The sequence below is a fragment of the Paractinoplanes tereljensis genome (assembly GCF_016862435.1).
Taxonomy (GTDB): domain Bacteria; phylum Actinomycetota; class Actinomycetes; order Mycobacteriales; family Micromonosporaceae; genus Actinoplanes; species Actinoplanes tereljensis.
The window spans coordinates 55,592-113,262 of record NZ_BOMY01000018.1; the positions used below are offsets into that span (position 1 = coordinate 55,592).

Sequence of the window (57,671 nt, forward strand, 5' to 3'; positions counted from 1 at the left end):
CGCGATCAGTCTGTGCACGTAGTTCCCCTTCATTCGTGTCTTGCCAGTGGCCACCGGCCGGCGACCACTGCCGGAAGCCGCAGCCCGCCGCCACCCGGCGACGAACCACGGAGTCAAAGCACGCCCGCCCCTTTTACGCGGCCGAACGCGGTGTCCGAGCCCGGCGTCAGAGCACGTCGGCCAGCACGGAGATCAGGATTGGGACCAGGCCGGCCAGCAGGAACGCGGGCAGGAAGCACAGCCCCAGCGGCAGGACGATGAGGACACCGGCACGCTGGGCCGCCGCCTCGGCGGCCACCGCCCGGTCGGCGCGCAGGTCGTCGGCGAGCCGCCCGAGCGCCCCGGCCAGCGCACCGCCGCTGGCGCTGGACCGCACCGTCGCCGCGATCAGCCGGTCGGCCCCAGTGACCCCGGCCAGGTGCGCCCACGCCTCGGCCGGCTCGGCTCCGAGCCGCAGCGACCGGGCGGTCCGCTGCAGCCGACCGCCGAGCGGACCACCGAGCGCCTCGGCCACCGCGCCGGCCGCCCGGTCGAGCGGCGCACCGGCCCGCAACGCCGCCGCCAGCAGATCCGCCCCGAGCGGAAGGTCGGCCGTGGCGGCGAGCCGTTCCCGGCGCAGGTGCGGCGGCTCCCGCCGGCGCAACAGCCGCTCGGCCACCACCGCGGCGACGACCCCGGCCGCGAGTCCCCACCAGGTCCCGACCAGGCCGGCCACGCCGAGCCCGATCCCGGCGGCGCTGAGCAGCCGGGCCCGGCGCCCGTCGGCGACCGGCGGATCGGCCGACATCCGCAGCCGGCGCAACCGCCGCCGAGCCCGGCCCGGCCACGCGACCGGCATCAGCAGCACGAGCGCCGCCGCCCCGGCGAGAAGCGCGATCACGGCACCGCCCCCGACTCAGCAACGATCTCCGCGGCATCCACCGCCGCCAGCTCGACACCAGCTGCGGTCGCCACGGCGGCCTCAGCGCCACCACGGACGAACGCACCGACGTCGACCAGCTCGGCTCCGCTGCCCTCAGTCGGCTCGGCGCCCGTGCGGACGAGCGCACCGTTGCCGGCCGGCTCCGCCGACGGCTCGGCGGCCGCGCAGGCCACCGCGGAGGCCGGCGCGTTTCGTGGGCCGACCAGCGCGACCAGGCAGCACGGCCGCAGCGCGACCCGCACCGGGCCGCCGGCCTCCAACAGCGCCGCGAGCGAGCATCCGGTGCCGCTCATCGGGCCAGCCTCTCGGCCCAGAGCAGCCCGCCGCTCTGCAGAACGAGCGCCCCGATCGCGCAGGCCGCCCCGATCGGCGTGTGCAGCAGGACCGCCATCGGATCCGCCCCGATCGCCCGGCCCAGCCCGATCCCGCCGAGCGGAAGGCCGGCCAGCAGCATCGCGGTGGCCTGCGCCCCGGCGGCCTGCGCCGATGCCTTGGCGGCCGCCCGATCGGCGGCCCGCGCGTCGGCCTCGATCCGCTCGACCAGATCGGCGGCGGGAGCACCGGTGCGTTCGGCCAGCTGCCACACCGACGAGGTGAGCCGCGCGATGCGATCCGCAGACAGCGGCCCGACAACCCGGGCGACCGGCGGCAACCCGGCCCGCAGATCGGCCGCGAGCGCCGACAGCCCGTCCAGCGCCGCCGCCCGCGCGACGCCGTCCTTGCGCTGGGCCGACCGCCGGAGCAACGCCCGCCCGGCCAGCCCGGAATAGGCCGCCCCGATCACGGCGGCCACCGGCCCACCCCCGACCAGTCCCAGACCGGTGACCACCCCGACCACCACCACGACCGTCCGGCGAGGACGGGCGAACAGCCCGGCCGGCAGGCGCAGCCGTTCCTGGGCCCGGCCGCCCGGCCGGCCGGCCACCAGCTCCCCGTTCACGAACCCACCCCCACCGGCGGCTCGAGCACGGCCGGAACGGCGACGCCCCGGATGGCGAGCATCTGGGCCAGCGCCGGCGCTCCCGGACCCGCTCCCCGCCCGTGCCGCCAGGCCGGTACGACGGTGGCCAGACGCTGTTCCCCGCTCGCCAGCAGGACGCTCACCGAGTCGAGCACCCGGCCCCCGGCCACCCGCCGCACCTGCAGCACGACCTGAAGAGCCGCCACCGCCTGGGCGTGCAGAGCCGCCCGCGGCAGCCCGCCGAGCAACCCCAGCGCCTCGAGCCGGGCCGGCACATCCCCGGGAGCGTTGGCGTGCAGCGTCCCGGCCCCACCCTCGTGGCCAGTGTTAAGCGCGCCCAGCAGGTCGACGATCTCGGCGCCCCGGCACTCGCCGATGACCAGCCGGTCCGGTCGCATCCGCAGCGCCTGCCGGACCAGGTCGGTGAGCCCGACCGCGCCGGCACCCTCCACATTGGCGGTGCGCGCCTGCAGGGCGAGCACGTGCGGGTGCACCGGCCGCAGCTCGGCCGCGTCCTCGACGAGGACGATCCGCTCGGTCGGCGGCACCAGGCCGAGCAGGGTGGCCAGCAGCGTCGTCTTGCCGCTGCCGGTGCCGCCGGTGACCAGGTAGGCCAGCCGGGCCGCCACGATCGCGGCCAGCACCGGCGCCACGGTCGGCGGCACCGTGCCGTGCTCGACCAGGTCGGTGAGACGGAACGGCCGCTGCCGGAAGGTGCGCAACGAGAGGTACGGCCCGCCGGTGGCGACCGGCGGCAGCACCGCGTGCAGCCGGGTGCCGTCGGGCAGGCGGGCATCCGCGTACGGCTGCCCGTCGTCGAGCCGCCGCCCGCACGCCGCCGCGAGCCGCTGAGCCAGCCGGCGCACCTCGGCGTGGTCGCGGAACGTCACCGAGGTCCGCTCCAGTCCGGCACCCCGATCGACCCAGACCTCGAGCCCGTTGACGAGCACATCGGTCACGTCCGGTGCGGTGAGCAGCGGGGCGAGCGGCCCGGCCCCGACCAGTTCGTCGTGCACCCGGTCGGCGACCCGCAGCACCGTGGTCTCGCCGAGGCTGGTGTCCCGCCGGATCGCCCGTGTCACCGCCGCCGGAGTCGCCTCCACGCCGTCCACCGCGAACCGGTGCCGAACAGTGCTCGTCAGCTCGCCATAGGAACCGTAGGAGTTCACGCCACGGCCCGCCGCTCGCGCATCAGATCGCGGATCAGCCGGCGGCACAGCTCGGCCAGCGGGCCCTTGCCGGTGGACGCGGGTGGCGCGCCGCGCTCCACCGCCTGGCACATCGCCGGTTCCGGCCGCAGCGCCCCGGCCAGCGGCAATCTGAGGGCCGCCGCGATGTCGCGGGCCTTGAGCTTGCCGGGTGCCGGCCCGCGCACCACCACGGACAGCTCGTCGCGGTGGAACCGGATCGTCTGGGCGATCCGGGCCGCACCGGCGGTCGCCCGCAGCTCGGCCGGCACGATCAGCACGGCCCGGTCGGCGGACTGCAGGGCCAGGACCGCCGCCTCGTCCAGCTGCCGGGGCAGGTCGGTGATGATCACGTCGCGGCCGCGGCGGCCGGCGTCGAGAGTGGCGGCCATCGCGTCGCCGGGCACCACCGGCGCCTCGTCCCGGGCGAACGACAGCAGCACCAGGTCGCCTCGATGCGGCAGGGCGCGCAGCAGGGTCGGCGGGTCGACCCGCCCGCCGCCACCGGCGAGGGCCGGCCAGCGCAGGCCGTCGATCCGTTCCCAGCCGAGCAGCAGGTCGAGCCCGCCGCCGAGCGGGTCGGCGTCGACCAGCAGGGTGCGGTGACCGGCCGAGACCGCGGTGACGGCGAGCCCACCGGCCAGGATGCTCGCGCCCGCGCCGCCGGTGCCGCCGATGACGGCGAGGATCCGGCCCAGCGGCCGGCCGGGACCGTCGGCGAACCGGTCGACGAGCCACGGTTCGCCGTCCGGCAGCAGGCAGATCTCGACCGGGCGGAGTTCGGCGATCGCCTCGGCGGCGCCGGGCGGCCAAGCCCGGCGGCCGACCACCACGACCCGGGACCGGCGCGGTAATCGGGCCCGCAGGCACGCGGAAGCCTGGTCGGCGCCGATGACCACGAGCGGTGCGGCGGCGTACCGAGGGCGGGCCTCGACCGGATCGGCGGCCACCACCACCTCGGTGCCGCCGGCTGCGGCCAGCCGGAGCAGGTCGTCGAGGAGGTCGGGGTCGGCGGTCACGACGAGGGGCAGGCGCGGTACGGACATCGTGGCTCTCCAACGCGGCAGCGGGCGGATGAGGCGCCCACTTTCGCGAGAGCGCGTCCGGCCGGGCAACGCCCGGATCCCGCGCCTGTGGATAACTCGCGGCCCTGTGGATAACTCCCACGTGGCGATCGGATCTGCTACGGACAGGATTCCCCGACGTGCGAGTTGGGTATGTTGGGCCCGACCACGGGACCGATGGGGTTTGTTGCATGCAGAGCTCGATCCAACGCACACGTACCGACGACGGCACCGCCACCGTGACCGTGCGCGGGGAGATTGATTTCGCCAACTGCGAGGAGCTGGCCGCGAACATCCGCGCAGCCGTCGAGCAGTGGTCGCCGTCGATGGTTCGGGTCGACGTTCGCGACGCCACCTTCATCGACTCGACCGGCCTGGGCGCTCTGATCGAGGGCTACAAGGCCGCCACCGAGGCCCGGGCCGACTTCATCGTCGTCGATCCCAGCGACAACTTCCGCCGCGTCCTGGACGTGACCGGCCTGACCGAATTGTTCGGGTTGGCCGACGCGCCCGAGCACCGGGAATCCGCACAGGCCACAGGCGCATAGGGAACGACCCCCGTCGGGGGAGACGGGGGCCGTCCGAGGATTCGGCTCCGGGGGGGTCGAGCCGAATCGACTCGGTGATCGCGGGGGGCGCAATCACCGAGGGTTCAGGTGGTTGAGCGCGACGGTAACAACATGAATCCCGATCGCAACAGCACTAGCATGCCTCACGGAACCGCACCCGTCGAGTACCGATTGTCGCTCACTGCGTACGTGGTGCCCGTCTGACCGATTTCACAGCCAGTCACCGTGCGCCGCCGCGACGCGCCGGGGACGGCGGCGGTCGGCGACTTCCGGCTACACTTTCGGCCCGTGGGCCGTAGCGCCGCGTTTTTCGACCTCGACAAGACCGTCATCGCCAAGTCCAGCGCCTTGGCCTTCGGGCGGCCTTTCTACCGTGACGGCCTCATCAGCCGCCGCGACGTCGTCAAATCCGCTTACGCACAGCTAATGTTCCGGCTGGGCGGGGGCGGCGACGAGCAGGCCATGGCGCGCACCCGCGACTACCTGGCCGCGCTGACCAAGGGCTGGCGGGTCGAGCAGGTTCAGCAGATCGTCGCGGAAACCCTCAACGAGCTGATCAACCCGTATGTGTACGCGGAGGCAGCCACCCTGATCAGCGAGCACCAGGCGGCCGGCCGAGACGTGGTGCTGGTGTCGGCGTCGGGCGACGAGATGGTCCGCCCGATCGGCGCCCTGCTCGGCATCACCGACGTCATCGCCACCCGGATGAGCATCATCGACGGGCGGTACAGCGGCGACATCGAGTTCTACGCGGCCGGCCCCAACAAGGTGGTCGGCGTCGAGGAACTGGCCGCGACCCGCGGTTACAACCTGGCCGAGTGCTACGCCTACTCCGACTCGGCGAGCGACCTCCCGCTGCTCGAGGCGGTGGGCCACCCGAGCGCGGTCAACCCCGACCGCGCCCTGCGCCGGGCCGCGATCGAAAACGCCTGGCCGATCCTCGAGTTCCGCAACCCGATCCCGGTCGGCAAGCGCCTGCGCGACCGCCCCGCGGTCCCGGTGGCGGCTGCTCTGGGCGTCGGCGTGGGCGCCGCGATCGGCCTGGCCCTCTACGCCCGGCACCGCCGCGCCAAAGCCTTGGCCTGACCTTTCCGATGGGCAGTGAGCTGCGCGAATGGCTTTGGTCTGACTAATCGGAAAAGCCAGTTTTGCCGGGCTGAAGCCCTGGCGATCAAGCCGCGACGAGCGTAGAAAGAAACGGCGAGACCTGAAGCGGAAGGCCAGGGAGACCTGGTCGGGAAAGCGGAAGGGCCTCGTGCACGGCCACCGGGAACCCACGCGCGATCAGCCACGGCAGGCACGTTGCGACGGGACCTCAGCCGAGAGGTTTGTGGACCGTCGACAACGAACTCAGGTGCACGCTTGATAACCCGGTCCGGACGCGCGAAGCCGGCGCCCCTAGCGGGACGCCGGCTCTATTTTGTGCAAGCTTCCAGATGCCGGGTGCGCAGCTCCTGATAGACGGCGCGAAACAGGCTCGGCCGGGCGTGGAAGTCGACGCCCTTGGCCCACAACTCAGTGTTGATCGTGGAGCCGTCGTGGCGATCTATCACCACGGTCATGCCGGACTCGATCTCGAACGGCCCGACCCGGTGGGTGGCCCGGTGCAGGCGCACGTGGGAGATGTCGTGCCAGTTCAGCGTGCGTGACCGCACGAGGCCGTGAATGCGCAGGCCGGCCGCTCCGACGTAAGCGCCCATCTGCAGGATGCGGTGCGCACCGATCACCCAGGCGGCCGCCATCGCGCAGGCCACCACCTTGGCACCGTGCCCGGTCAGCTCGAACTGGCGGACGGTCGCCCAGGCCAGAAAGGCCAGCGCGACCGCTTCCCAAACGATTACCAGCCAGCGGCCGGGGCCGGGCGGATAGGGGCGGGTCCAGGTCTGGTCCACTTGAGCGAGTATTCCAGCGGTTCCCGGCCATCGAACATGCCTCGACCAAAGATTGGCCGATCAGACCGACGCCAGCACACCATCGCCGATGCGAGTTATCTCCTCGGCCGCCTCGGTGACCGCGGCGGCGTAATGGCGCAGCCACGAACGGAGGCCGTCGGGGGTACCGGTGGCGTAGGCGCCGGCCGACCCGATGTACTCCGGCTCGCGCGAACGGTGCCCGACCTCGACCGCGACCAGGCCGCGCGGGTCGAAGCCGCGGTTGATCAGGGTGAGGCGGGCGGCCGCCCGGGCCACCACCCCGGCCGGGCCGGCGAACGGACGCAGCGTGATCAGTTCGGCGTGGACGATCGCGGCCAGCAGCAGCGGCGGGGTCTCGTCGTTGCCGGCGATCAGGCCGGACAGGGCGTCGATGCGCTCGGCCCCGCCGGTGAGCCGGCCCAGGTCGGCCGGGGGCACCACACCGCGAGCGGCCAGCACGTGCAGTTTCGCCAGGACCTGGCGGGGAGCCCGGGGCCACAGGTCGACCAGCCCGCCGAGGCCCTCGGCGACCCGCAACGCGCCCTGGAGCACCGGATCGGTGACCGTGCCACCGCGTACGTCCTCGAGGTCGTAGGGGTTGCCCTCCAGGGCCGCACTGGCCACCGCCGCCCGGAGGCTCGCCTCGGCGGCCACCTGGCCGCCGTGCCGGCGCAGCGCCCGATGCCGCATCGCGGCGTCCACCCGATCACGCGCTCCGGCCAGGGCGGGCGCGACGTCGGCAAGATCAAGCAAGGGTGCCAGTGGGTCCACCCGAACACCGTAGCCGGTAAGAGGCCGGAAACATGGGGTGCGCAAACGGGCTCAGAACTGGCAGGATTCGCGCAGTACCACGCAGCAATCTGTCATCCAGCGCGCCCATCGCGCCATCGGGCGCGCTGCCATGCGCAAGTCTCGCCGGGCCCCACCAGCGGAACTAGTGTGCAACGAAGAAGCCCCGGTCGAGCAGTGAAAGAGGAGCCGCCCTCATGAGCCTGGAGAACCTTTACTCGGAGACGCGCACATTCCCGCCGCCGGAGCAGCTGGCCGCGGACGCGAACATAAAAGCCGGGGAGTACACCGAGGCCGACGACGACCGCCTCGCCTACTGGGCGAAGCAGGCCGAGCGCCTCACCTGGACCAAGCCGTGGGACGAGGTCCTCGACTGGTCCAATCCGCCGTTCGCCAAGTGGTTCATCGGCGGCGAGCTGAACGTCGCCTACAACTGCGTCGACCGGCACGTCGAGGCCGGCCGCGGCGACAAGGTCGCGATCCACTGGGAGGGCGAGCCCGGCGACACCCGCACGATCACCTACGCCGAGCTGCTGAAGTTGGTCAGCCAGGCCGCCAACACGCTCACCGAGCTGGGCGTGGGCGCCGGCGACCGGGTCGCCATCTATCTGCCGATGATCCCGGAAGCCGCGGTCGCGATGCTGGCCTGCGCCCGGATCGGGGCCACGCACAGCGTCGTCTTCGGCGGTTTCTCGGTCGACGCCCTCTCCACCCGGATCCAGGACGCCGACGCGAAGCTGGTGATCACCGCGGACGGCGGTTACCGGCGGGGCAAGCCGTCGGCGCTCAAGCCGACCGTCGACGAGGCCGTCGCGCTGTGCCCCAGCATCGAGAACGTGCTGGTGGTGCGCCGCACCGGGCAGGACGTCGCCTGGACCGACAAGGACAAGTGGTGGCACGAGACGGTCGAGCAGGCCGGCACCGAGCACGAGGCGCAGCCGTTCGACAGCGAGCACCCGCTGTTCATCCTCTACACGTCCGGCACCACCGGTAAGCCGAAGGGCATCCTGCACACCACCGGCGGTTACCTGACCCAGACGTCGTACACGCACAACGCGGTCTTCGACCTCAAGCCGGAGACCGACGTCTACTGGTGCACGGCCGACATCGGCTGGGTCACCGGCCACTCGTACATCGTCTACGGCCCGCTCTCCAACGGCGCCACCCAGGTGATGTACGAGGGCACCCCGGACACCCCGGGCCGCGACCGGTTCTGGCAGATCGTCGACAAGTACAAGGTGTCGATCCTCTACACCGCGCCCACCCTGATCCGCACGATGATGAAGTGGGGCGACGACATCCCGGCCGGCTATGACCTGTCGTCGCTGCGCATCCTGGGCAGCGTCGGCGAGCCGATCAATCCGGAGGCCTGGATCTGGTACCGGAAGAACATCGGCCATGACCGTACGCCGGTGGTCGACACCTGGTGGCAGACCGAGACCGGGTCCGTGATGATCTCGCCGCTGCCGGGCGTCACCGCGTCCAAGCCGGGTTCGGCGATGACCGCGCTGCCGGGCATCTCGGCCGACGTCGTGGACGACACTGCCGAGTCCGTACCCAATGGGGGTGGGGGTTTCCTGGTTCTTCGGGAGCCGTGGCCGTCGATGCTGCGCACCATCTGGGGCGACGACAAGCGTTTCATCGACACCTACTGGTCCCGGTTCGGCGCGGGCGCGGGGCAGGGCGACGAGTGGATCTACTTCGCCGGTGACGGCGCGAAGCGGGACGAGGACGGCTCGATCTGGCTGCTCGGCCGGGTCGACGACGTCATGCTCATCTCCGGCCACAACATCTCCACCACCGAGGTCGAGTCGGCCCTGGTGTCGCACCCGTCGGTGGCCGAGTCGGCGGTGGTCGGCGCGACCGACCCGACCACCGGCCAGGCGATCGTGGCGTTCGTGATCCCGCGCGGCAATGTGGACACCGCGGGCGACGCGGGCGAGCAGCTCACCGTCGACCTGCGCAACCACGTCGCCAAGAAGCTCGGCCCGATCGCCAAGCCGCGTCAGATCATGCTGGTGGCCGAGCTCCCGAAGACCCGGTCCGGCAAGATCATGCGGCGTCTGCTGAAGGACGTGGCCGAGCACCGCTCGCTCGGTGATGTGACCACGCTGCAGGACTCCGCGGTGATGGATCTGATCTCCGCCGGGATGAAGACGACAAAAGCCGAAGACTGAGATCAATTAGGACTTCAAGGGCCGGTGACGTGCAAAGCGTCACCGGCCCTTTGTCGGTTATGTCGATCTTGATGATATGTCTGAGGCATAACACATAACTGATCTCTATCAATTCGCTGTGAGATCTTCACGCATCGCTGTGTTTGCATACGTTTACCTCCAGCCCCGAACCCCGGGGCCGTTTTTTATGCCGGACCGCACCCCAGCGTCCGGCCATATAACGGAGGTATGCGTGGTGCGCAAGGTAGTCGCAGGACTGCTCGGCGCCGCGATGGTCACCAGCGTCGGGGTCCTTCTCCCCGCGGTGGCCCAGGCGGCACCCCCCGCTGAACCGGTTCCGACGTCGGTCGCGCCGGGGAAGTCCAATGTCGACGATCTGCCCAGCAAGACGGAGGAACGGCGCCGCGCGATGCGCGAGCAGGCCATCTCCGATGTGGTCAGCGGCAAGGCGAAGGTCGAGACGCGTAACGGCAGCAGAGTCGTCAATCTCGGCAAGACGTTCGGTGGCCCGGGCAAGCGCGGCAAGGATCAGTACGTCGAGCTGGACAACGAGCGCACCGACCGGATCTTCGTGATCCTGGCCGAGTTCGGCAACGAGCGCCACCCCAGCTACCCGGACGTCGACTCCGACCCGAACACCGCCGGTCCGAGCACGTTCGAGGGTCCGCTGCACAACAAGATCCCGTCGCCGGACCGCACCAAGGACAACTCGACGATCTGGCAGTCGGACTACGACGCCGACTACTACCGGAACCTGTACTTCGGTGTCGGCAAGGACACCGAGTCGGTCAAGACCTACTTCGAGTCGCAGTCCTCGGGCCGGTACAGCGTCGACGGCGAGGTCACCGACTGGGTCAAGGTCAAGTACAACGAGGCCCGGTACGGCCGTGACGTCTGCGGCGACCACGTCTGCTCCAACGTCTGGAACCTGGTCCGGGACGCCTCCAACCAGTGGGTCGCCAACCAGCTGGCGGCCGGCAAGACCCAGGCCGAGGTGACCGCCGACCTCAAGTCGTTCGACCAGTACGACCGCAACGACTTCGACGGCGACGGCAACTTCAACGAGCCGGACGGCTACATCGACCACTTCCAGATCGTGCACGCCGGCGGCGACCAGGCCGACGGTGACCCGCAGCAGGGTGAGGACGCGATCTGGAGCCACCGGTCGTTCGCCTACTCGAACGGCGAGGGCACCACCGGCCCGGCGGGCAACCTGCTGGGCGGCACCGAGGTCGCCGGTTCCGGCGTCTGGATCGGTGACTACACCATGCAGCCGGAGAACGGCGGCCTGAGCGTCTTCGTGCACGAGTACACGCACGACCTCGGCCTGCCGGACGACTACGACACCAGCGGCCTGGGTGACAACAACAACGAGTACTGGACGCTGATGGCGCAGAGCCGTCTCGGCGCGGCCGGCGACCAGGGCATCGGCACTCACCCCGGCGACCTGGGCGCGTGGAACAAGCTGCAGCTCGGCTGGCTGAACTACACCTCGCTCAAGGCCGGTCAGAAGAAGATCGTCGACCTCGGCCCGGAGGAGTTCAACTCCAAGAAGCCGCAGGCCGTGGTGGTCACCCTGCCCGACAAGTCGGTCACCACCGACCTCGGCGCACCCTATGCGGGAAGCAAGCAGTTCTTCTCCGGCAACGCCAACAAGAGCACCACGACGCTGACCACGACGGTCGACCTGACCGGCAAGACCAGCGCCAGCTTCACGCTCAAGGGCCGCTACAAGATCGAAGAGAACTACGACTACCTGTACTTCGAGGCGTCGGCCGACGGCGGCACCACCTGGACCCCGCTGGACGGCACGGTCAACGGCGCTCCGCTGCCGACCGACAGCACCAACCCGGCGATCACCGGCGACTCCGGCGGCGCCTGGACGGACATCGCGATCCCGCTGGACGCGTACGCCGGCAAGTCGATCCAGTTCCGCCTGCGGTACCGCACCGACCCGGCCGTGGCCGAGGGTGGTTTCTTCGGTGACGACCTGACCTTCAACGCCGACGGCGCGGTGCTCGCGACCGACGGTGCGGAGGGTGCCAGCACCTGGACGCTCGGCGGTTTCACGGTCGTCGGGGCCAGCGTGACGAACTACTTCCCGGGTTACTACATCGCCGGTAACCGCAGCTACACCTCGTACGACAAGTACCTGAAGACCGGCCCGTACAACTTCGGCTGGACCAGCACCAAGCCGGACTGGGTGGAGCACTACAACTACCAGACCGGTCTGGTCATCTCGTACTGGGACACCTCGCAGTCCGACAACAACACCAACGAGCACGCGGGCTCGGGCCGCAACCTCTACATCGACGCGCACCCGAAGCCGTTCAACAACGTCAACGGCGTTCCGTTCCGGTCCCGGATCCAGGTCTACGACGCTCCGTTCGGCCTGTACCCGACCGACGGCATGCTGCTGCACGTCGACGGCAAGGCCTCGGTGGTCTGGCCGCAGCTCCCGAACCCGGTCTTCAACGACAAGGGCAAGTACTACTACGACGAGCTGCCGAACCAGGGCGTCAAACTGCCCGCGGTCGGCGTGAAGATCGGTGTCCTCAACCAGAGCGGCACCTCGATGACGGTCGCGGTTTCCTGATTCCGCACCCGCATCACTGCGACAGCGCCCGGGGAGTTCGCTTCCCGGGCGCTGTCCGTTTCCGCGCGGAACCCCCGACGCGATCGATACGTCTCATCGGGACGCCTCGGGAGGTACTGATGAACGGCAAGCTGGTTCTGGTGACCGCACTGACGATCCTCGTGGCCGGGTGCAGTGCTCCGGCCGTACACCCGGAAAGCGCGCCGTCGCCCGCGGCCTCGCTGCCGTCAGCGTCTCCGTCCGAGACGAAAGAAACAAAGTCGGCGAAGCCGACAAAGTCGGCGGAGCCGACGGCCATTCCGATCGATCCCGGGCCGAGCGATCCGCCGGCGGGCGCATCCGACGTCATCAAAAAGACCGACTGGGTGGTGGGCACGGTCGTCCGCGACAGTTCCGGCCCCTGCTACACCCTGGAAACCGACGAGGGTACGCAGTACGCACTGCACTCGGTCGCCGGCACCAAGCTGGTCAAGGGCGTACGAATGCGGATCAAAACCGCACCGACCAAGCTGCGCATCGACTGCGGCCCCGGCCGGCTGATGGAAATGGTCGCCGCCGAACCCCTGCGCTGACGTGAATCCGGCTAACCTTTACCGCCGCAGCACGTTCACGGGGGTAGATGTCATTGCGCAGGTCAGTCTCGATCGCAGCCGTCTCGCTGGCACTGCTCGCCGGCTGTTCCCACGATAAGCCGGAAAAATCCGACATCGCCGCAGCGCCGATCGCCCAGCCCGAGGTCAGCGCGAGTCCCGCCAACGCGCTGAGCTTCCCAACCGGCGAGGCGCCGCCGGCCGCAACCGCGACAGCAACAGCGGCCGCCACCGCCACCGCCGCTCCGACCACCACCCGCCCCCGGGTCACCGCCACCCCGTCCCGCCCGGTGGCGCTGCCCAAACCCAACGTCGGCTCGCTGCAGAACGCCTGGATCACCGCCACCGTCACCCGCGGCGGCAGCGGCCCCTGCTACACCCTGACCAGCACCGACGGCGTGGCCTACGCGGCGTACTCGACCCAGGGGATCAAGCTGGCCAACGGCGACAAGGTCCGCGCCCGGATCACCCCCGGCACGACCCCGGTCAACTGCGGAACCGGACAGCCCGCGCGACTGGAACGCCTCCAACTCGCCGGGTGATTCGACGCGACGGGTCCGACTCGACCCGACCGCCTAGTCTTGGTGCATGGTTGACGAGTCGTGTGTCCTGGTGGAGGGTCCCTGGACGCACCGTTTCGTCGGCGCGAACGGCAGCCGATTCCACGTCGTCGAGGCCGGCACCGGCCCGCTTGTCCTGTTCCTGCACGGTTTCCCGGAGTTCTGGTGGGCCTGGCACGACGTGATGACCCGGGTGGCCGACGCCGGTTTCCGGGCGGTCGCCATCGACCTGCGCGGTTACGGCGCCAGCGACAAGCCACCGCGCGGCTACGACGGTTACACCATGGCCGCCGACGTCACCGGCCTGATCCGCGCCCTCGGCGAGCGCTCCGCGATGATCGTCGGCACCGGCGCCGGCGGCATGATCGGCTGGGCCGCCGCCGCCTTCCACCCCAAGCTGGTCAGCCGCCTGGTGGTGCTGGGCGCCGCCCACCCCCTGCGACTGCGCGCCGCCCTGTTCGCCGACCCGAGGGGCCAGTTCGCCGCGTCCTCGACGATCCTGCGCTTCCAGGTCCCCCGCTACGAACACGTGCTCACCCGGGACAACGCGGCGCTGGTCGGCGAACTGATGACGCACTGGACCGGTCCTCAGTGGAGGCAGACCGCCGAATTCACCGATTACGTGAACCGGTGCCGGGAAGCCATGCAGATCCCGCAGGCGGCGTTCTGCGCCCTCGAGGCCTATCGCTGGGTCGCCCGCAGCGCCCTGCGCCTGCAGGGGTACCGCTTCGTGAAGCTGATGCAACACCCGCTGATCACCCCGACGCTGCAACTGCACGGCGCCCTCGACACCGCCACCCTCCCCCGCACCGCGCAGGGTTCCGGCCGCTACGTGATCGCACCCTACGAGTGGCGCCTCATCCCCGACGCCGGACATTTCCTCCACCAGGAGGCCCCCGACGTGGTCACCGGCGAAATCCTCCGCTGGCTCAAAACCCCATAAACCGGATGTCGCATCTGGGTGGGTGGTACAGACCGTCGCTCCCGCCGGGGGCGGGCCGGGGCCCAGCAAGGCTGGCCCTGGCCCTTCATTCTGCGTAAGTGGTCAACGCTTCCAGTCCCGGTTTTCCCGCACGGTGACGAACCCGGCCGATTCGTAGAGCGCAACCGCCGCCTCGTTGTTGGACCGTGGCACGACGGCGACCGCGCTCGCACCCCGCTCGGCGAGAGCCGCACACGCGCCCAGCACGGCGTCCCGCCCGTAGCCGCGCCCGCGATGGTCGGCATGGGTGCCGACCGGCTCGAGCAGCCCGCACCGGCCCTCCCCGGCGAACCAGCCGGTCACCGCGGCGGCCGGCTCCCCGGCCGGCGTGCGCACGAGCACGTCCACCGCGAGCCCACCGGCCGGCGACTGGTTCATCGTGTGCCAGCGGTCGACCGAGAAGGTCGAGTTCGGGAAGGCGGACCGCTGCACCAGCACCCGGTCGGCCGCATCGGACACCTCGACCCGCGCGGCGCGGCTCGAGACAGGCCGCGGCGCCCACGACATGGCCAGCCAGGACTCGTTCGGCTCCGGACCCCACCCGGGCATCGGCAAGCCATCGACCCAGGCGTCACCCGGCGCGAACAGCTCCTCGACATCGGCCGCCAGCGCCCCGAGATCGGCGCCCGGCGCCGCGGTCACCCGCAGCACGGAATCGTCGTGGAAGCCGACCGCCACCGGCCCGTCATCGTCGGCCCAGAGAACAACGGTCTCGTTCTCGAAGCGCAGATGCCACCCGATATCGCCGGGATGGACGCCACCACCCGGAACATCGGCCGGCGTCCAAGCACACAGCGCACGCACCGCCGGACCGGTCTCGGCCGAAGTCAACCGCCGTCGCACAAGCGAACCCATGGACGGAGACTGCTCCAGCAATCTCGTCCCGGCTACTGATTTATCAGATGCGCTGCTCGTGCACGTCGGAGACCTCGTGCGCCGGGGCCCAGGTCTGGTAGACGCCGAAGTCGAACTCCTCCAGGCCCAGCTGGCGGGCCACCGGAGCCCGGCCGCCGGTGTACTCCACCCGCAGCCAGTTGTCGGCCTCGCCCAGCACCAGGAACGGCGCGCCCCGCCACGTGCACGTGGTGCGCACGTAGACCAGCTCGTCGTACTCCTCGGGGGTCAGCACCCGCACGAACCGGCCCGGCTTGATCTCCTCGAAGCCGTCGGCCGGCTGGCCGGTGTAGATGCGCACGTCATCGCCGTCCGGGACCGCGTCGAACTCGCGGCCCTGCCAGGTCACCACGTAACCGTCGCGAATCACTGCTCACCCACCCGGCGCCACTGCGGACCGTCGTTGTCGAAGATCGCGATCATGTGCTCGGTGCCGTCCGCGTCGACCCGCCACAGCTGGGCGCCGTGCGGCAGCCGGACACTGTCCACCTTGAACTCGGCGATCACGTCGCGACCCTCGCCGGGCGCGAACCCGTTGCCACGGAACGGCGGACGCTCGATCACCCAGCCGTCCATCGCCTTCAGCGCCTGCTCGTTCTGCCCGCCGTAGGGAATGCGGTACAGACTCGGGCGGTAGGCCGGCCAGCGCAAAACGTACGCCTCCTTGGCCTCCGGCTGGTGCGGCGAGTTCTGGTAGGTGAGGCCGAGCGCTCCGAACAGCTCGCTCGGGGTGCGCAGGTGCTCCACCTCGGTGGCCCGGTGCACGAACCCGGCCACCCGGTCGTAACCGCGCTCCAGGTAGTAGTCGACCTGCTCGGGCGGCAGCGTCTTCTGCATGACCGTCGCGTGCTGGGCGTCGTCGTTGACCGGCGGCGGCGCCGGGATCGGCTCGATCGCCTCGTCGTGCTCGCCCGCGTCGGAGCCGAGACCGGCCTCGGCGGCCCAGCTGGCCAGCGCGATCACCTGCGGACCCGGATAGCGGGCACCGACCGGGGTGCGCGGGTTGACCGCGAACGACCAGGACGGGTCGGGCCAGTTCCGGATCAGCTCGTAGAACCGGACGCTCACCGTGCGGGTCGGCTCGGCGAAGTGCTCGGCCAGCCGGTCCTTGCTGGTGAAGACGACCAGGAACTGCTCGCCGTCGATCTCCTCGGTGCGGAACGCGAAACCGGACTCACCGGGCGCGCTGCCCGGCCGCGAGTGGTTCGCGACCGGCACCAGCACCGTGGCGAGCAGCAGCGTGGACAGGAAGTGATCGGTCCCGCCGGCCTCGGCCGCGTCGTAGAGGTCCCGCTCGACCTCGTTGGCCGGCACGAACGGTTCGGTCGCCGGCACCTGCGACGGCATCGCGCCGGACATGGTCGGGCGGACCACCGGCGGCGCCGGCATGGCTCCACGGACCTCGAGCGGCGGCTGACCGGGGCCGAACCGAGCCGGCCGGTCGGTGCCGGGCGCACCCGGGATGACCGGCGGGATCAGGCCCGCACGACCACCCGGGGCGGCGGCCTGCGCGTCGGCGGTGGCCGCCCGCTCGGCGGGCGTCTTGAACGCCGGGAACGACGTCATCGGAGCCGGCTCGCCACCCGAGGCGGCCTGGCGGCGCGGCAACGGGCTACCGAAGCCGGGCGCCGGCTGGTCGGGTGCGCCGGTGCGCTGCGCGGCCGCGGCCTGCGGCGACGCCGGGCCCTGCGGGAAACCACCGCGCGAGTCGTCGGCCGCCGACGCCGGCTGGCGGCGGGGCAGTTCATGCAGGGCCGGCGCGGGCGGCTGGGCGTCGGCGCGGGCGCCGCCCCAGCGTGGGTCGAGCGGCGGCTCTTCCAGCGGCTGCGACTCGATGTGCTCGGGCACCGGTGGGGTGTTCGCCATCGGCGTGCGCACCGGCAGCGGCCCCTGCAGGTTCTGCAGCGGGCCACGCGGGTCGTCCCCGAACCGGCCGGCGGACTGGTCGCCCGGGATGGACGGTGGCCGGTAGGCGGCGGGCGGAGCCGACGCCGGCGCGGCCGAGACCGGTGCGGCGGCGGTCGGTGTGCGCGCGGGCAGACCGCTCGGCATCACGCCGCTTGGCGTGCGAACCGGCAGCCCGCCGGGGCCGACCTGCGGCAGCGCGGCCGGACCGGACGGCAGCGCGGCCGGGCTGTGCGACTGGGCCGCAAACGGCGCGGCCGGGCCGGACGAGCTCGGCGGCTGGGACCCGGCCGGGCCGGACGGCTGCAACGCGAACGGCACCGCCTGGGCAGGCGGAGCCGACGTTGCCGCAGCCGGCTGAGCGTCGCCACCGGGTGCCGGCGGCGGCTGCTCATCGGCGGCCGGGAAGTAGGGCATCGGGTTGGCCGCGGCCGCCTGCGCGTAGCCCGGCGGGCCACCGAGCGACGACGAGTAACCACCCGCCGGCGCGGCGATCGGAGCGGCGCTGCTGGGCCGCGGGTAATCGGCGGCCGGCGTGTTGGTCGGCTGCGGGTAGTCGGCCGCCGACACACCGCCGGACTGCCCATAGGCGGCCGGCGGCGCACTGATGGGCTGGCCATAACCAGCGGGCGGCGCACTACTGGGCTGACCGTAACCGGCCGGCGGCGCGCTGCTCGGCTGACCGTAACCAGCGGGCGGCGCACTACTGGGCTGACCGTAACCGGCCGGCTGCGCGCTGTTCGGCTGACCGTAGCCAGCGGGCGGCGCGCTGCTCGGCTGACCGTAGCCAGCGGGCGGCGCGCTGCTCGGCTGACCGTAACCAGCCGGCGGCGCACTGCTCGGCTGACCGTAACCAGCCGGCGGCGCACTGCTCGGCTGGCCATAACCGGCCGGCGGCGCGCTGCTGGGCTGGCCGTAACCGGCCGGCGGCGCACTGCTCGGCTGGCCGAAGCCAGTCAGGCTCGGCTGGGCGTAACCGGCGCCGGCGGCCTGGCCGTAGCCGGCCGGCGGCGCGCTGTTGGGCGCCGGGTAGTCGGCCGGAGGCACGGTGTTCGACGCCGGGAAGGCGGCCGCGGCGGCCGGTGCACCCACCGAGCGCTGCGGAAGCCCGGCCGGCGGAACGCTTGTGGGTCGCTGCGGGAAGGCCCCGGACGGAGTCGTCCCGGCCGCGAGGGCGGGCTCGTGGGTGGGCCCACCGGGCTGACCGGCGGCGTCCTGCTGCGCGACCGCCGCGTTGGCGGCCATCGCGGCGGAGTGCAGGTCCTGGATGCGGGAGGCGGACGGCGCCTTCTCCCGGCCGGGCCCACGGGTGGGCAGCCTCAGATCGCCGCGGGACAGCTGCGCGACGAACCAGGCCGGAAGGTAGCCCTCGATCGGCAGACCCGGGTTGACGGCAAGCCACCACTCGAGGTTGGGCCAGGTGTTGGCCAGTTCCGCATATGGCACTCGGCGGGCCGAGCCCGTGTAGTCGGCCAGACACGCCTGTAGCGCCTCGGTCGACGTGAAGGCCAGCACATGCGTGCGACCCCCGGTGCTCCAGGTGCCCCAGCCGAGTGGCGCGAGGCCCGCGAGGGCATCGGCCGAGACCGGCAACAGCAGGTCAACCTCGGAAAGGATACGGAAGTAAGACTCCTGGTCGTCCGTGCGCAGCGCATCGCGCATCGCGCCCTCGGCGTCCGTAGCCGGTTCCCACTCGGACACGTCCACCTCTCCCCACCGCGCGACGAGGCCATCTCAACGCGTACAACCTACAAGGTCAGGCGGCGATCACAATGGGCAGCAGTGCGCAGAAAAGATAAGTGTTGTGTACCCCGCCCTTGGTATCAGACCTTAAGCAGTCCGGCGGCGCCAAATCGGTCGCTGGGCGCGATCATTCAACCACCGATCGTAGCCAGAATTACCCGGCTGGCCAGTACGCGATCGGGGGACATAAAACCCGCAAGAACGGACTAAACGGAAACGGCCGGAGGCAGCCCCGCAGGGCTGATCCGACCGTTTCGCCGTCGAGCGGCACCCCCGGTCTTACTGGAAGCGCTGGGTTGCCTGCTTCTCGGTGTTCGTGTAGTCCTCGGACGAGGCGTCGACCGCCTGCTTGATGTTCTGCAGGATCTGCTGCAGCTCCGAGGACGCCGACCGCCACTTGGCCTGTCGCGCCTGGTAGGACTCCTGAGCAGTACCACTCCAGGTCGCCACCAGCGGAGCGGCGTCGCGCTCGAGCTGGTCGAGCGAGGTCTGCAGCTTGCTCAGCGCCTTGTTGATGTCGCCGCTCGCCTGCACGAGGGCGCCGAAATTGACGAGCAGGACGCCGTCACCAGCCATGATCTCTCCACTTCCTCGCGTCGGGGGCTCAGAGCGGCAGCTGGAAGCTGCCACCACTCTGGGTCAGCTTGCTGGCGGCCTCGTCGTCGGTCGTCGTGTAGTGATGGCCGGAGTCCTTGATCGCCACCGCGGTCTCGGACAGAGCCTGGTTGAGTTTCTGCAGGTCGGCCTGGTATTGCGTCTTGACCTGCTCGAACGCGTGGGCACCCCGGCCCTTCCAGGCAGAGCTGAGCACCGACAGCTCGGACATGAGCGTGCTCAACATGCTCTGGAGCTCTTGGTTCACGTTCTCGAACTTCGTCGCGGTCTGCGCCATCACCGCGGCTTCAGCTTGTGTCTCGGACACCCCGGACGTCACCCCGCTTTCCTCACTCGGTCGCCGCACGCCCTGATCCTTAGTGGACGAGTCACGATGTGACCCTCGGCGCATCGACGTGGACCACCACGGTAGCCCGCTGGCTCCGACTCTGGGGGGCGGGCGGTAGTGGGCCAACTACTGTTTCCCCTACAACGCCGACCGTAGCGACCCGGTTCAATCGGCGACACCCCGGAATCGGAGCCTGTGGATAACTCGTCACCCCCTGCCGTGCGGCGCGAAGCCATACGATGAACCGCGCACGAGGTTGAGGCAGCGGAAGGACGGTGCGCAGTGACGGTGGGCGTGGCAGGCGACCGGGACTACCGCGAACTCACCGGCCCGGCCAAACCGGCACCGACGGGCGGCGCTCGTCCGATCCGGCGTGGACGTTTGTTCGGCGTCCGAGCGAGCCAGCTGGTCGGCACCCAGGTGGCCGCCGCGGCTCTGCTGATCGGCGCGATCAACGGCACCCTCGGGCTCGCCGCCGGCGTCGTGCTGGCCGTTCTCATCCTCGCCCTGACCTGGTTGCGGCTGCGTGGTCGCTGGGTGTTCCAGTGGATCGGCGTGGCCTCCCGCTTCGGCGGCCGGCGGCACACCGCGCCGGCCGGCACCGCACCCACCGCGCTGCTCGAGTTCGTCGCGCCCGGGTCCAGAGTGGAGCAGACCGATCTGGCCGGCGACCCGGCCGCGGTGATCGTCGACGGCCTCGGCCTCACCGCGGTGCTCGAGCTGGGCGACCCGGCCGGCCTGCTCGCCGAGGAAGCGGCCGCGCTGCCGTCGCCGGCCTCGCTGCTCCCGTCGGCCACCACCGACCACCCGCCCGTCGTCATCCAGCTGCTGCTCAGCGGCGCGCCGGCGCCGTCGGTGCGAGCCGGCTCCGGCACCCCGGCCAACTCCTATCGCCAGCTCACCGAGGGCCGTCTGCTCGGGCACAGCCGCGCGCTGCTGGCCGTGCGGGTGCTGCGCGCCGAGGGCTGGGCCGAGGAGGAGCTGCGGCGGGCGCTGTCCGGCCTGGTGCGCAAGCTGACCCGGCGGCTGTCCGCGATCCCGGCCCGCCCGCTCGGCGAGGCCGCGGCCCTGCGGGTGCTGGCCGAGCTGGCCCACGACGACGGGGCCGGTTCGGCTCAGGAGACCTGGCCCGGGCTGCGGGTCGGCGGCCTGGCGCAGGCCACCTTCCGGCTGACCCGCTGGCCCGACCTGCGGGTGGAGACGTCCCGGCGGCTGGTGCCGCGGATGCTCACCCTGCCTGCCGCGGCCACCACGGTCGCGCTGACGGCCGGCCCACGCCCGGCCCACGGTCCCACCCCGATCGACCTGATCGTCCGGCTCGCGGCCCCCGCACCGGCCGCGCTGAGCGCCGCCGGCCAGGCGCTGCGCAAGGTGGTCGCGGCCGAGCACGCCCGCGTCCGGCGGCTCGACGGCGAGCACCTGGCCGGTCTGGCCGCCACCCTCCCGCTCGGCGGCGGCGCGCCCACCGCCGTGCCGGGCCTGCCGCCGGACGGGGTGCACCCGGCCGACCTTTTCGATGGGCTGACCCTGCCGATCAGCGCGGCCGGCCTGATGCTGGGCCGCAACCGGAACGGCAATCCGGTGGTGATCCGGCTGTTCCGCCCCGAGCAGACCCGTGCGCTGCTGGTCGGCGGTGTTCGCTGCGCCCAGCTGGTCGCGCTGCGGGCGATGGCGCTCGGTGCCCGGGTGGTGGTGCAGACCGCCCGCCCGCAGGCCTGGGAGCCGTTCGTCCGGGGCGCCGCGGTGCCCGGCGAGTCGATCGCCGTGGTTCCGCCCGGCCGGGCCATCGAGATCGCGCCCGGCTCGGCCCTGCACCCGCTGCTGACCGTGGTCGACGTCGGCCCGGTCGGGGCCGACAACCGGCCCGGCGAGGGCTGGCAGGCCACCCTGGTGGTGCGCGATGACTTCAGCGCCGCCGACGTCGACGTCGCCTCCCGGGCCGACCTGCTGATCCTGCAGCCGTTGCGCGGTGAGGAAGCGACCCTGCTGGCCGGCGCGCTCGGCCTGGGCGAGGTGGGCCAGTGGCTGACCCGCATCCGCCCCGACATGGTGGGCGTGGTCAACCGCCGGGCGATCCGCTGGGCCGCACTGGCCCAGACCCCGATCGAGAGCCAACTGATCGGACCGTCGACGCGTTAGATCGGCGTGGTGCTATACCCGCATTGCATGATCGTGACACCATCCCTGGCCATGGGAATCCTCATCCGGCTGGTGATCACCGCCGTTTCGCTGTGGATCTCGACCTTCGTCATCAGCGGGATCGAGTTGAACACCGACTCCGTCCCCAAGAAGGTCGTCACACTGCTGGTGGTCGCGGCCATTTTCGGCATCGTCAACGCGGTGCTCCGGCCGATCGTCAAGGTGATCGGCTGCGGACTGTACGTACTGACCCTCGGCCTCATCGCGGTGGTCGTCAACGGCCTGCTGTTCCTGCTGACCAGCTGGATCGCCGGCGAGCTCGACCTGCCGTTCCACGTGGACAACTTCTGGCCGAGCGCGGTGCTGGGCGCCCTGCTCGTCGGCGTGGTCAGCTGGGTCCTCAACATGCTGGTCCCGGACGGCTCCGACGACTGATCCGAGATTTGCCTGACGGGCAGTCGGGGTCAACGTCTCGACTGCCCGTGAGCTGAGCCATATGCAAGGACCGCCATCCGGCGATGGCCTTACCGTGTGGCCATGAGCGAGGATCGGCGCGGCTACCTGTACGGCCTGCTTGCGTACGTGATGTGGGGATTTTTCCCGATCTACTTCAAGACGCTGCGCCCCGCCTCCCCGCTGGAGATCCTCGCGCACCGGGTGATCTGGTCGGTGGTCTTCGTCGCTCTGCTGCTCACCGCGATGCGCAACTGGCGTTTCCTGACCCGGCTGCTGCGCTCGCCCCGACTGCTCGGCGGCATCTCGGTGGCCGCGGTCCTGATCGCCGTCAACTGGGGCACCTACATCTACGGCGTCAACTCGTCCCGGGTGGTCGAGACGGCGCTCGGCTACTTCATCACCCCGCTGGTGCTGGTGCTGCTCGGCGTGACCGTGCAGCGGGAACGGCTGCGCCGCTGGCAGTGGGCCGCGGTCGCGGTCGGCGCTGTGGCGGTGGCGGTGCTGACCATCGACTACGGCCGGCTGCCCTGGATCGCGCTGTTACTGGCGGCCAGCTTCGGCACGTACAGCCTGGTCAAGAAGCGGCTGTCATTGCCGCCGGCCGAAGGCCTTTTCGTCGAGTCGTCGGTGTTGGCGATTCCGGCCCTGATCTTCGTGGCCTGGCTGGCTACCACCGGGGACACCAAGTTCGGGAACGTGTCGGCGCTGCACACCACGCTGATGGTTCTCTCCGGCGTGGCCACCGCGGTGCCGCTCCTGCTCTTCGCGGCGAGCGCCAACCGGATCTCGATGACCAGCATCGGCATCCTGCAGTACGTGGCGCCGATCCTGCAGCTCGCCTGCGGCCTGCTGATCTATCACGAGCCGATGCCACCGGCCCGGCTCGCCGGTTTCGGCCTGGTGTGGCTCGCGCTGGTCATCTTCACCGCGGACGCGCTGCGGCAAGGGCGACGAAATAGAACGGCGACCGGAGCGACGGCCGCCACCGTCGAACCGGTCACCGCCCTGCCACCCCGCTGACCCGGAATCAGGGAGTCAGGGGACGTCGTAGGCGAGCAGGGGCGTGCCGTCGGCCTTCACCAACTCCAGCCGGGAAAGCTCGCCGGGCGCGAAGTGGGTGGCCCCGTCCATCTTGAACTCGGCGCCGGGCGCACCCTGCCAGGACCCGACCTGCTCCTGCTCCTCGTCGTGGCCGTAGGCGATCAGACGCAGCGTGGCCGGCTGGGTGCCGCTGTACTTGCACCGCAGCTCGACCTTGGTGCCGCCGCTGGTGCCGGCCATCCGCAGGGTCGCGGTGACCGGCGAGGTGCCTTCGACCCGGGTCATCGCGACGGCCGGGCCGAGTGGCTGATTGTCCGGAGTGCTTCCGCGGACGAAGGCAAGGACACCGATCCCGACGAGTCCGACCAGGATGGCGACGGCGACGGTGCTCAATACCCGTACGCCCAAAGTCTTGCGGCGTTTGCCGCGATTGCCGGAAGGCGCGGTCGAAGCGGCCATATCCCGCAGCGAGGCGCCCGGATGGTCACCGGCCGTCAGGGTCGGATCGAGGAGTTTCGCGAACTCCTTGGCGTCGAGCCGGGACAGCAGATCGGGCAGCGTCGAGATGTCGGCAACCGCTTCCCGGCAGAACGAACAGGTCGCGAGATGACGCTCGTAAGCGGCACGCTCGGCCGGTGAGAGGGCCCCCAAAACATACGCCCCGTCATCATGCTCATGCTCACAGTGCACCCCGTCACCACCCTCCGCTGACCTCCCGCGTGCACCCTGTCTTACGTGGCTGGGCTACGGGAGGTTCAACGGAGTCTTAGAGCCGCATGTCAGGCCGTGGCGGACTCGCCCGCGGAGAGCGCTTCCGCGACATTTCGGGCGGCGGCCGTCAGCTTGGCCCGGACAACCCGCGCCGAAGTGAGCATTTCGGCGGCCGGCAGCGAACAGGCGAGCACCAACCGGCGCTCGATGTCGCGGTCGGCGACCACCAGCACGGCGGCACAGGCCAGGCCCTGCTTGAACTGACCCATCTCGATCTGCATGCCGCGCCGCTCGCCGGCCGCCAGATCGGCCTCGAGCGCCTCGGTCGTGATCAGGGTGGCCGGGGTGAACTGCCGCATGCCGTAATCGCGCAGGTAGCGCGCCCGCTGATCGGGCGTGAGGGTGGCCAGCAGCGCCTTGCCGAGTGCGGTGGCATGACCGCCCTCGTCGAAACCGGGCGCCATGTCGTCGACGAACGGCGAGCGGGCGCCCTCGGCCGACGCGGTCACCGCGATCCGGCCGCCGACGAAGCGGCCGAGATAGTGGGTGTAGCCGGTGTCGAGCGCGGCACGGCGCAACGCCTCGCCGACCGCGGGCGGACCGCGGAAGGCCGAGACGAGCTCACGGTACCGATCGGCGATCTCCAGACCGACGATGTACGTGCCGTCCTCTCGACGGATCACGTAGCCCTCGTAGGCAAGGGTGCGCACGAGGTGGTACGTCGTGGCGACGGTCAACTCGCACCGTCGCGCTATCTGTTTCACGGTGAGTCCGCGCGGAGCCCGGCCGACCGACTCGAGGACGCGCAACGCGCGTGACACGCTCCGAATCAGATCGGACGGCTCCGCCAGGGGGTCGCGCACAGCTACCTCCGACGCCAGGGACTTACACCATATGAATAATCTTCCGCCGACGGAATGCCAAAAGCATGTGGATCACGATCGATTTACACGACGTGTGTGGTCATTTGCACTCAACGCGGTCGGATGCATTCTGTGCGCCTAGTCTGCGAAAGATGGCCACCGGCAAGATCGACGGCTTCGGCAACGCATCGACCAGCGTGAACTCCCCTGGTCCGCTGCGCGCCGCGACCGGTGCGCTCACCACAACGGTCGCGGTGACCATGCCGGTGTTCCTCGTCGGCGGCCTGGCGGTGCAGATCGGTCTCTCCCCCGCCCGACTCGGCCTGGCCGTCTCGGCCTACTTCGGCGCGAGCGCCCTCGCCTCGCTGCCGGCCGGAGCACTCGTCGAGCGCTACGGCGCCGCCCGGATCTCCCGGCTCGGCATCGCGCTCTCGGCGCTGTCCCTGCTCGGCATCGCGGTGGCCGCGGATGCACTGTGGACTCTCATCGCCGTCCTGGTGCTTTGCGCCGGCGCCAACGCGATGGGACAGCTCGCCAGCAACACCAGCCTGTCCTGGCACGTGCCACCGGGCCGGCAGGGCCTGTCGTTCGGCGTGAAGCAGTCCGCCATCCCGGTGAGCACGCTCCTGGCCGGCGCGGCGGTGCCGACGGTGGCCCTGACCCTCGGATGGCGCTGGGCGTTCGTCCTGGCCGCTCTGCTCGCTTCGGCCGCCCTGCTGCTGGTGCCGGGCGACCCGGCACGCTCACGAGCCTCGGCCGACAAGACGGAAAAACGGGCCACCGGGGCGCTCGTGGTCGTCGGGCTGGCCGGCACCCTCGCCGCCGGCTCGGCCAACGCACTCGGCACGTTCCTGGTCGATGCGGCGGTGGGCCGGGGCATCGCGCCCGGCCTGGCCGGCCTCACGCTCACCCTGGGCAGCGCGGTCTGCGTGACCGCCCGGGTGATCGGCGGCTGGCAGGCCGACCGCCGGCCGAGCCGCCAGGTCGGCGTCATCGCCGGCCTGCTCGCCTGCGGCGCGGTGGGGCTGGTCCTGCTGGCCGTGCCGGGCGAGGTCGCACTGGTGGCCGGCGTGGTGCTGGGCTTCGGGTTCGGCTGGGCCTGGCCGGGCCGGGCCTGATGAACTTCGCCGTGGTGCGCCTGCACCCGCAGGCCCCGGCAGCGGCCACCTCGATCACCCAGACCGGCGTCTACGCCGGCGGATGCATCGGCCCGCTCGCGCTGGGCGGCGTCGCCACCGTCGCCGGTTACCCCACCATGTGGATGGCCGCGGCGGCCGCCATGGTCGGCGCCGCCGGCCTGATGTTGCTGGGCAGCCGGTTACTAAAGCAGGGTTAGCTCGTGCGGTCGGCGATGTAGTCGCAGAGCGCTTCCATCGCGCGCTTCGCCTCGCTGGCCGGCAGCGGCGCCAGCTGCGCCCGCGCCTCCTCGGCGTAGTTGCGCACCGTCTCCCGGGCCCGCTTCATCGCCGCCGACTCGCGCAGCAGCGTCAGCGCCTCGGCGTGCAGGTCGTCGTCGGTGATCGGCCCGATCGCCAGGATCTCGCGCAGCCGGACCGCGGACGCGTCGGTGTTGTCGTCGTCGGCCAGCGCGTAGAGCACCGGCAGCGTCGGCACGCCCTCGCGCAGGTCGGTGCCGGGCGTCTTGCCGGACTGCACCGACTCGGACGAGATGTCGAGAAGGTCGTCGGAGAGCTGGAAGGCGATGCCGATCGTCTCGCCGTAGCCGGTGAGCGCCTCGACGATCTGCGGCGACGCACCCGAGAACAGCCCGCCGAACCGCGCCGAGGTGGCGATCAGCGACGCTGTCTTTTCCGTGATGACGTGCAGATAGTGCTCGATCGGATCTTTGCCTCGGGCACCGACCGTCTCGGCGATCTGCCCGTGCACGAGCCGCGAGAACGTGCGCGCCTGCAGCCGCACCGCTTCCGGGCCGAGCGAGGCGGCGATGTCCGAGGCACAGGCGAAGAGATAGTCGCCGACCAGGATCGCCACCGAGTTGCCCCAGCGCGAGTTCGCGCTCGGCGCACCGCGCCGGACCGGGGCCTCATCCATGACGTCGTCGTGATAAAGCGTAGCCAAGTGGGTCAATTCCACCACATTGGCGGCGGCCACGATGTCGGCCGAGCTCGGATCGCCGAACTGCGCCCCCAGCGCCACCAGAAGCGGCCGAAACCGCTTCCCACCGGCATCGGCGAGATGCCGCGCCGCCTCGGCCACCAACGGATCGGCGCTGGCCACGTTGGCCCGAAGCGCCACCTCCACAGCGGCCAGCGTCGCCGTGACCGACGCATCGACCGCAGGGTCGATGTCCAGGCCGAGCGACGAGAGCGTCATATCACCGGTGCTCACCACGCTTTCACGATGCCATATGGGTCCGACCCTTTCGGGGTCAGGGGTGCGCCCAGCAAGATCAAAATCCAAATCCCGCAGAAGTACGGGCATGCCGGCGCCCGCCGAGCAACCCGGCCGTGTGCCGGGTCACTCTCCGCGCGGGGCCGCCGGGCGGGCCCGGCCCCACAGCCCGATCACTTCCAGCCATCCGCGATCTGCGCCAGGAGCGTGGCGTGGGTCTCGGAATCGGCCGCTGCCAGCAACCCGCGAGACGAGGTGTGCAGCGGATCGCCGGCCAGGTCGGTGACCACACAGCCGGCCGCCCGGCACAGGGCGATGCCGGCCGCGGAATGGACCGTCCAGTCCCGGTGCCCGTCGGACAGGTAGGCGGCCCGGCGACCGGCCGCCACCCACGCCAGCGGCAGCGTCGTGGAGAGCACCCGCGGGCTGAAGGCGACGCCGAACTCGGGGTGGGCCAGCAGGTGCACCGCCCGGAAGCCGGGCGCACTCGGGAACGGCGGGTCCAGGTTGAGATCGACCAGCCGGGACTCGCCGGACGGCCGCAGCGGCTCGTCGGCGCCGTCCCGGCGGAGATACGCGCCGGACCGGTCGGTCCAGAAGATCTCGTCGCCGAACGGATCGGCCGCGGCGGCGGCCCTTATGTCGCGCCCGACCAGCAGCGCCACGTTGACCGCCACCATCGTCGTCCGCGCGGCGAAGTTGAGGGTGCCGCAGAGCGGGTCCACCAGCCAGGTGCGATCCGCCTGGCCGGTGCGGCCGGTCTCCTCGCCCAGGATCGCGTCGTCCGGCCGGGCGTCGCGCAGGACCGCCACGATGGCCTTCTCGGCCTCGAGGTCGGCCTCGGTCGCGAAGTCCCCGGCGCCCTTGTCCACCCGCGACAGCGTCTGCCCGAACCGGGCCCGCACCACCGCCGCCCCGGCCTCGGCGGCGGCCACGGCCACCTCGTGATCACCCATCGACATCCCGGCAGCCTAGGACTTCTCCTGATTAAAAAACGGGCCCCGGCAGGTGCCGGGGCCCGTTCACACAGCGATCGTTATCGGACGAACTGGGCTGCGTCCCGAGTGAGATCGATCAGCGGAGCCGGCACCACGCCGAGGGCGAAGGTGGCGAGCACCCCGATGGTCAGGGCCGCCGCCGTCATGAAGCCCGGAATGGAGACCGTCGGCGTCGACTCGCCCGGCTCGCTCAGCCAGAGCAGCACGACGACCCGCAGGTACGGGAAGGCGAGCAGCATGCTGGAGATGACACCGAAGATGACCAGCCAGGTCTGCCCACCCTCCACGGCCGCCCCGAAGACCGCGAACTTGGCGGTGAAACCGCTGGTCAGCGGGATACCGGCGAAGGCTAGCAGGATGAACGTGAAGGTGCCGGCGAACAGCGGGCTCTTCCGGCCCAGCCCGGCCCAGCGGGACAGGTGGGTGGCCTCCCCGTCCGCGTCCCGGACCAGGGTGACGATGCCGAACGCGGCGAGCACCGAGAAGCCGTACGCCACCAGGTAGAACATCGTGCTGCTCAGGCCCTCCTCGTTGAGCGCCAGGACACCCACCAGGAGGTAACCGGCGTTCGCGACCGAGGAGTAGGCGAGCAGGCGCTTCATGTCGGTCTGAGTCACCGCGAGGACGGCGCCGACCAGCATGGTGAGCACCGCGATCACGCCGAGGACCGGCTGGAAGTCCCAGCGGACGCCCTCGAACGACACGTACAGCACGCGCAGCAGGGCACCGAACGCGGCGACCTTGGTGCAGGCCGCCATCAGCGCGGTGATCGGCGTGGGCGCGCCCTGGTAGACGTCCGGCGTCCATACGTGGAACGGCGCGAGCGCGGCCTTGAACAGCAGGCCGATCGCGACCAGCGCGAGACCGGCGTACAGCAGGACCTCGCTGCGCTGCGGGTTGGCCACCGCGTCGTGCACGGCGCCGAACGAGATGCCGCCCGCGAAGCCGTAGATGAGGGCCGCGCCGAACAGGAAGAACGCCGACGCGTACGAGCCGAGCAGGAAGTACTTGAGCGCGGCCTCCTGGCTGAGCAGGCGACGCCGGCGGGCGAGCGCGCACAGCAGGTACAGCGGCAGCGAGAAGACCTCGAGCGCCACGAACATGGTCAGCAGGTCGTTCGCCGAGACGAACAGCAGCATGCCGCCGAGCGCGAACAGCGTCAGCGGGTAGACCTCGGTGGCGCCGGGCTGCTCGCCGGCCTGCCGCAGGTCCTTCTGCGAGCCGACGGTGATCGCGGCCTGGGAGACGAACGCGCCGCCCTTCTCCATCGACCGCTCGCCGATCAGCATCAGCGAGACGGCGCCGAGCGCCAGGATGGCGCCCTGCAGGAAGAGGGTGGGCCCGTCGACCGCGACCGCGCCGCCGATGGTGATCTTCCGGGTGCCGTGCTCGATGATCACGGTCACGAACGACGCGATGATCGCCAGGAAGGAGAGCGTCAGCTGGATCGCGTGCCGCGACTTCCGCGGGACGAGCGCCTCCACGAGAACGCCGAGGCAGGCGACCCCGAAGAGGATCAACATGGGCGCGAGTGCGCCGTAGTCGATGGCGGGAAGTTTGAGGTCTCCCATGGCTAGCGAGCCACCCTTCCGTTAGCAGTGACCGCCGTCGGCCCGGGATCGGTCGTCCCGACGTCCTGCATGGTGGCCTGTACCGCTGGGTTGATCACATCGGTGACCGGCTTCGGGTAGAAGCCGAGCAGCAGGAGCAGCAGGATCAGCGGCGCGACGACGACCTTCTCGCGCAGCGTGATGTCCTTGCGCATGGCCGGCACCTCTTCGAGGGCCGGGTTGAGAGTGCCCTGGGTGGTGCGCTGCACCATCCAGAGGACGTACGCGGCGGCCAGGATGATGCCCACGGTCGCGATGACCGCGTACACCTTATGCACCGTGAACGTGCCGATCAGCACCAGGAACTCGCTGATGAACGGCGCCGTGCCGGGCAGCGCCAGCGAGGCGAGACCGGCGAAGAACAGCACCCCGGCCAGGACCGGCACCAGCTTGCCGGCGCCACCGAAGTCGCTGACCAGGCTGGAGCCGCGCCGGGCCACGAACATGCCGACCACGATGAACAGCAGGCCGGTGGCCAGGCCGTGGTTGACCATGTAGAGCACCGAGCCGGTCCCGCCCTGGGTGGTGAAGGCGAAGATGCCGATCCCGATGAAGCCGAAGTGCGCGATCGAGGTGTACGACACGAGCCGCTTCAGGTCGTTCTGGCCGACCGCGAGCAGCGCCGCGTAGATGATGCCGATGACCGCGAGCACCAGCGCGGCCGGCGCGAACCAGCGGGACGCCTCCGGGAACAGCGGGAGGCAGTAGCGCAGGATGCCGAACGTGCCGACCTTGTCCATCACGCCGACCAGCAGCGCGGCCGCACCGGCCGGGGCGGCACCACCGGCGTCCGGCAGCCAGGTGTGGAACGGGAAGAACGGCGCCTTGATCGCGAAGGCCACGAAGAACCCGAGGAACAGCCAGCGCGAGGTGTTCTGGTCGATCTCGCCGACCGACTGCAGCAGCCTCGTGAAGTCGAAGGTGTGCCCGCCGACCACCCACAGCCCGATCACGGCGGCCAGCATGAACAGACCGCCGACCAGGCTGTAGAGGAAGAACTTGACGGCCGCGTACTGCCGCCGGGCCCCGCCGAACGATCCGATGATGAAGTACATCGGGATCAGCATGACCTCGAAGAACACGTAGAACAGGAAGATGTCGGCGGCCGCGAAGACACCGATCATGGTGAACTCGAAGGCCAGCAGCAGGGCGAAGTAGACCGGCGCCGAGCGCTTGCCGTCGCCGTCCACGTCGTGCCAGGACGCCAGGATCACGACCGGCGTGAGCACCGCGATCAGCATCAGCATGACCAGCGCGATGCCGTCGGCGGCGAAGGTGAAGCGGGCGTCCCACGAGGGGATCCACTGGTACGACTCGTGGAACTGGAACCGGTCACCGTCGATCTTGAAGGCGACCCACATGAAGATGCTGAGCACCAGCACGACGAGCGACCAGACCAGCGCGATGGTCTTGGCGAGTTCCGCCTTACGACGCGGGATAACGCCCACCACGACCGCGCCCACCAAGGGCAGCACGGTCAGGATGGAAAGGAACGGAAAGTCACTCACGCCAACCACCCCAGCTGGATTGCAAGGAAGGCGCCGACCACGAGTACGACTCCGGTGAGCATGGAGAGCGCGTACGAGCGGACGAAGCCGGTCTGCAGTCGGCGTAGTCGCCCGGAACTGCCGCCGACACCGGCGGCTATCCCGTTGACCAGGCCGTCGATGCCCTTGTTGTCGAGGAAGACAAGCGCCCGGGTCAGGTAGATGCCGGGGCGCTCGAACACCGCCTCGTTGAACGCGTCGGTGTAGAGATTGCGCCGCGCGGCCGTGACGACCACGCCGGCCGGCTGCTCCTGCAGGGCGGTGCCCTTGCTGAACAGCGCCCAGGCCAGGCCGGCCCCGCCGACCGAGACGGCCAGCACCAGGATCGAGATCAGGGTCTTGTTCATCACCGGGTCGTGCTCGCCCTCGCCGGTGACCGGCTCGAGCCACTGCGGGATGGCCGAGTGCCGGCTGAGCAGGAAGCCCGCCACGATCGAGCCGAGCGCCAGCAGCATCAGCGGCACGGTCATGATGAACGGCGACTCGTGCGGATGCTTGTTCTGCTCGGTGTAGCGCTCCGGCCCGTGGAAGGTCAGCACGAACAGCCGGGTCATGTAGAACGCGGTCAGGCCCGCGCCGAGCAGCGCGGCCGTGCCGAACAGCCAGGACGTCCAGTCACCGCGGGCGTACGCCGCCTCGATGATCGGGTCCTTGGAGAAGAAGCCGGACAGCGGCGGAATGCCGATGATGGCGAGCCAGCCCATCATGAAGGTGAGCCAGGTCCACTTCATGTGCTTGCGCAGGCCACCGAACCGGCGGATGTCTTCCTCGTCGTGCATGCCGTGCATGACCGAGCCGGCACCGAGGAACATGTTGGCCTTGAAGAAGCCGTGCGCGACGAGGTGGATGATCGCCAGCGCGTACGCCCCGCCGCCGAGACCGACGCCGAGGAACATGTAGCCGATCTGGCTGACCGTCGACCAGGCCAGGACCCGCTTGATGCCGTCCTTGGCCGAGCCGATGATGCAGCCCATCAGCAGCGTGAACGCGCCGACGCTGACCACGATCGTCTGCAGCGTGTGGTTGGCCGAGAAGATGTGGTTGGAGCGGGCGATCAGATAGACGCCCGCGGTCACCATGGTCGCGGCGTGGATGAGGGCGGAGACCGGGGTCGGGCCCTCCATCGCGTCCGGCAACCAGGCCTGCAGTGGGAACTGACCGGACTTACCGGCCGCACCGAGCAGCAGCAGGATGCCGAGGACCAGCACCGTAGTGCTGGACAGCGCGCCGACGTTGCTGAAGACGTACGAGTATTGGGTGCTGCCGAGCGTGGCGAACATGATGAAGATGCCGATCGCCAGGCCGGTGTCGCCGACCCGGTTCATCAGGAACGCCTTCTTGCCGGCGGTGGCCGCGGACGGCCGGCCGTACCAGAAGCTGATCAGCAGGTACGACGCGAGACCCACGCCCTCCCAGCCGAAGTACAGCATCACGTAGTTGTTGCCGAGGACCAGCAGGAGCATGGCCGCGACGAACAGGTTGAAGTAGCCGAAGAACCTGCGTCGTCCCGGGTCGTGCTCCATGTAGCCGACCGCGTACAGGTGGATCAGCGAGCCGACACCCGTGATCAGCAGGACGAAGATGCCGGACAGCGGGTCGAAGAGCAGGCCGAAGTCGACGTGCAGGTTCCCGACGGCGATGAAGTCCCACATGCTCAGTTCGGCGGATCGGTGTTCCGCGTCGAGCCCGCCGAGCTTGATGAAGAAGACCAGCCCGAGCACGAAGGAGGCCGCCACCGCGAGAACGCCGAGCCAGTGACCCCACTTGTCGGCACGCTTGCCGAGCAGGAGCAGGATCGCGGCACTCGCGAGCGGAATGGCTACCAAAAGCCAGATTCCGCTCAACGTTCCCGTCGCGTGGGCATACTCCACTGTCTGTTCCACGTGAAGGCCCCTTTAGTACTTCAGAAGGTTGGCGTCGTCGACGCTCGCCGAGCGTCGAGTCCGGAAGATCGACATGATGATGGCGAGGCCCACCACGACCTCGGCCGCCGCGACGACCATCACGAAGAACGAGATGATCTGACCGTCGAGGCTGCCGTTGATCCGGCTGAAGGTGATGAAGGCCAGGTTCGCCGCGTTGAGCATGAGCTCGATGCACATGAACAACACGATCGCGTTGCGGCGGACGAGCACCCCGGTGGCACCGATGGTGAACAGAATCCCCGCAAGGACCAGGTAGTAGTCGGGAGTCACTTCTCGGTTCCCTTCGGAGCCGCCTCTTGAGCCGTCAGCTCACGCACCGGCAGGATCGGCGAGATCGTGCGCTCCGACCCGTTGCCGTCCGGAAGCCGGCCCGGCGCCGCCACCGACATGGTGTTGGCGTAGACGCCCGGGCCCGCCTTCGCACCCGGGTAGTTGCCCGGGCGGAAGCGCTCGGTCATCCGGCTGACCTGGTTGGCGATCTCGCTCTTGGCCCGCTCGACGTGAGCCAGCACCATCGCGCCGACGGCCGCCGTGATCAGCAGGGCTGAGGTGACCTCGAACGCGAAGACGTAGCGGGTGAACAGCAGGCTCGCCAGGCCCTGCACGTTGCCGCCGTTCGCGCTGTTCGCCTCGGCGAGGCCGATCACCGGCGTGTCGCCGAGCGCCCGGGCCAGGCCGGTGCCGATCAGGATGGCGAAGCCGACGCCGAGCACGATCGCCGCGACCCGCTGGCCGCGAAGCGTCTCGATCAGCGAGTCGGTGGCATCCCGGCCGACCAGCATGAGCACGAACAGGAAAAGCATCATGATCGCGCCGGTGTAGACGATGATCTGGACGGCACCGAGGAACGGCGCCGAGTTGATCACGTAGATGAAGCCCAGGCAGAGCATCGTCTGGACGAGCCAGAGCGCGGAGTGCACCGCGTTGCGGGCGATCACCATGCCGAGCGCGCCGATCACCGCGAGCGAGCCGAGGATCCAGAAGCCGACGGCCTCGGCCGTGGAGACGTGGTTCATCGCACGCCCTCCTTGGCGGCCTCGCCGCTGCCGTCGACTACCTCGTTGGTGGCCCACGGCGCCCGCTCGGCACCCTTCGACGTGCCCGGGTTGTCCAGCGCACCCAGGTAGTAGTCCTTGTCGGTCTCGCCGAGCCGCATCGGGTGCGGCGGCTGCTCCATGCCCGGCAGCAGCGGCGCCAGCAATTCCTTCTTCGTGAAGATCAGGTCTTGCCGGTTGTCGCGGGCCAGCTCGTACTCGTTGCTCATGGTCAGCGAGCGAGTCGGGCAGGCCTCGATACACAGCCCGCAGAAGATGCAGCGGGCGTAGTTGATCTGGTAGATGCTCGCGTACCGCTCACCGGGCGAGAAGCGCTGCTCGTCGGTGTTGTCCCCACCCTCGACGTAGATCGCGTCGGCCGGGCAGGCCCAGGCGCACAGCTCGCAGCCGATGCACTTCTCCAGGCCGTCCGGGTGGCGGTTGAGGATGTGCCGGCCGTGGTAACGCGGTGCCGGCTTCGGTGGCGAGAACGGATAGTCGGTCGTGACGACCTTGCGGAACATGTGCGCGAAGGTCACTCCGAAGCCCTTGAACGAGCCCGTGAACGTCCCCACGTCACACCTCCTTGGTTTCGGTATCGCCGCCGACGGTGGCGGGGGTGCGTTCGGCCACCGCGCGGCGTGCCCGCGGGCTCGGGGGTACCTGCAGATCCATCGGTGGCACCGGGAAGCTCCCCGGTGGCTTGGCGGCCAGCTGTTCTTCGACGGACAGCTCCCGCGGTTTGCGGCTGGCCGGCCAGAGCATGGCCACCACCAGGACGACGACGACCAAGCCTCCGATGGAGAGCCACTTGGTGCGGTCGGTGAGCTCGTTGTTCGCGAGCTTCACGTAGGAGAGGAAGAGGATCCACACCAGGCTGACCGGGATGAGGACCTTCCAGCCGAAGCGCATGAACTGGTCGTAGCGCATCCGGGGCAGGGTGGCCCGCAGCCAGATGAAGCCGAACAGGAAGATCAGCAGCTTGGCCAGGAACCAGATCAGCGCGAACCAGCCGGAGTTGGCGCCGTGCCAGAAGGCCGTGATCGGCCATGGGGCACGCCACCCACCGAGGAAGAGGGTGGTACAAAACGCCGACACGGTGATCATGTTGATGTACTCGGCCAGGTAGAACATCGCGAACTTGAACGACGAGTACTCCGTCTGGAAGCCGCCGACCAGCTCGGACTCGGCCTCGGGGAGGTCGAACGGCGCCCGGTTGGTCTCACCGACCGCCGAGATCATGTAGATGATGAAGCTGGGGAACAGCAGCACCGCGTACCAGCTCGGCGAGGTGAGTTCCATGCCGAGGAAGTGGAACGGGTTGCCCTCGGCCTGCGCCTTGACGATCTGCGAGGTGCTCATCGTGCCGGCGGTCATGAAGACCGCGACGATCGAGAGACCCATCGCGACCTCGTACGAGATCATCTGCGCGCTGGACCGGAGACCACCGAGCAGCGGGTAGGTCGAGCCGGAGGCCCAACCGGCCAGCACCACGCCGTACACGCTCATCGAGGAGCAGGCCAGCAGCACCAGCACAGAGACCGGCACGTCGGTGAGCTGCAGCGCGGTCTTGTGGCCGAACATGCTGACCACCCCGCCGAACGGGATCACCGAAAACGCGGTGAACGCGGTCGTCGCGGAGATCACCGGGGCGATGAAGTAGACCACCTTGTCGGCGGTCTTCGGGATGATCTCTTCCTTGAACGGAAGCTTCAGACCGTCGGTGAGACTCTGCAGCCAGCCGTTCGGGCCGACCTGGTTGGGGCCCGGCCGGACCGCCATCCGGGCCACGACCTTGCGCTCGTAGTTGATCGTGAAGAGCGTCAGCAGCAGCAGGATCACGAACACGCCGAGCAACTTGATCAGCGTGATCCACCAGACGTCGTCCTCGAACGTCTGCAGCGAAGGATCCTGGGCGTGCGCCGCCACAATCAGCGAGTTCATGCGTTTGCCCCCTCGGCGAGGATCGGTCCCGGTGCACCGGCAGTGAGCCGGACGACCGCGCCCGAAGTGACGCCGAGGCTGCGACGAACGCTGGAGCCCGGCGAGTTGGTGGGAAGCCATACCACCTGCGGGGGCAGGTCGGTGATCGCGGCCGGGAGCGTGACGCCACCCCGGTCGGTGCTGACGGTGACCGCGTCACCCTCGGCGACACCGAGCGACTCGGCCAGGTCCTTGCCGATCCGCACCTGCGGCGGCCGGGCCGTGCCCTTGAGCACGTCGTCGCCGTCGAGCAGCGAACCGGAGTCGATCAGGTGGTGCCAGGTGGCGAGCACTGCCTCACCGGCGGCGGGCGACGAGACGGATCCGGCGGCCACCGCGGGCACCGCCGGGCGGTCCGCCTTGCTCGGCGGCATGGCGCCCAGCTCGCGGCGGATCGCCATCACGTCGCCGGTGCCGAGGGTCACCTCGAGGAGCGCCGCGATGGCCTCGAGCACCCGGGCGTCGGTCATCGCCGTGGTCGGCAGCACCGTCCCGAAGGAGCGGAGCCGGCCCTCCCAGTCCATGAACGTGCCGGACTTCTCCTGGGCCGGGGCCACCGGCAGCACCACGTCGGCGCGGCGGGTGACCGCGCTGCCGCGGATCTCCAGGCTGACCACGAAGCCCACGTTGTCGAGAGCCTGCTCGGCCAGCCGCGGGTCGGCCAGGTCGCCCGGGTCGACGCCGGCGACCAGCAGGCCGCCGAGCGTGCCGTTGGCGGCCGCCGCGACGATCGCGTCGGTGTCCCGGCCCGGCTTGCTGGACAGGGCGCCGGCCTCGACGTTCCAGGCCAGCGAGAGCTCGGCCCGAGCCGCCGGGTCGGTGACCGGACGGCCACCGGGCAGCAGGTTGGGCAGGCAGCCGGCGTCGACCGCACCCCGGTCGCCGGCCCGGCGCGGCACCCACGCGAGGCGGGCACCGGTGCGGGCCGCGAGCGCGGCCGCGGCGGACAGGCCGCCGGGCACTTCGGCCAGGCGCTCGCCGACGATCAGCAGCGCGCCCGGCGTACCGAGGGCCGCGGCGATCGCCGCGTCCTCGGCCAGGACCTTGGCTTCCGCACCCGGCGCGGCGGCGACATGCGCGGCGTCAAGCTTGGTGAAACCCCGGGTGAGGTACGGCGAGACGGCGGTGACCCGGAGCGAGCCCCGGTTGGTCGCCTTGCGCAGTCGCAGGAAGAGGATGGGGCACTCCTCCTCCGGCTCGAGCCCGACGATGACCGCGGCCGGGGCGTTCTCGACGTCCTCGTAGGTGACGTCGGAGATGCCACCGGCCACCGAGGAGGCGAGGAAGTCGGCCTCCTCACCGCTCAGCGGCCGGGCCCGGAAGTCGATGTCGTTGGTGCCGAGGGCGACCCGGGCGAACTTCGCGTACGCGTACGCGTCCTCGACCGTCAGCCGGCCGCCGGTGAGCACCCCGACGCCACCGGCCGCCTTGGCGGCCTTGAGACCCTCGGCTGCGGTGACCAGCGCCTCGCTCCAGGAGGCCTCGCGCAGCTCGCCGGTCTTGGCGTCGCGGATCAGCGGGTTCATGATCCGGTCGTTGGCGGTGGCGTAGCGGAAGCCCCACCGGCCCTTGTCGCAGTTCCACTCCTCGTTGACCGCCGCGTCGTCGCCGGCCAGACGCCGGAGCACCTTGCCGCGGCGGTGGTCGGCGCGCATCGAGCAGCCGGCCGCGCAGTGCTCACACGAGGTGGGCGTGGAGACCAGGTCGAACGGGCGGGCCCGGAAGCGGTACTGCTCGCCGGTGAGCGCGCCCACCGGGCAGATCTGGATCGTGTTGCCGGAGAAGTACGAGTTGAAGGCGACGTCGCCCTCACCCTCGCCGACCTGTCCGTCGCCGGTTCCGGTGCCGCCGAAGAAGTCGTCCCGGTAGACGTTGATCTGCTCGCCGGAGGAGCGGTCCATCAGGTCGATGAACTTGTCCCCGGCGATCTGCTCGGAGAACCGGGTGCAGCGCTGGCACAGGATGCACCGCTCACGGTCGAGCAGCACCTGGCTGGAGATGTGGATCGGCTTCTCGTACTCGCGCTTGTGCTCGTGGAACCGCGAGTCGGTGCGGCCGTTGGACATCGCCTGGTTCTGCAGCGGGCACTCGCCGCCCTTGTCGCAGGTCGGGCAGTCCAGCGGGTGGTTGGCCAGGAGCAGCTCCATGATGCCGTGCTGCGCCTTGTCGGCCACCTCGCTGGTGAGCTGGGTGTGCACCACCATGCCCTCGCCGACGGCCTGGGTGCAGGACGCGACCGGCTTGCGCTGACCCTCGATCTCGACCAGGCACTGGCGGCAGGCGCCGGCCGGGGCGAGCAGCGGGTGGTCGCAGAACCGCGGGATCGCGATGCCCATCCGCTCGGCGACCCGGATGACCAGCTCGCCCTTCTCGGCGGTGACCTCGATGCCGTCGATGGTGAGCGAGACCTCGTTGGTCTTCTTCGCTACATCCGTCATGTCAGTGCGCTCCAACCAGGGCCTTGGCGTTCAGCCGCGGAGCTGTCCGGCCCTCGATGTAGTCCAGGTAGTCCTGGCGGAAGAAGTTCAGCGTGGACATGACCGGGGTGGCGGCGCCGTCACCCAGGCCGCAGAACGACCGGCCGAAGATGTTGTTCGCGGTGTCCAGCAGGGTGTCGAGGTCGGCGTGGGTGCCCTCGCCGGAGAGGATCCGGCGGTAGGTGCGGACCATCCAGTAGTTGCCCTCGCGGCACGGGGTGCACTTGCCGCACGACTCGTGGTGGTAGAACTCCAGCCACCGCCAGGTCGCGTAGACCGGGCAGTCCTGGTCGCTGAAGATCTGCATGGCCGTGGTGCCGAGCAGCGAGCCCTGGGCGGCGACACCCTCGAAGTCCATCGGGGTGTCGATGTGCTCGGCGGTGAGCAGCGGGGTGGACGAGCCACCCGGCGTCCAGAACTTCAGGTTGTGGCCGGGCTTCATGCCGCCGGCCAGCTCGATCAGCTCGCGCAGGGTGATGCCGAGGCCGCACTCGTACTGGCCCGGGTTGACGACCCGGCCGGACAGCGAATAGATCATCGGGCCGGTCGACTTCTCCGTGCCCATGCTCTTCCACCAGTCGGCGCCACCGAGCACGATGTACGGCACCGAGGCGATCGTGCCGACGTTGTTGACGACCGTCGGGCTCGCGTACAGACCGGCGATGGCCGGGAAGGGCGGGCGCAGCCGGGGCTGGCCGCGGAAGCCTTCCAGCGAGTCGAGCAGCGCGGTTTCCTCGCCGCAGATGTACGCGCCGGCGCCACTGTGCACGACCAGGTCGAGGTCGAAACCCGAGCCCAGGATGTTCGTGCCGAGGTAACCCTTGGCGTACGCCTGCTTCACGGCGGCGCGCAGCCGCCGGGCGGCGTGCACCGCCTCGCCGCGGATGTAGATGAACGCGCGGTTGGCCCGGATCGCGTACGAGGCGATGATGATGCCCTCGACCAGCGAGTGCGGGTCGTAGGTCATCAGCGGCAGGTCCTTGCAGGTGCCCGGCTCGCCCTCGTCGGCGTTGACCACCAGGTAGTGCGGCTTGCCGTCGCCCTGCGGGATGAAGCCCCACTTGAGACCGGTCGGGAAGCCCGCGCCACCGCGGCCGCGCAGGCCCGAGTCCTTCACCAGCTGGATCAGGTCGTCGGGGTGCACGTCCAGGGCCTTCTTCAGGGCCGCGTAGCCGTCCAGCCGCTCGTAGACGTCGATCTTCCAGGCGTCCGGCGAGAGCCAGCGCTTGGTGAGGACGGGGGTCAGCTTCTCGAGTACCTCACGCCGTGGCTGCGTCACTTCTTCTCCTCGCGCGCCGGCTTGGTCTTGGTGATCGGGGCGTCGAGGTTGAAGTTCGGCACCGCGATCCCGTGCTGGTCGGCCAGCGTCACGCCGCGCAGCGTGGACGGACCGGCCGGGCCGTCGGCGACCGCGCCGTCGCGCTCGTCGGCGAATCCGGCCAGCTGGTGCTGCATGTCCTTGAGCGAGCAGACCCGGGCGCCGCGCGTCGGGGTCGGCTTGCCGCCCTTGCGCAGCTGCTCGACCAGCTCGATGGCCGCCTCCGGGGTGGCCTCGTCGACGGCGAAGTCGTAGTTGACCGTCACCACCGGCGCGTAGTCGCAGGCCGCCAGGCACTCGGCGTGCTCCACCGTGATCTGGCCGTCGGCGGTGGTCTGACCATTGCCGACACCGAGGTGCTCGGTGAGCCGGTCGTAGACCTCCTGGCCGCCCATCATGTTGCACAGCGTGTTGGTGCAGACGCTGACCAGGTATTCGCCGGTGGGCTTGCGCTTGTACATGGTGTAGAACGTGGCGACCGCGCCGACCTGGGCCTTGTTGATGCCCAGCACCTCGGCGCAGAACGCGACGCCGCTCGGGCTGACGAAGCCCTCCTCGGTCTGCACCAGGTGCAGCAGCGGAAGGAGAGCCGATCGGCTGCGGCCCTCGGGATAGCGCGCGATGATCTCGAGCGCGGAACCGAGGAGCTTGGCCGCGAGCGGCGCGGCGGCCGGGGAGAAGTCGATAGCTGTGTCGGACATTTAGCGGTCACACCCACCCATCACGGGGTCCAGGGACGCCCCGCCGGCGATGACGTCGGCGATCAGGGCACCTTCGGCCATCGCGGGGATGGACTGAAGGTTCACGAAGCTCGGGTCCCGCATGTGGACCCGGTAGGGATGGGTGCCGCCGTCCGAGACCACGTGCACACCGAGCTCACCGCGCGGGTGCTCGATGCCGATGTAGACCTGGCCCGGCGGGACCCGGAAGCCCTCGGTCACGAGCTTGAAGTGGTGGATCAGCGACTCCATCGACTGACCCATGATCTTCGCGACGTGCTCGAGGGAGTTGCCGAGGCCGTCGACGCCGACCGCGAGCTGGGCCGGCCAGGCGATCTTCTTGTCGGCCACGAAGATCGGGCCGGGCTTGAGCCGGTCGAGCGCCTGCTCGACGATCTTCAGCGACTCCCGCATCTCGGCCATCCGCACCTGGTAGCGGCCCCACACGTCGGCGGTGGTCGCGGTCGGCACGTCGAACTCGTAGTTCTCGTAACCGCAGTACGGCATGGTCTTGCGCAGGTCCCAGGCCAGCCCGGCCGAGCGCAGCACCGGGCCGGTGACGCCGAGCGCCAGGCAGCCGGTGACGTCCAGGACGGCGACGCCCTGGGTGCGCTGCTGCCAGATGATCTGGCCGGAGAGCAGGTCTTCGTACTCCTTGAGCTTCTTCGGCATGTAGACGAGGAAGTCGCGGATCTTCTTGATCGCCGAGTCGGGGATGTCCTGCGCGACGCCGCCGGGGCGGAAGTACGCGTGGTTCATCCGCAGCCCGGTCGTCTCCTCGAAGATGTCCAGGATGTACTCACGCTCGCGGAAGCCGTACAGCATCATCGAGATCGCGCCGATCTCCATGCCCGCGGTGGCCAGCCAGACCAGGTGCGAGGAGATCCGGTTGAGCTCCATGAAGAGCACCCGGATCGTCTGCGCCCGCTCGGTGATCTGGTCGGTGATGCCGAGCAGCTTCTCCACCCCGAGGACGTAACCGGCCTCGTTGAACAGCGGGGCGAGGTAGTCGGCCCGGGTCACGAACGTGGTGCCCTGCGTCCAGTTGCGGTACTCGAGGTTCTTCTCGATGCCGGTGTGCAGGTAACCGACGACCGCGCGGGCCTCGGTGACCGTCTCACCCTCGAGTTCCAGCACGAGCCGGAGCACACCGTGGGTGGACGGGTGCTGCGGGCCCATGTTGACGACGATCTTCTCGTTCGACAACGGGTCGATGCTGCCGGTGACCGTGTCCCAGTCGCCCCCGGTGACCGTGAAGACGCGGCCCTCGGTGGTCTCGCGCTCGGTGGCGTATCCGGACGATGTCATTGGTAGACCCTCCGCTGGTCAGGAGGCGGAATTTCGGCACCCTTGTACTCGACCGGCACGCCGCCGAGCGGGTAGTCCTTGAGCTGCGGGTGGCCTTCCCAGTCATCCGGCATGAGGACCCGGGTGAGGTTGGGGTGACCCACGAAGATCATGCCGAACATGTCGTACGCCTCCCGCTCCTGCCAGTCGGCAGTCGGGTAGACGTGGGTCACGGTCGGCACGTTGCCGCCGAGCGGCACGGCCACCTCGAGCCGGACCTTGCGGCGGTACGTCATCGAGGTCAGCTGGTAGACCACGTGCAGGCGGCGGGCGTCGGTGTTCAGATAGTCCACGCCGGAGACCGAGGAGCACAGCTCGAAGCGCAGCCCCTCGTCGTCCCGCATGATCTGGGCGACCTCGGCGATCTTCTCCGGCACGATGTGCAGGGTCAGCTCGTCCCGGTCGACGACGACCTTCTCCAGCGCGTCGGCGAAGCCGGGGTAGGCATCCTCCAGCGCGTCGGTGATCTCGTCGAAGTACGAGCCGTACGGCTTGGGGGTGCCGACCACCTCGGGATGCGGGCGGACCAGGCCGCCGAAACCGGAGACGTCGCCGGTGCCCTCGATGCCGAACATGCCCTTCTGCGGGCTGGACGGCGTCTGAGCGGGAGCGCCGAGGTTGGCACCAACAGGCTCAACAGATTCGAGGCTCACTTGCCACCTTCCCGCAGGTGCGGCGCCAGCTTCATCCAGTTCTCGATGCGCAGCTGCTCCTCGCGGCCTTCCTTGACCGCCTGCGTCCACTCGGCCCGCCGGACCTTGTCGACCCGGTAGGAGGAGGGCATCGCGCCGGGCGCGACGATCGGCATCTTGCCGGCCGCCTTGCGCGCCTCGAGCATCTTGCGGCCGTTCGGGCCGAGCGGCGCGGCCATGACCTTCTCGCGCATCTTGAGGATGGCGTCGATCAGCATCTCGGGCCGCGGCGGGCAGCCGGGCAGGTAGACGTCGACCGGCACGATGTGGTCCACACCCTGCACGATCGCGTAGTTGTTGAACATCCCGCCGGACGATGCGCAAACGCCCATCGAAATCACCGAGCGGGGTTCGGGCATCTGGTCGTAGATCTGCCGAACGACCGGGGCCATCTTCTGGCTCACCCGGCCCGCGACGATCATCAGGTCGGCCTGGCGGGGCGAGGCCCGGAAGACCTCCATGCCCCAGCGGCCGAGGTCGTAGTGCGGGCCGCCGGAGGCCATCATCTCGATGGCACAACAGGCGAGGCCGAAGGTCGCACCCCAGAACGACGACTTACGAGCCCAGTTGGACAGCAGTTCGACGGACGACAGCAGGATGCCTGCGGGCAGCTTCTCTTCGATTCCCATGTCAGATCAGTCCCAGTTGAGTCCGCCGCGTCGCCACACGTACGTGTAGGCGATGAAGACGGTGACGATGAACAGGACCATTTCCACGAAGCCGAACACGCCCAGTGACCCGAAGGACACGGCCCACGGGTAGAGGAAGATGGTCTCGATGTCGAAGATGATGAAGAGCATCGCGGTCAGGTAGAACCTCACCGGGAACCGGCCGCCGCCGATCGGCTGCGGCGCGGGCTCGATGCCGCACTCGTACGCGTCGAGCTTCGCGCGGTTGTAGCGCTTCGGGCCGACGATCGGCGCGATGCCCACCGAGAACAGCGCGAAGAGCGCGCCCAGGATCATCAGCCCCAGGATCGGGACGTATGGGTTGAGAGTCATCATCTCTCCAACTCGACTGTTAGCCGCTTCACACTATTAATCCGATTCGGCATTGCGTCGACCGGGGGTCCCTCTGTAGTCATACGGCCGGCGCCACCTTCGTCAGGCCATTGATGATCCGGTCCATGGCGTCGCCGCCACGGGGATCGGTCAGGTTGGCCAGCAGCTTCAGCACGAACCGCATCAGCGTGGGGTGCGGCATGCCGTGTTTGGTGGCCAGACGCATGATCTGCGGGTTTCCGATCAACTTCACGAATACCCCACCGAGGCGGTAATAGCCGCCGAACCGCAGGCTCAACTCGGTCGGGTAGGCCCGGAGAGCGCGTTCACGGTCGGCGCCGGCGGGCCGGGCGAGCGCCTGCACGGCGACCTCCGCGGCCAGTTCGCCAGACTCCATGGCGTACGCGATGCCCTCGCCGTTCATCGGGTTGACCATGCCGCCCGAGTCGCCGACCAGCATCATGCCGCGGGTGTAGTGCGGTACCCGGTTGAAGCCCATCGGCAGCGCGGCACCGAGGATCGGACCATCGGCGTTCTCCTCGCCGCGCATGCCCCACTCCTCGGGGGTGCCGGCCAGCCAGTCGGTCAGCAGCGAACGGTAATTGGTCTTACCGAAGGCGTCCGACGAGTTCAGAATGCCCAGGCCGACGTTGACCCGGCCGTCACCGAGCCCGAAGATCCAGCCGTAGCCGGGGAGCAGGTCGCCGCTGACCGCGCTGCGCAGCTCCAGCCAGGACTCGAGGTAGTCGTCGTCGGCGCGCACCGGGGAGTTGTAGTACCGCCGGACCGCTACGCCGATGGGGCGGTCGTCGCGCTTGGCCAGGCCCATGGCCAGCGGAATCTTGCCGGAGACGCCGTCGGCCGCGACCACCAGCGGAGCGCGGTACTCGACCGGTTCCTTGCCCGGGCCGACCTTGGCCGAGACACCGATAGCCCGGCCCTCGTCGTCGAGGACCGGGCCGGTGACGTTCACGCCGGTGCGCAACAGGGCGCCGGCCTCGACCGCTCGCCTGGCGAGCATGTCGTCGAAGTCGAGCCGGGTGCGTACCAGGCCGTAGTTCGGGAAACTGGCCAGGTCGGGCCAGTCGAGCTCGAGCCGGACCCCGCCGCCGATCACGCGCAGGCCCTTGTTGTGCAGCCAGCCGGCCTTCTCCGAGGTGTCGACACCCATCCGGACAAGCTGACGCACGGCCCGCGGGGTCAGTCCGTCGCCACAGACCTTCTCGCGGGGAAACTCGGTTTTCTCCAGCAGCAGCACGCGAAGTCCGTGCCGCGCCATGTGGTAAGCCGCCGCGGAGCCTCCGGGCCCCGCACCAACGACGATGACGTCTGCCTCGTCGCCAATTGGTGCTGACGGTTCAGCGGGCCCCGTTGTTTCGTGGCTCTGCACGGCACACCTCCGTCTCGTGCGGGCTCGTGAAACAGTTCACAAGCACGCCCAGATCGGAGTCTAGGACGGCCATCGAAACACGTTCGGGTTAGGGAACCCTAACTGTTTCGCACCGGTGAAATGCCCGATCCGCCTTCGGTCAAGAGCCGGTCAGCTTCGTCTTGTGGCTCTTGATCCAGGTATTCCCGAAACGTACCGTTCATTGCCCGGTCAAGAGCGACGATCAGCTCATCTACTAGGTCTTGAGCCAGTTCCGGATCCTGTGCGGCCACGGCCCGGATCCGGGCGGCAAGCTCCATGCCGCGACGCTCGCCCGCTTCGCTGTCGTCAATCGCGATGTCGATGTCGGTGTCCTCGAGATGTCCGAAGGTCGTCATAGCCGCAGCAAAACAGCTTTTACCGACCCTTAACGGTCAAATGACCGTTTTATACCCGAGTAGCACGATGGAGCACGACAATACCCCCCGTGAGGTTGCGCCAGCCGACCCGGCCCCACGGGCCGGAAGCGCCGATCTTGGCGGCCAGGGCGGCCTGGTCCGGCCAGGCACGGATCGATTCGGCGAGATAGACGTACGCCTCCGGGTTGCTGGAGACGCCGCGGGCCACCGTCGGCAGCGACCGCATCAGGTACTGCAGGTAGACGGTACGGAACGCGGGGTTCAGCGGGTGGCTGAACTCGCAGACCACCAGTCGCCCGCCCGGCCGGGTGACCCGGCCGAGCTCGCGCAACGCCCCCTCGGTGTCAACCACGTTGCGCAGCGCGAAGGAGATCGTCACCGCGTCGAAGGTGGCGTCCGCGAACGGCAGTCGCAGCGCGTCCCCGGCCAGCAGCGGAATCTCGCGACCCGCGTGCCGCCCGGCCCGCAGCATGCCGATCGAGATGTCGGCACCGACCGCGAACGCCCCCGAGCGGGACAGTTCCTCGGTCGAGATGCCGGTGCCGGCGCCCACGTCCAGCACCCGCTCGCCGGGGCGCAGCCCGAGCGCGGCCCGGGTCGCCCGCCGCCAGCCCCGGTCCTGACCGAAGGAGAGCACGGTGTTGGTGAGGTCGTACCGCTGGGCCACGCCGTCGAACATCTCGGCGACCTCGTGCGGCTGCTTGTCCAGATCTGCGCGCGTCACGGACGTAACTCTGCCACCCGGGGAAAACAGAACGGGCGAGATGGTCACCCATCTCGCCCGTGCCTTATGCGTTATATAAACGACCGCCATCGGTCGGGTCCGCGACCGTCAAGCTTGCGCCTGACGTTCCAAGGAAGTTCTCAGACTTACGCGAGGAACGTAACCAGCGAGAACTGCGCGGGGTAGGGGTTTACGGCCCTCGTTACGAAGCAGCAATGACCCCCACGCCACTTACCCGACCCCCACCTGACCGAACGGACCATATCGACCCCCCGAAAGGGGGCGGTTACTTCGCGTCAACCAACGGAAGTTGCTTCTTGCCGGGCATCGCGATCGACGAGAAGTGACTCACGACACGATCATCGGTCGGGTCGTCGGCCTCGGTGCGGTGCACGGCAAGGTGGTTGTAGAGGGTGTCGCGCCACGCCGGGATGCGGTCGGCGGTGCGGATCATCCAGATCAGCTCGTGCAGGTTGGACCGGTGCCGGGCGCCGGCCGAGGAGATCACGTTTTCTTCCAGCATGATCGAGCCCAGGTCGTCGACGCCCAGGTGCAGTGCCAACTGACCGACGTCCTTACCGGTGGTCAGCCAGGACGCCTGCAGGTGCGCGATGTTGTCGAAGAACAGCCGGGAGACCGCGATGAACCGCAGGTATTCCATCGTGGTGGCCTGGGTGCGGCCCTTCAGGTGGTTGTTCTCCGGCTGGTAGGTCCACGGGATGAAGGCCCGGAAGCCACCGACCTCGAGCGCGGCCTCGACCGCCGTGTCCTGGTAACCGTTGGCCACCGCGAGGTCCTGGCAGTCGCGGATCATCCGGATGTGCTCGATGCGCTCGGCGTGCGTCTCGCCGGTTCCCATCATCATGGTCGCGGTCGAGGACAGGCCGTTGCGGTGCGCGATGGTCATGACCTCGATCCAGCGCTCGCCGCTCTCCTTGAGCGGGGCGATCGCCTTGCGCGGCCGCTGCGGCAGCATCTCGGCACCGGCCCCGGCGATCGAGTCGAGCCCGGCCGCCTTGATCCGCAGGATCGCTTCCTCGATCGAGACGCCGTCGACCTTGGCCATGTGCAGGATCTCGCTGGGCCCGATCGAGTGGATCTTGAGCTGCGGATACGCCTGCTTGACCCCGGAGAACAGCGACTCGTAATACTCCACCCCGTACTCGGGGTGGTGGCCGCCCTGCAGCATCACCTGGGTGGCACCGAGGTCGATCGCCTCGCCGCACCGGCGGAGGATCTCCTCCATCGGGTGCGACCAGCCGTCCTTGTGCTTGGGGGCCCGGAAGAAGGCGCAGAACTTGCAGGCCGTGACGCACACGTTCGTGTAGTTGATGTTGCGGTCGATCAGGTACGTGACGATGTTGTCCGGGTAGCGGCGCCGCCGGATCGTGTCGGCCGCCTCGCCAAGCGCGTGGAACGGCGCCTCGGTGTAGAGCAGCAGCGCTTCCTCGGGCGTGATCCGCCCGCCGTCGGCCGCGCGCTGCAGGATGTCGTCGATCTCCCGGTTCGCCGTCACGTCACGAAGACTACGTCCCCGATCAGGTGCACGGCAGCGGCGAGGGTCACTGACGTCGTTACTCTCTATGGCGGTCGTCAGGGGGTGGGTCTTGCTCGTAGTACAAGCCGGGTGGGTGCCCGGCACGGGGCTCGCGCTCTGGGCCGAGGACTTCTCACCTCTCGATCAGGTGTTGCCGGGCGAGCCCGCGACGATCGCCCTGAAGCTGCCGGGCACGACCCGCGGTCCGGTGCCGTCGGCCGAGCTGGCGACGGCCACCAGGATCAAACTCCGGTCGTACGACGTACCGGTTCTGCTGGTCAAGGACGGGGACGCGCTGGCCACGCTCGCCGGGGCGGACGACGCCGGCGACGAGTGGCTGGCCGGCCCCTCACTGCGCTACCTGGGCGTACTCGCCGGATTTGCCGTTGATCTGGCCCGGCGCGGCCGGATGTTGCCGCAGCTGGTCGCCGAGGGCGGGATGCCGGTCGCCCGGTGGCGGCCGGTGATCACCGGCGGCGACGCCGCCGCCTACCGCGACTTCGCGGCCGGCATGCCACCGGCGGTCCGGGCCAGCGGCGCGGGCCTGGCCCGCACCCTGCGCGACGCGCTGAACGTCCTGGTCGACGCGGCCGCCCGCCTCCTGATGCCGGAGCGGCTGCTGAAAGGTGCCCGGCCCGGGCCGAAGGCCGAGCTCTCCGACCGGTGGCTCTCCGCGCTCACCGCCGACGACCCGGCCCTGCCGGGCGCGAAGCCCGCCGAGGTGCGCGAGCTGGGCGCTGCCCTCGGCGACTGGATGCGCGCCGCCAACGACGCGAACGGGCCGGTCAAGGTCAGTTTCCGGCTGAGCGAGCCGCTGCCCGGCGAGGACGAGTGGGGTCTCGAGTTCGCCCTGCAGTCGGCCGAGGATTCGGCCCTCTATCTGCCGGCCACCGAGGTCTGGGAGGGCGCCCGCTTCCCGGGCATGCCGGCCCGTCCGGACGAGACGCTGCTGGCCGGGCTGGGCCGGGCGGTGCGGCTGTTCCCACTGCTGCACGTGGCGCTGGGCGAGCAGCAACCGGACGCGATGACGCTGAGCACCGGCGAGGCGCACGACTTCCTCCGGCAGGCGGCGCCGCTGCTGCAGGCGGCCGGCTTCGGGGTGATGCTGCCGAAGTGGGCCGGCCGCAAGGGCGTCGGCCTGAAGCTGACCACGCGCTCCAAGACGACCTCGGCCAAGGCGCTGGCGGCTTCCGGGTTCGGGCTGGAGCAGCTCGTCGAGTTCCAGATCGAACTGGTCATCGGGGACACCACGGTCACCGCCGAGGAGCTGGCCGAGCTGTCCCGGCTCAAGGTGCCGCTGGTCCGGGTGCGCGGCCAGTGGGTCGAGCTGGACGACCGGCAGCTCAAGGCCGCGCTCAAGGCGGTCGGCCGGCGCCGGGACGGCGAGATGACCGCCGGCCAGGTGCTGCAGCAGGTGATCGACGGCGGCGAGGAGGACCTGCCGCTGGTCGAGGTGGACGCGGACGGGATGCTCGGCGACCTGATCTCCGGGCAGGCGGCCGACCGGCTCACCCCGATCGGCACGCCGGTCGGCTTCCAGGGGACGCTGCGGCCGTACCAGGAGCGCGGCCTGTCCTGGCTGCACTTCCTGGGCCGGCTCGGGCTGGGCGGCATCCTGGCCGACGACATGGGCCTGGGCAAGACCGCGCAGACGCTGTCGCTGCTGGTGCAGGAGCGGATCGAGCACACCCCGAAACCCACGCTGCTCATCTGCCCGATGTCGCTGGTCAGCAACTGGGAAAAGGAAGCCGCCCGATTCGCTCCGCAAATCCGGACTTATATCCATCATGGAGCTTTGCGGAAGAAAGACGGCATGGCGGACGCCGATCTGGTGATCACCACATACGGGACGGCGGTCCGCGATCTGGCCACGCTTAAAGACCAGGAATGGGAACGCGTCGTCTGTGACGAGGCGCAAGCCATCAAAAACAGCGGAACCCGTCAGGCCCAAGCCGTACGCGCCATTCCCGCCCGTACCCGTATTGCTCTGACCGGCACGCCGGTGGAAAACCACCTGGCCGAGCTTTGGTCCATCATGGATTTCTGCAATCCGGGTTTTCTCGGTCCGGCCAAGCATTTCCGCCGCCGCTTCCAGGAGCCGATCGAGGTACGCCAGGACGAGCTGGCCGCCGAGGCGCTCAAGCGGGCCACCGGACCGTTCGTGCTGCGCCGCCTCAAAACCGACAAGTCGATCATCTCGGACCTGCCGGAGAAGAACGAGATGAAGGTCTGGTGCACGCTCACCGCCGAGCAGGCCACCCTCTACCAGGCGGTGGTCGAGGACATGATGGCCACCATCGAGAGCACCGAGGGCATCGAGCGCCGCGGCAACGTGCTGGCCGCGATGACCAAGCTCAAGCAGGTCTGCAACCACCCGGTGCACCTGCTCAAGGACGGTTCCCGGCTGCCGTCGCGGTCGGGCAAGCTGGCCCGGCTCGAGGAGCTGGCCGCCGAGATCGTCGAGGACGGCGACAAGGCGCTGGTCTTCACGCAGTACGCCGAGTGGGGCACGATCCTGCAGCCCTACCTGGCCGCCCACCTGGACCGCCCGGTGCTCTGGCTGCACGGCGGGCTCTCCAAGGTGAAGCGGGACGCCCTGGTCGAGGAGTTCCAGACCTCGGACGAGCCGATGCTCTTCCTGCTCTCGCTCAAGGCGGCCGGCACCGGCCTCAACCTGACCGCGGCCAACCACGTCATCCACTTCGATCGATGGTGGAACCCGGCGGTCGAGGATCAGGCCACCGACCGGGCATTCCGGATCGGACAGTCGCGCGACGTGCAGGTCCGCAAGTTCATCTGCACCGGCACGCTGGAGGAGAAGATCGACGCGATGATCGAGCGGAAGAAGGCGCTCGCCTCCTCGGTGGTCGGCACCGGCGAGGGCTGGATCACCGATCTCGGCACCGACCAGCTGCGCGAACTCTTCGAACTCGATCTGGCGGGGGTGCGCTGATGCCGTTCGATCGGGACGGAAAGTTCTACGAGAGCGGCCGGGCGCTCGAGGTCGACGGCGGCCTCGCGGTGCGGGCCAAACGCGGCAAGATCGGCGAGAAATGGTGGTCGCGGCACTTCGTCGACGTGCTGGAACGCGTCTGCGACGGCGGGCGGCTGGCCCGCGGGCGGGCCTACGCCCGCAAGGGCCAGGTCATGGACTTTCAACTCGCGGCGGGCAAGGTGACGGCCCGGGTGCAGGGTTCAAGACCGAAGCCGTACGCCGTGACGGTCACGATTTCCGCCTTCGACGAGGCCCAGTGGACCTCGTTGACCGAGGCGCTCGGCAGTCGGGCTCTCTATCGGGCCGCCCTGCTGGCCGGCGAGATGCCCCGGGAGATCATCGACCTCTTCGCCGAGCACGACCTGCCGCTCTTCCCCGACAACCTGGATATCCAGTGCAACTGCCCGGACTGGGGAGTGCCCTGCAAGCACGGCTCGGCGGTGCTCTACGTGCTGGCCGAGGCGTTCGACGACGACCCGTTCCTGGTGCTGGCCTGGCGCGGGCGCGACCGGGAGGCCCTGCTGGGTGCGCTGCGCGGCACTCCCGAGCCGGTCGAGGCGGTGGACCCGCTCGCGGTCGAGGAGGTTCCGCTCGACGAGGTCGTCCTCGCCGACTACTACTCCCCCGGCCTGTCGCTGGGCCGGCTGCGCGAACGGCCGGCCCGGGTGACCGCCCCGCCCGAACTGCTGCTGCGCGCGCTCGACGCGCCGCCGGTGCGGGTGCGGCACATTCCGCTTGTCGACGTGCTCAAGTCGGCCTACCGCGAGCTGGCGGAGCCGTCGTCCGCGACGGACGACGGCTCCTGACTCAACTTCAGCCCTTGCGCCACTTCTGGTTCGAGGTGCCGGCGCAGTCCCACAGTTGAAGCTTCGCGCCGTCGTTGGCGTTCAGGTCGACGATGTCGACGCACCTGTTGGCCTGCGGGTTGACCAGGTCACCCGCGGCGCTCAGCACGAACTGCTGGGCACCGGTGCCGTTGCAGGTCCACAGCTGGATCGCGGCGCCGTTCGCGGTCGACCCGGACGCCACGTCCAGGCACTTGCCGCTCGGGCTGACCAGCGCGCCGCCGGTGGCCGTCCACTTCTGCGCGTTGGTGCCGTTGCAGGTCCACATCTGCAGCCGTGCGCCGTCCACGAAGTTCGAGTTCGGCACGTCGACGCACTTGTTGTTGAGGCTGCTGATCAGCGCGGTCCCGGTGGCCGGCGGCGGCGTGGTGCCCCCACCGGTGAACGGCGACAGCACGATCCCGGCCGAGCGCGGGTCGCCGTCGTTGACCAGCGACTCGAAGGCACCGACGTCATCGAAGGCGAACGCGTACGCCTTCCCGTCCGACATGTTGGCGTGGATCACCTTGGCGTACACGTTGGTCGGGTTGTTCTGGTAGAACTGCGCCGCGTTGGTGCTCGGCTGGGTGTCGACCGTGCCCAGCGTGCCGCGGTTGAGCGCGGCGCACAGGGTGCGCGAGATCGGGCCGACCACCAGGTCGTTCGGCGCCGGCAGGTCGCCGTCGCAGCCCCACACGCTGGCCGACGAGGGCCGGTTGAACGACGCCACCTGGGCACCCGAGGAGTTGGTGAAGTTCATGACGTTGCCCGACGTACGCCCGAAGTATTTGGTGTTGGGCTGGTCGCCGAAGGGCACCACGGTCAAGGTCTTGGTGGCGTACGCGTTCCAGGCGCTCGCGATGTACGAGTCGAGGTAGTTGGCGCCCAGCAGGCCCGAGCCGGCCGCCTTGCCCGGCGAGAGCACCCGCAGCACGGTGCCGTCCGACCGGGTGTAGACGGTGTTCGCCCAGCCCGAGGTCCCCTTGATCGTGTTGATCACGTTGGTCCGGCCGTTCGCGACCACGTCGCCGGTGCGCTTGGTGACGCCCGCGCTGTTGGTCACGGTCACCGCGTGCGGCACCGCGAACATGTCGACCTGCGAGCTGTTCAGCCACAGGCCGGAGTCGTTGTAGGTGAACTCGCTCCAGTCGAACAGGATGTTGTAGTTGGCGTCGCCGGACGCCCACGGCGCCGGCTGCACCAGCCCGTCCGGGGTGAGGAAGAACTTGAGCTTCTCACCGAACGAGAAGTAGACCCGGCCGGAGAACCCGCGCGGGAAGTTGATCGTGGTGCTGCCGCCGTTGCCGGCGCCGGCGATCGAGACGTCCGGGGCCGGCGAGGGCGGGAGCTGCCCGCCGCTCCACGCGGTGAAGGTGCCGGCCTGGTTGACGTAACCGAGCCGGCCGGAGGAGAGCTGCACGCCGATCACGTACAGGTAGGTCGCGTCGCCGCGGCCGGTGCTGTTGGTAACGGTGACGGGCAGGAGGTTGGGACCGACGGCTTGCGCCGCCGAGGGGGAGACGGCCGCGGCGACCGGGATGGTCAGGGCCAGCGCGGCGAGAGCACGCAGGACGGTACGCACGGGGAACCTCTTTCCGTACGGGGATAGCGGAAGGGGAGAGCGCTCTCACAGCGTGCGTATTGTTAACAAGGTGTGTCAATAGACGGTTACAGATGTAAGTGTGCGCGGGCAAACGACGCGTCAAACGGGCATTAAGCTCCGATCATGAGTGACATGAGCTACCGCCGGCTGGGCACCTCGGGTCTGGTCGTCTCGGTCGTCGGCATCGGCTGCAACAACTTCGGCCGCAAGCTCGACGCGGACGGGACGAAAGAAGTCGTGGACGCGGCCATCGACGCCGGCATCACCCTGTTCGACACGGCCGACATCTACGGCACCCCGCACGGCGCCTCCGAGGAATGCCTCGGTGCCGCGCTGAAGGGCCGGCGCGACGACGTCATCGTGGCCACCAAGTTCGGCATGGACATGGAAGGCCTCAACGGCAACGACTTCGGCGCCCGCGGCTCCCGCCGATACATCGTGCGCGCGGTCGAGGCCTCGCTGCGCCGCCTGGAAACCGACTACATCGACCTCTACCAGCTGCACGAACCCGACGAAGCCACCCCGATCGACGAGACGCTGGCCGCGCTCGACGACGTGGTCCGCTCGGGCAAGGTGCGCTACTTGGGCAACTCCAACTTCGCCGGCTGGCAGATCGCCGACGCCGACTGGACCGCCCGGGCCGCCGGTCACACCCCGTTCATCAGCGCGCAGAACCGTTACAGCCTGCTGCAGCGCTACGTCGAGGACGAGGTAGTGCCGGCCTGCGAGCAGTACGGCCTCGGCCTGCTGCCGTTCTTCCCGCTCGACTCCGGCCTGCTGTCCGGCAAGTACACCCGTGGCGAGCGGGCTCCGGTCGGCACCCGGCTGTCCCAGGACCGCTACCAGCGGGTGCTCGCCGACGCCGACTGGGACACCATCGAGCGGCTGACCGCGTTCGGCGAGGAGCGCGGGCACAGCCTGCTCGAGGTCGCCATCGCCGGTCTCGCGGCGCGACCGGCTGTGACCAGCGTCATCGCCGGCGCCACCAGCGCCACCCAGGTCGAGGCCAACGCCGCGGCCGGAAACTGGCAGCTCAGCGTGGATGACGTGGCCGCCCTGGACGCTGCACTCAACGGCTGATCGGGCAACACCCGTCCGGGCTCGTCCCAACGGGCGGTGCGATTTCGTAGCGTTTGGCTGATAGCTTCGCCAGCGCACAGACCGCCGTCCGTTGGGAAGATCCATGCCCGCTGCCCTCCGCCCGCGCGCCCTGCTCCGGCACCTGCCGCTGCTTGTCGTGCTGGCCGGAGCCGTCGGGCTGCGCGTCTGGTACGCGCTGACTTACCCGTACGCGTTCTTCTTCCCGGACAGCCGCCCCTACATGGAAGCGGCCTACCTGAGCACGCCCAACCCGGCTCGCCCGTACGGGTACTCCTGGCTGCTCAAACCCTTCCTGCACGGCCCGTACGACCGGATCGCGTTCGCCCAGCACCTGCTCGGCGTCGTGCTCGTCGTAGTCGGGTACGTGTTCCTGGTCCGGCGCGGCGCCAAACCGTGGCTGGCCGCGCTCGCCGTGCTGCCGTTCGCGGTCGACGCCCGGGTGCTCACCATCGAGCACTTCGTGCTGGCCGAGACCGCGTACATCACGCTCACCGCCGGCGGACTGTTCCTGCTGGCCTGGCGCCGCCGACTCGGCTGGCTGGCCGCGGCGCTGGCCGGCACCATGCTCGGCTTCGCCGCCGTCACCCGCTCGGTCGGCCTGCCGATCCTCGCGCTGGCCGTCGTCTACCTGGTGATCCGCCGGGTCGGCTGGCTGCGGCTGGTCGCCTTCGCGCTGCCGGTCGCCGGCTTCCTCGGCGGTTACCTCACCTGGTACCACCAGAGCACCGATGTGTACGCGTTCGGGCAGTACAGCGGCCGTTTCCTGTACGCCCGGGTGATGCCGATCGCCGACTGCGACAAGCTGAAACTCACCGCCGACCAGCGCGAGCTCTGCATGCCGGACGCGCCGGCCACGTGGGTGCAGCGGCCGGACAACTACATCTGGAGCTCGCTCAGCCCGGCCCGGCGCCTCTACCCGTCCGAGACCAGCGACAAGGTCCTCGGCGACTTCGCCAACACGGTGATCAAGCAGCGCCCCGGCGCCTACGCGGCCATGGTGGCCGAACAGTCCTGGTGGCATCTGACCTGGCGGCCGCCGCTCAACTCGGACGCCGAATGCCTGGCCACCATCTGGCTGCCGCCGGCCAAGGTGGGCACCGACTGTGTGGCGCGCTACTACACGCCGGCCAGCCGGCCGGACCGGATGCCGCCCCCGCACTTCCTGGTCGACAATCCGGACGCGAGCCGGCTGGCGGCGTACGGCAAGGTCGTCACCACGCCCGGCCCGCTCTATGCCGTCGGGATACTCGCGGCCGTCGTGGCCGCCTGCTGGCGGCCGCGCCGCCGGCCGTGGCGCGAGGCGGCCGACGCGTTGCTCTTCACCGGGGCGGGTTTCGGCCTGCTGGTGGTCAGCGTCGCGACAAGCCTCTTCGATTACCGGTACGCCGAACCCGCGGTCCTGCTGATCCCGATCGGCCTGGCCCTGTCCGTCACCCGGATCGCGGCGGTGTCCGGGAAGCCGCTGCCGCCGATCCCGAAGCAGCGCTCCGCCGAACCCGACCTCCAGCCCGAACCTCAGCCACCCGCTCGGTCCGAGCCACCGCCGCCGGCCACCACCGAGCCGCAGCCGGCCAAAGCCATGGCCGACCCGGGGCCGGAGCCGGAGAAACAGGCCGAGCCGGAGGCACTTGCACAGGCCGAAGGCGATGCGCAGGCCGAAGCCGGAGCGGCGCCGGCCGTTGAGCTCGGGGCGGCGGACGAGGCCGAACCGGACGACGCGGGTGCGGACGATCTGGCGGATCTACCGGTCTACGAGATTCCGTCGCAGGCCAAGGCTGATGACCGGGTGATTCGCGGGGTCAAACCGCGAGGCGCCTTGTCGCATTGATCGGGGGCGGTGGCGCCGCCCGTGGATCAACCCGCGCTCTACTGGACTGCGCGAATTGGGCTTGACGGTCTGCGCCGTACGATCCGGAATCTGGTTTTGATCTAGACCTCGGCGAAGATCGGGCCGTCGGTCGGCAGCGGGGGGACTTCGCCGCGGAGGGCGGCCCGGCGGGCGAATTCGCGCAGGCCGGCGATCTGGCGATCGCCGAGGGAGAAGTCGAGGGCGCGGAAGTACGTGGCCAGGGTCTCGGCGTCGAACGGCTCCCAGCGGGCGGCGGCCGCGGCGACCTCGTCCAGTTCGCCCAGGCAGAGGTCGCGGGAGCGCTGGAAGGCCTCGTGCACGTCCTTGACCGCGCCGGGGTTCGCGGCCGCGTAATCCTTGCGGACCGCCCAGACCGCGAAAACCATCGGCAGGCCGGTCCACTCACGCCAGGCCTGGCCCAGGTCGGTGACGGTCAGGCCGAGGCGGGGAGCCTCGTACATGGCCCGGAGGGCCGGGTCGCCGATCAGTACGCCGGCGTCCGCCTCCATCAGCATCTGGGTCAGCTCGGGCGGGCAGCGGAAGTATTCGGGTTCGGCCTGGTAGCGCTCGGCCAGCAGCATCTGCGCCAGCAGAACCCCGGTGCGCGAGGTGGAACCCAGGGCGACCGGGCGACCGTCGAGCTCGCCGAGCGGCCGCGTCGAGATCAGGTTGACCGAGAGCACCGGGCCGTCGCTGCCGACCGCGAGATTGGGCAGCAGGAGCAGCTCGTCGGCGTGGCGCAGGTATTCGACAAGGGTGATCGGGCCGATGTCGAGATCGCCGGTGACCAGGTCGTGGCTGAGCCGGTCGGGGGTGTCCTTGCGCAGGTCGACGTCGAGCAGAGCGCCGGACCGCATCAACCCCCAGTAGATCGGCAGGCAGTTGAGGAACTGAATGTGCCCTACCCGGGGTCGACCGGCGCTGTCGCTCATGACCCGACGCTATCCCCCACCGGTTGCCATCCACCGCTGGGTGGGGGCGGGGTGTCTCACATCGCACGCACCTTCTTGCTAAAGTCTTTTGCAAAAGTCTTTAGCAAGAAGGTTGCGGATGGACAAGCAGCAACTGACGAGGCTCGTCGACCTGCTTCGCCGCTCGGGCAGTGATCTCTGTGACGTCGAGGTCAAAGCAGCGGCCGGCGGTCTTCCGAAGGCCTTGCGCGACACCTTGAGCGCCTTCAGCAACGACCGGGGCGGCACCGTCATCCTAGGGCTCGAGGAAGGCAACGAATTTCGTCCGGCC

52 protein-coding genes and 1 pseudogene (1 of these 53 cut by a window edge) are annotated in these 57,671 nt (G+C 69.8%); 17 read left to right on the forward strand and 36 right to left on the reverse strand.

Translation table 11 applies throughout. The annotated features are described in order from the left end of the window. Positions 1–166: 166 nt before the first annotated feature. From Ate02nite_RS12915 to ssd, 5 genes are read right to left on the reverse strand one after another with little or no spacing between them, the layout of a single operon-like run. Positions 167–838, reverse strand: a complete 672-nt coding sequence (locus tag Ate02nite_RS12915) for a type II secretion system F family protein (RefSeq protein ID WP_203805090.1) — start codon at positions 836–838, stop codon at positions 167–169. Positions 839–876: 38 nt separating this feature from the next. Continuing rightward, positions 877–1,215, reverse strand: coding sequence for a hypothetical protein (locus Ate02nite_RS12920; protein WP_203804688.1), 339 nt, complete (start codon positions 1,213–1,215; stop codon positions 877–879). Then, positions 1,212–1,862, reverse strand: a complete 651-nt coding sequence (locus Ate02nite_RS12925) for a hypothetical protein (RefSeq protein WP_239147355.1) — start codon at positions 1,860–1,862, stop codon at positions 1,212–1,214. Before Ate02nite_RS12925 ends, Ate02nite_RS12920 begins: the two co-directional genes overlap by 4 nt. Then, positions 1,859–3,052, reverse strand: coding sequence for a TadA family conjugal transfer-associated ATPase (locus tag Ate02nite_RS12930; RefSeq protein WP_438871192.1), 1,194 nt, complete (start codon positions 3,050–3,052; stop codon positions 1,859–1,861). The genes Ate02nite_RS12925 and Ate02nite_RS12930 overlap by 4 nt, the downstream gene beginning before the upstream one ends. Next, positions 3,049–4,116 (reverse strand): septum site-determining protein Ssd, encoded by a 1,068-nt coding sequence (gene ssd, locus Ate02nite_RS12935; protein WP_239147356.1) that lies wholly within the window; start codon positions 4,114–4,116, stop codon positions 3,049–3,051. Before ssd ends, Ate02nite_RS12930 begins: the two co-directional genes overlap by 4 nt. Positions 4,117–4,325: 209 nt before the next feature. Here ssd and Ate02nite_RS12940 point away from each other — a divergent pair, with 209 nt between their 5' ends. Both Ate02nite_RS12940 and Ate02nite_RS12945 read left to right on the forward strand, forming a co-directional pair. Continuing rightward, complete coding sequence (locus tag Ate02nite_RS12940) at positions 4,326–4,682, forward strand: STAS domain-containing protein (RefSeq protein ID WP_203804691.1); 357 nt, start codon at positions 4,326–4,328, stop codon at positions 4,680–4,682. A gap of 309 nt (positions 4,683–4,991) precedes the next feature. Next, entirely contained in the window at positions 4,992–5,789 is a 798-nt protein-coding gene (locus Ate02nite_RS12945; protein ID WP_203804705.1) for an HAD family hydrolase, read from the forward strand. Between the two features lie 329 nt (positions 5,790–6,118). On the opposite strand, the gene Ate02nite_RS12950 is transcribed toward Ate02nite_RS12945, so the two are convergent. Continuing rightward, positions 6,119–6,595, reverse strand: a complete 477-nt coding sequence (locus Ate02nite_RS12950) for a PH domain-containing protein (protein ID WP_203804708.1) — start codon at positions 6,593–6,595, stop codon at positions 6,119–6,121. Between the two features lie 60 nt (positions 6,596–6,655). Next, positions 6,656–7,387, reverse strand: coding sequence for a Fic family protein (locus tag Ate02nite_RS12955; RefSeq protein ID WP_239147357.1), 732 nt, complete (start codon positions 7,385–7,387; stop codon positions 6,656–6,658). A 215-nt stretch (positions 7,388–7,602) separates the two neighbouring features. Between Ate02nite_RS12955 and acs the strand changes: the two genes are divergently transcribed. The 5 genes from acs to Ate02nite_RS12980 all read left to right on the forward strand — a co-directional run bounded on the left by acs (position 7,603) and on the right by Ate02nite_RS12980 (position 14,271). Further along, the gene (gene acs, locus Ate02nite_RS12960) at positions 7,603–9,582 is read left to right on the forward strand and encodes an acetate--CoA ligase (protein ID WP_203804711.1); all 1,980 of its coding nucleotides are present in this window, start codon (positions 7,603–7,605) and stop codon (positions 9,580–9,582) included. A 271-nt stretch (positions 9,583–9,853) separates the two neighbouring features. Continuing rightward, complete coding sequence (locus Ate02nite_RS12965; RefSeq protein WP_203805118.1) at positions 9,854–12,178, forward strand: immune inhibitor A domain-containing protein; 2,325 nt, start codon at positions 9,854–9,856, stop codon at positions 12,176–12,178. Positions 12,179–12,297: 119 nt separating this feature from the next. Continuing rightward, positions 12,298–12,750: an RAD23 family protein gene (locus Ate02nite_RS12970; RefSeq protein ID WP_203804713.1), complete on the forward strand. Its 453-nt coding sequence runs from the start codon at positions 12,298–12,300 to the stop codon at positions 12,748–12,750. A 53-nt stretch (positions 12,751–12,803) separates the two neighbouring features. Further along, complete coding sequence (locus tag Ate02nite_RS12975; RefSeq protein WP_203804715.1) at positions 12,804–13,310, forward strand: hypothetical protein; 507 nt, start codon at positions 12,804–12,806, stop codon at positions 13,308–13,310. Positions 13,311–13,356: 46 nt separating this feature from the next. Next, on the forward strand, positions 13,357–14,271 hold the full coding sequence (locus Ate02nite_RS12980; RefSeq protein ID WP_203804717.1) for an alpha/beta fold hydrolase: 915 nt from the start codon (positions 13,357–13,359) through the stop codon (positions 14,269–14,271). A gap of 102 nt (positions 14,272–14,373) precedes the next feature. Here the strand turns inward: Ate02nite_RS12980 and Ate02nite_RS12985 are convergent, their stop codons facing one another. The 5 genes from Ate02nite_RS12985 to Ate02nite_RS13010 all read right to left on the reverse strand — a co-directional run bounded on the left by Ate02nite_RS12985 (position 14,374) and on the right by Ate02nite_RS13010 (position 19,774). Next, the gene (locus Ate02nite_RS12985) at positions 14,374–15,165 is read right to left on the reverse strand and encodes a GNAT family N-acetyltransferase (RefSeq protein ID WP_203804719.1); all 792 of its coding nucleotides are present in this window, start codon (positions 15,163–15,165) and stop codon (positions 14,374–14,376) included. Positions 15,166–15,208: 43 nt separating this feature from the next. Continuing rightward, positions 15,209–15,574, reverse strand: coding sequence for a UCP033725 family protein (locus tag Ate02nite_RS12990; protein ID WP_203804721.1), 366 nt, complete (start codon positions 15,572–15,574; stop codon positions 15,209–15,211). After that, on the reverse strand, positions 15,571–18,810 hold the full coding sequence (locus Ate02nite_RS49410; RefSeq protein ID WP_275422861.1) for an SseB family protein: 3,240 nt from the start codon (positions 18,808–18,810) through the stop codon (positions 15,571–15,573). Before Ate02nite_RS49410 ends, Ate02nite_RS12990 begins: the two co-directional genes overlap by 4 nt. Before the next feature lie 321 nt (positions 18,811–19,131). Then, a complete protein-coding gene (locus Ate02nite_RS13005; protein ID WP_203804723.1) occupies positions 19,132–19,428 on the reverse strand; it encodes a WXG100 family type VII secretion target in 297 nt (98 codons plus the stop codon). A 28-nt stretch (positions 19,429–19,456) separates the two neighbouring features. After that, positions 19,457–19,774 carry a WXG100 family type VII secretion target gene (locus Ate02nite_RS13010; RefSeq protein WP_203805122.1) on the reverse strand — a complete coding sequence of 106 codons (318 nt, stop codon included), beginning with the start codon at positions 19,772–19,774 and terminating at the stop codon, positions 19,457–19,459. A 303-nt stretch (positions 19,775–20,077) separates the two neighbouring features. On the opposite strand from Ate02nite_RS13010, the gene eccE reads away from it, so the two are divergent. The 3 genes from eccE to rarD all read left to right on the forward strand — a co-directional run bounded on the left by eccE (position 20,078) and on the right by rarD (position 23,410). After that, a complete protein-coding gene (eccE, locus tag Ate02nite_RS13015) occupies positions 20,078–21,934 on the forward strand; it encodes a type VII secretion protein EccE (protein ID WP_203804726.1) in 1,857 nt (618 codons plus the stop codon). Between the two features lie 51 nt (positions 21,935–21,985). Continuing rightward, positions 21,986–22,369 (forward strand): phage holin family protein, encoded by a 384-nt coding sequence (locus Ate02nite_RS13020; protein ID WP_203804729.1) that lies wholly within the window; start codon positions 21,986–21,988, stop codon positions 22,367–22,369. 102 nt (positions 22,370–22,471) lie between these two features. Further along, entirely contained in the window at positions 22,472–23,410 is a 939-nt protein-coding gene (gene rarD, locus Ate02nite_RS13025; RefSeq protein WP_203804732.1) for an EamA family transporter RarD, read from the forward strand. A 15-nt stretch (positions 23,411–23,425) separates the two neighbouring features. On the opposite strand, the gene Ate02nite_RS13030 is transcribed toward rarD, so the two are convergent. Together Ate02nite_RS13030 and Ate02nite_RS13035 are read right to left on the reverse strand one after the other, a co-directional pair. After that, positions 23,426–24,082: an anti-sigma factor gene (locus Ate02nite_RS13030; protein WP_239147358.1), complete on the reverse strand. Its 657-nt coding sequence runs from the start codon at positions 24,080–24,082 to the stop codon at positions 23,426–23,428. Positions 24,083–24,210: 128 nt separating this feature from the next. Then, entirely contained in the window at positions 24,211–25,005 is a 795-nt protein-coding gene (locus tag Ate02nite_RS13035) for an IclR family transcriptional regulator (protein WP_203804738.1), read from the reverse strand. Positions 25,006–25,157: 152 nt separating this feature from the next. Here Ate02nite_RS13035 and Ate02nite_RS13040 point away from each other — a divergent pair, with 152 nt between their 5' ends. After that, a complete protein-coding gene (locus Ate02nite_RS13040) occupies positions 25,158–26,123 on the forward strand; it encodes an MFS transporter (protein WP_438871193.1) in 966 nt (321 codons plus the stop codon). Then, on the forward strand, positions 26,123–26,341 hold the full coding sequence (locus Ate02nite_RS49970; protein WP_438871194.1) for a hypothetical protein: 219 nt from the start codon (positions 26,123–26,125) through the stop codon (positions 26,339–26,341). Before Ate02nite_RS13040 ends, Ate02nite_RS49970 begins: the two co-directional genes overlap by 1 nt. Here Ate02nite_RS49970 and Ate02nite_RS13045 read toward each other — a convergent pair. The 20 genes and pseudogenes from Ate02nite_RS13045 to mqnC all read right to left on the reverse strand — a co-directional run bounded on the left by Ate02nite_RS13045 (position 26,338) and on the right by mqnC (position 48,036). Then, a complete protein-coding gene (locus tag Ate02nite_RS13045; RefSeq protein WP_203805125.1) occupies positions 26,338–27,339 on the reverse strand; it encodes a polyprenyl synthetase family protein in 1,002 nt (333 codons plus the stop codon). The two genes, Ate02nite_RS49970 and Ate02nite_RS13045, sit on opposite strands and share 4 nt — an antisense overlap. Before the next feature lie 191 nt (positions 27,340–27,530). Then, entirely contained in the window at positions 27,531–28,319 is a 789-nt protein-coding gene (locus Ate02nite_RS13050) for an inositol monophosphatase family protein (protein WP_203804740.1), read from the reverse strand. Between the two features lie 74 nt (positions 28,320–28,393). Beyond that, positions 28,394–29,926, reverse strand: a complete 1,533-nt coding sequence (gene nuoN / locus Ate02nite_RS13055; protein WP_203804743.1) for an NADH-quinone oxidoreductase subunit NuoN — start codon at positions 29,924–29,926, stop codon at positions 28,394–28,396. Between the two features lie 2 nt (positions 29,927–29,928). After that, positions 29,929–31,473, reverse strand: coding sequence for an NADH-quinone oxidoreductase subunit M (locus Ate02nite_RS13060; protein WP_203804746.1), 1,545 nt, complete (start codon positions 31,471–31,473; stop codon positions 29,929–29,931). Then, positions 31,470–33,395 carry an NADH-quinone oxidoreductase subunit L gene (gene nuoL / locus Ate02nite_RS13065; RefSeq protein ID WP_203804749.1) on the reverse strand — a complete coding sequence of 642 codons (1,926 nt, stop codon included), beginning with the start codon at positions 33,393–33,395 and terminating at the stop codon, positions 31,470–31,472. Before nuoL ends, Ate02nite_RS13060 begins: the two co-directional genes overlap by 4 nt. 12 nt (positions 33,396–33,407) lie before the next feature. After that, entirely contained in the window at positions 33,408–33,707 is a 300-nt protein-coding gene (nuoK, locus tag Ate02nite_RS13070; protein WP_203804752.1) for an NADH-quinone oxidoreductase subunit NuoK, read from the reverse strand. Continuing rightward, positions 33,704–34,453: an NADH-quinone oxidoreductase subunit J gene (locus tag Ate02nite_RS13075; protein WP_203804755.1), complete on the reverse strand. Its 750-nt coding sequence runs from the start codon at positions 34,451–34,453 to the stop codon at positions 33,704–33,706. The genes nuoK and Ate02nite_RS13075 overlap by 4 nt, the downstream gene beginning before the upstream one ends. Then, entirely contained in the window at positions 34,450–35,046 is a 597-nt protein-coding gene (gene nuoI / locus Ate02nite_RS13080; RefSeq protein ID WP_203804758.1) for an NADH-quinone oxidoreductase subunit NuoI, read from the reverse strand. The genes Ate02nite_RS13075 and nuoI overlap by 4 nt, the downstream gene beginning before the upstream one ends. 1 nt (position 35,047) lies before the next feature. Continuing rightward, positions 35,048–36,415 carry an NADH-quinone oxidoreductase subunit NuoH gene (gene nuoH, locus Ate02nite_RS13085; RefSeq protein WP_438871195.1) on the reverse strand — a complete coding sequence of 456 codons (1,368 nt, stop codon included), beginning with the start codon at positions 36,413–36,415 and terminating at the stop codon, positions 35,048–35,050. Continuing rightward, positions 36,412–38,892: an NADH-quinone oxidoreductase subunit G gene (locus Ate02nite_RS13090; RefSeq protein ID WP_203804761.1), complete on the reverse strand. Its 2,481-nt coding sequence runs from the start codon at positions 38,890–38,892 to the stop codon at positions 36,412–36,414. The genes nuoH and Ate02nite_RS13090 overlap by 4 nt, the downstream gene beginning before the upstream one ends. Position 38,893: 1 nt before the next feature. Next, positions 38,894–40,210: an NADH-quinone oxidoreductase subunit NuoF gene (gene nuoF, locus Ate02nite_RS13095; RefSeq protein WP_203804764.1), complete on the reverse strand. Its 1,317-nt coding sequence runs from the start codon at positions 40,208–40,210 to the stop codon at positions 38,894–38,896. Between the two features lie 20 nt (positions 40,211–40,230). Further along, positions 40,231–40,950, reverse strand: a pseudogene (nuoE, locus tag Ate02nite_RS13100) (NADH-quinone oxidoreductase subunit NuoE); the annotation flags it as partial. After that, positions 40,951–42,276, reverse strand: a complete 1,326-nt coding sequence (locus Ate02nite_RS13105; RefSeq protein ID WP_203804770.1) for an NADH-quinone oxidoreductase subunit D — start codon at positions 42,274–42,276, stop codon at positions 40,951–40,953. It lies immediately after the preceding pseudogene. After that, positions 42,273–42,968, reverse strand: a complete 696-nt coding sequence (locus Ate02nite_RS13110; RefSeq protein ID WP_203804773.1) for an NADH-quinone oxidoreductase subunit C — start codon at positions 42,966–42,968, stop codon at positions 42,273–42,275. The genes Ate02nite_RS13105 and Ate02nite_RS13110 overlap by 4 nt, the downstream gene beginning before the upstream one ends. Beyond that, the gene (locus Ate02nite_RS13115; RefSeq protein WP_203804776.1) at positions 42,965–43,636 is read right to left on the reverse strand and encodes a NuoB/complex I 20 kDa subunit family protein; all 672 of its coding nucleotides are present in this window, start codon (positions 43,634–43,636) and stop codon (positions 42,965–42,967) included. The genes Ate02nite_RS13110 and Ate02nite_RS13115 overlap by 4 nt, the downstream gene beginning before the upstream one ends. Positions 43,637–43,642: 6 nt before the next feature. Beyond that, positions 43,643–44,008 carry an NADH-quinone oxidoreductase subunit A gene (locus tag Ate02nite_RS13120; protein WP_203804779.1) on the reverse strand — a complete coding sequence of 122 codons (366 nt, stop codon included), beginning with the start codon at positions 44,006–44,008 and terminating at the stop codon, positions 43,643–43,645. 79 nt (positions 44,009–44,087) lie between these two features. Next, a complete protein-coding gene (locus Ate02nite_RS13125) occupies positions 44,088–45,353 on the reverse strand; it encodes a geranylgeranyl reductase family protein (protein ID WP_203805129.1) in 1,266 nt (421 codons plus the stop codon). A gap of 143 nt (positions 45,354–45,496) precedes the next feature. Further along, the gene (locus Ate02nite_RS13130) at positions 45,497–45,775 is read right to left on the reverse strand and encodes a hypothetical protein (protein ID WP_203804782.1); all 279 of its coding nucleotides are present in this window, start codon (positions 45,773–45,775) and stop codon (positions 45,497–45,499) included. Between the two features lie 49 nt (positions 45,776–45,824). Then, entirely contained in the window at positions 45,825–46,520 is a 696-nt protein-coding gene (locus tag Ate02nite_RS13135; RefSeq protein ID WP_203804785.1) for a demethylmenaquinone methyltransferase, read from the reverse strand. A gap of 286 nt (positions 46,521–46,806) precedes the next feature. After that, positions 46,807–48,036: a cyclic dehypoxanthinyl futalosine synthase gene (gene mqnC / locus Ate02nite_RS13140; protein WP_203804814.1), complete on the reverse strand. Its 1,230-nt coding sequence runs from the start codon at positions 48,034–48,036 to the stop codon at positions 46,807–46,809. Between the two features lie 91 nt (positions 48,037–48,127). On the opposite strand from mqnC, the gene Ate02nite_RS13145 reads away from it, so the two are divergent. Beyond that, positions 48,128–51,010, forward strand: coding sequence for a DEAD/DEAH box helicase (locus Ate02nite_RS13145; protein ID WP_203804817.1), 2,883 nt, complete (start codon positions 48,128–48,130; stop codon positions 51,008–51,010). Next, a complete protein-coding gene (locus Ate02nite_RS13150; RefSeq protein ID WP_203804820.1) occupies positions 51,010–51,858 on the forward strand; it encodes an SWIM zinc finger family protein in 849 nt (282 codons plus the stop codon). Before Ate02nite_RS13145 ends, Ate02nite_RS13150 begins: the two co-directional genes overlap by 1 nt. A 7-nt stretch (positions 51,859–51,865) precedes the next feature. On the opposite strand, the gene Ate02nite_RS13155 is transcribed toward Ate02nite_RS13150, so the two are convergent. Then, positions 51,866–53,458 (reverse strand): beta-1,3-glucanase family protein, encoded by a 1,593-nt coding sequence (locus Ate02nite_RS13155; RefSeq protein ID WP_203804823.1) that lies wholly within the window; start codon positions 53,456–53,458, stop codon positions 51,866–51,868. 153 nt (positions 53,459–53,611) lie between these two features. On the opposite strand from Ate02nite_RS13155, the gene Ate02nite_RS13160 reads away from it, so the two are divergent. Together Ate02nite_RS13160 and Ate02nite_RS13165 are read left to right on the forward strand one after the other, a co-directional pair. Further along, positions 53,612–54,559: an aldo/keto reductase gene (locus Ate02nite_RS13160; protein WP_203805130.1), complete on the forward strand. Its 948-nt coding sequence runs from the start codon at positions 53,612–53,614 to the stop codon at positions 54,557–54,559. A gap of 103 nt (positions 54,560–54,662) precedes the next feature. Continuing rightward, on the forward strand, positions 54,663–56,408 hold the full coding sequence (locus Ate02nite_RS13165; protein WP_203804833.1) for a phospholipid carrier-dependent glycosyltransferase: 1,746 nt from the start codon (positions 54,663–54,665) through the stop codon (positions 56,406–56,408). A gap of 101 nt (positions 56,409–56,509) precedes the next feature. Here Ate02nite_RS13165 and Ate02nite_RS13170 read toward each other — a convergent pair whose 3' ends face one another. After that, positions 56,510–57,361 (reverse strand): menaquinone biosynthetic enzyme MqnA/MqnD family protein, encoded by an 852-nt coding sequence (locus Ate02nite_RS13170; protein ID WP_203804836.1) that lies wholly within the window; start codon positions 57,359–57,361, stop codon positions 56,510–56,512. Positions 57,362–57,479: 118 nt separating this feature from the next. On the opposite strand from Ate02nite_RS13170, the gene Ate02nite_RS13175 reads away from it, so the two are divergent. Further along, a protein-coding gene (locus tag Ate02nite_RS13175) for an ATP-binding protein (RefSeq protein ID WP_203804839.1) crosses the window boundary here: on the forward strand, positions 57,480–57,671 show its 5' portion. It continues 1,536 nt past the right edge of the window; 192 of the gene's 1,728 nt are visible here — the first part of the coding sequence; its start codon is at positions 57,480–57,482; its stop codon lies beyond the right edge, outside the window.

Bases quoted from the DNA above. Each gene is read 5' to 3' on its own strand.
- ssd (WP_239147356.1), bottom strand. From the start codon at position 4,116: ATGTCCGTACCGCGCCTGCCCCTCGTCGTGACCGCCGACCCCGACCTC.
- Ate02nite_RS12980 (WP_203804717.1), top strand. From the start codon at position 13,357: ATGGTTGACGAGTCGTGTGTCCTGGTGGAGGGTCCCTGGACGCACCGT.
- Ate02nite_RS12920 (WP_203804688.1), bottom strand. From the start codon at position 1,215: ATGAGCGGCACCGGATGCTCGCTCGCGGCGCTGTTGGAGGCCGGCGGC.
- Ate02nite_RS12915 (WP_203805090.1), bottom strand. From the start codon at position 838: ATGCCGGTCGCGTGGCCGGGCCGGGCTCGGCGGCGGTTGCGCCGGCTG.
- Ate02nite_RS13130 (WP_203804782.1), bottom strand. From the start codon at position 45,775: ATGACGACCTTCGGACATCTCGAGGACACCGACATCGACATCGCGATT.
- Ate02nite_RS13005 (WP_203804723.1), bottom strand. From the start codon at position 19,428: ATGGCTGGTGACGGCGTCCTGCTCGTCAATTTCGGCGCCCTCGTGCAG.
- rarD (WP_203804732.1), top strand. From the start codon at position 22,472: ATGAGCGAGGATCGGCGCGGCTACCTGTACGGCCTGCTTGCGTACGTG.
- Ate02nite_RS13050 (WP_203804740.1), bottom strand. From the start codon at position 28,319: ATGTCGATGGGTGATCACGAGGTGGCCGTGGCCGCCGCCGAGGCCGGG.
- Ate02nite_RS12965 (WP_203805118.1), top strand. From the start codon at position 9,854: ATGGTCACCAGCGTCGGGGTCCTTCTCCCCGCGGTGGCCCAGGCGGCA.
- Ate02nite_RS13040 (WP_438871193.1), top strand. From the start codon at position 25,158: ATGGCCACCGGCAAGATCGACGGCTTCGGCAACGCATCGACCAGCGTG.
- nuoN (WP_203804743.1), bottom strand. From the start codon at position 29,926: ATGGGAGACCTCAAACTTCCCGCCATCGACTACGGCGCACTCGCGCCC.
- Ate02nite_RS13165 (WP_203804833.1), top strand. From the start codon at position 54,663: ATGCCCGCTGCCCTCCGCCCGCGCGCCCTGCTCCGGCACCTGCCGCTG.
- Ate02nite_RS49970 (WP_438871194.1), top strand. From the start codon at position 26,123: ATGAACTTCGCCGTGGTGCGCCTGCACCCGCAGGCCCCGGCAGCGGCC.
- Ate02nite_RS13120 (WP_203804779.1), bottom strand. From the start codon at position 44,008: ATGACTCTCAACCCATACGTCCCGATCCTGGGGCTGATGATCCTGGGC.
- Ate02nite_RS13160 (WP_203805130.1), top strand. From the start codon at position 53,612: ATGAGCTACCGCCGGCTGGGCACCTCGGGTCTGGTCGTCTCGGTCGTC.
- nuoH (WP_438871195.1), bottom strand. From the start codon at position 36,415: ATGAACTCGCTGATTGTGGCGGCGCACGCCCAGGATCCTTCGCTGCAG.
- Ate02nite_RS13115 (WP_203804776.1), bottom strand. From the start codon at position 43,636: ATGGGAATCGAAGAGAAGCTGCCCGCAGGCATCCTGCTGTCGTCCGTC.
- Ate02nite_RS13150 (WP_203804820.1), top strand. From the start codon at position 51,010: ATGCCGTTCGATCGGGACGGAAAGTTCTACGAGAGCGGCCGGGCGCTC.
- Ate02nite_RS13090 (WP_203804761.1), bottom strand. From the start codon at position 38,892: ATGACGGATGTAGCGAAGAAGACCAACGAGGTCTCGCTCACCATCGAC.
- Ate02nite_RS13020 (WP_203804729.1), top strand. From the start codon at position 21,986: ATGGGAATCCTCATCCGGCTGGTGATCACCGCCGTTTCGCTGTGGATC.
- Ate02nite_RS13170 (WP_203804836.1), bottom strand. From the start codon at position 57,361: ATGAGCGACAGCGCCGGTCGACCCCGGGTAGGGCACATTCAGTTCCTC.
- Ate02nite_RS12940 (WP_203804691.1), top strand. From the start codon at position 4,326: ATGCAGAGCTCGATCCAACGCACACGTACCGACGACGGCACCGCCACC.
- Ate02nite_RS12985 (WP_203804719.1), bottom strand. From the start codon at position 15,165: ATGGGTTCGCTTGTGCGACGGCGGTTGACTTCGGCCGAGACCGGTCCG.
- Ate02nite_RS13105 (WP_203804770.1), bottom strand. From the start codon at position 42,276: ATGACATCGTCCGGATACGCCACCGAGCGCGAGACCACCGAGGGCCGC.
- Ate02nite_RS12970 (WP_203804713.1), top strand. From the start codon at position 12,298: ATGAACGGCAAGCTGGTTCTGGTGACCGCACTGACGATCCTCGTGGCC.
- acs (WP_203804711.1), top strand. From the start codon at position 7,603: ATGAGCCTGGAGAACCTTTACTCGGAGACGCGCACATTCCCGCCGCCG.
- Ate02nite_RS13045 (WP_203805125.1), bottom strand. From the start codon at position 27,339: ATGACGCTCTCGTCGCTCGGCCTGGACATCGACCCTGCGGTCGATGCG.
- Ate02nite_RS13075 (WP_203804755.1), bottom strand. From the start codon at position 34,453: ATGAACCACGTCTCCACGGCCGAGGCCGTCGGCTTCTGGATCCTCGGC.